Raw genomic sequence first — 53,965 nt, forward strand, 5'->3', positions numbered from 1 at the left:
CTCTCCTCGCTGGTCCCGCCTGCCTCGGCGTCGCTCTCCTCGCCCGTTTCGGCGTCGCTCTCGCAGCCCTCGACGGCCTTGCAGCAGGCGCCACAGCGGGTACACTCGAAGCCGATGGCCTCGATGGCGTCGGCCAGCTCGGCCACATCCAGGGCCTCGGCCCGCTCGCGCTCGGCTTCGAGACTCTCCATGCGCGAGCTACCGGGTCGACGGGGAAAAGCGCGTCGCGAGCGGCCGGCCGCGGGACGACCGAAGTCGGACGCCGGCTCACCCGACGGGCCGCGCCCGCTCGCCGTCCCAGCGGACCGAGCCCTCGACGGCGAGCTTTTCGAGGTGCGCGCGGACGGTCGCCTCCGCGAGGTCGCGCACACCGGAGAGGTCCTTCTCGTAGGCGGCGTCGGTGACCTCGGGGACGGTCTCGGCGCCCGCCGCGACCGCCTCGCGGACCCGTCGCTCGCGGTCGAGTCGGTGGGCGACCAGCCGCGTCGCCGTCGCGCGGACCGCCGGCCCCTCCACGCTCGGGCCGTGGGCCGGCAGGAGCCGGTCGGGCGCCATCGTGTGGATCCGGCGGAGCGAGGTGAGGTACGCGCGCAGGTCGCCCTCGGGGGCGCCGACGACGACGCTGCCCGCCGCGACGGCGAGGTCGCCGGCGACGACGACGCTGTCGTCGGCCCTCCCGACCCCGCTCGCGGCGAACGCGACGTGTTCCGGGGCGTGGCCGGGCGTGTCGACCACGCGGACCGCTCCCTCGCCGGTCCCGATGCGGGTGCCCTCGGCGAAGGTCCGGTCGGGCGCGACGCCGGCCGCCGCCTCGAAGGCGTCCGTCCGGCCCGTTCGCGCCCAGACGGTCGCGTCGTGCGCTTCGGCGTAGTCGGCCACGGCGCCGACGTGGTCGGGGTGGTGGTGCGTGACCGCGACGTGGCCGACGCCGCGCTCGGCCGCCAGCGCGTCGAGCCGATCGGTCCGGGCGGCGGGGTCGACCAGCAGCGCCGGGTCCGACCCCAGCAGGTACGCGGCCGTCTCGCCCGTCGGTGCGCGGGTCTCGACCGCCACGTCGACGCGACTCACCTCCATCGAGTAGTCGTATCCGGCTCGGACCACCTGTTCGTTTCGCGTTCGGTGCGAGCAACGTGTCCGCGACCGTCAGCGATGTGTCCGCCGCGAACAGCGTGGACCCCTCTCGAACAGCCGTCGTTACCGCGATTGCCCTCGTGATCGGGATCGCAAACAGCGTGAAAGCCCCGACCTGCTTCGGTCGCGCGCCTTGCTGCGCTCCTCGCTCGCTCCGCTCGCTGCGGTCCTTGCGGCGTCGGGCTTCCCGAAGCAGGTCGCCCTTTTCATTCCTACCCACTCAGACTGTCTCGCCAGTCGTGGCGGGTGGGAATGAAAGGGGCCGGTTCCTGCGCGAACCCGGACGAAGTAAGCACCGCAAGTGAGCGAAGCGAACGAGGAGCGCAGCGAGTCCCGGGAGCGCAGGAACCGGGGGCTTTCACCCCGTTTGCGGCCACGATCGGGTTTGCAGTCGCGAACGAAATTCCGTTTCCCCCGACCCGCCGAGCTAGACAGGCAGATACAGGTACCGCGACGACCACGACCCAACAGATGCGCGAGGCACACCCCGTCGAGCGGGCGGTCGGCATGGAGTACTACGTCAGCGACGCGTCCGGTATCGGGGGCCGCCTCCGCGAGTCGCCCGAGGACTTCCGCGTCACGGAGGTCGAGGCGTTCGAGCCCGACCCCCTGGACGCTGATCCCGGCGCCTACCCCAACGTGCTCGCGCGGGTCACCCTGCGGGGCTGGGACACCAACGACTTCGCCTCGGAGCTGTCCGACCGGCTCGGCATCTCCCGCGAGCGGGTCTCCTGGGCGGGGACGAAGGACAAACACGCCGTCACGACCCAGCTGTTCTCCGTCGAGAAGGTCGACCCCGATGATCTCCGGGCGGTCGACATTCGCGATACCGAGGTCGAACTGCTCGGGCGGACCGGCCGGCCGGTCCTGTTCGGCGACCTGGCTGGCAACGCCTTCGAGATCACCGTCCGCGGGCTCGACCCCGACGCGCCGGAACTCGCCGACGCGGTCACCGCCGACCTCCGGGCGTTCGCCAGCGGCGACGACCCCGGGGACATCGGCGGCGACGACCCGGTGGAATCCGGGGACGCCGACCCCATCGCGGCCGCCGACGACCCCGTCACCGTCGGCGTCCCCAACTACTTCGGCCAGCAGCGGTTCGGCAGCAAGCGGCCGGTCACCCACGAGGTCGGCCTGGCGGTCCTCCGCGGGGACTGGAAGGGCGCGGTGCTGGCCTACGTCGGCAACCCCGCCGAGCGCGAACCCGAGTCGACGCGAGAGGCCCGCGCCTACGTCGACGAGACCGAGGACTGGGCGGGCGCGCTGGAGCGGCTACCGAAGCGGCTGGGGTTCGAGCGGTCGATGTGCCACCGGCTCGTCGAACGGCAGGAGGAGGGCGACGACGAACTCGACGACGAGGATTACCGCGCTGCACTCGAAGCGGTCCCCTCGAACCTCCAGCGGCTGTTCGTCAACGCCGCCCAGTCGTACGCGTTCAACCGGATCCTCTCGGAGCGGCTGGAGCGGGGCCTCCCGTTCAACGAACCCGTGGCCGGCGACGTGGTCTGTTTCGCCGACTCGGACGCGCCGGCGGGCGTCGCGCTCCCCGATACCGACCGCACCCAGCGCGTGACCGAGGACCGGGTCCGGACGGTGCGGCGCCACTGCGAACGGGGCCGCGCGTTCGTCACCGCGCCGCTCGTGGGCACCGAGACGGAGCTCGGCGACGGCGAACCCGGCGAGATCGAACGCGAAGTGTTCGACGACCTGGACCTCGACCCCGGTGACTTCGACCTCCCGGGCGAGTTCGCGTCGACGGGGACGCGGCGGGCGATTTTGCTGCGGTCGGATCTGGCCATCTCTCGCCGGGAGGACGACGCGCTCGCGTTCTCGTTCACGCTGCCGAAAGGCAGTTATGCGACGGTCGTCCTCCGGGAGTACCTGAAGGGCGACCCCGACGACCTCTGAACGAGGGACGCCGGGCAGTCGGCGGCGATCCTGGCATCGACACCCACGGAGCCGCGTTTCCGCGCTCCTTTTGCCGCTCGACCGGAAACCTACTCGATATGGAGTGTCGGCGGTGTGGCTCGTCGCTGGAGCGGCCGGGCGATTACTGCCTGGTCTGTCGCTCCGACAACGCCGACGCCGTCGTCCTCGAACTGGACCGGGACCGCGCCCGCGTGACGACGCTCGTCGACGAGGAGGTCGTCGGCGCCCGCGAGGTGACCACGACGCCCGAGGACGGCGACGAGAGCGAGGTCGTCGAACTGCGGAACTTCGCCGGGCTGGTCGCCGACGAGGTGCGCCGCAAGCGCCCCGAGGAGGTGTACGCGACGGGCGACCGGGAGGTGCTGCGGGCGGTGCGGGGCCAGTTGCACCACGACTTCTACCGGGTCGGCGACACCGACGACCCCGTCGAGTCCGTCCTCTCGCGGCGCGGCGAGGCGCCCCTGGAGGTCGTCGAGACGCCGCCCCGCGAGAAGATCGGCGGGTCGCACTCGACGCTCGTCGGCGGGCGGGCGGGTCAGCGCGCCATCCAGACCGTCGCCGGCCACCCCCACGTCAAGAAGATCATCCCCGGGCCGATCGACGCCGGCGGCTCGGGCTCGCGGTCGGGCGTCCGGGCGAAGGCCACCCGCGCCGGCGAGAACGGCAACGTCCGCCTGCTCATCCGCGACGGCTCCTCGGTCCAGGAGAACCGCGTCGTCACCACCGCCCGCGAGCGCGACCTCGGCGAGGTGGTTCGCGAGGACCTCAACGAGGCGCTGCGCGAGGCCGACCTGCAGGACTGACGGTAGAGCGGATCGACTGGCCGGGCCTGTGGTCCCCGATAGTCACGCGACCGGGATCGTCTCGGCGACTCTTGTGAGCCCCCGGGCTATCGGGGGTGCAATGTGGGAACTCGGTCCCGACGCGGGCGAACCGGAGTGGCGCGCAGTCGAGAGCCCCTTCGAGAAGACGGTCTTCGCGGTGGTGAACACCGCCGAGGGCCCGTACGCCATCGGCGACGGCGGGACGCTGCTGGCCGACCGGGGCGGCGGCTGGGAGGTCGTCCTCGACGACGGCCCCCGGACGCGGGACAACCAGCTCCGGGGCATGGACGTGACCAGCGACGGCGAACGGGTCTGGTTCGCCGGCTCCAGCGGCGCGCTGGGCTGTTACGACGTGGAGACCCGCCGGAAGTACGACTACTCCAACCCCAACGAGATGACCAGTACCTGGGAGGGGCTGGCCGTCGCCGGCCCGACCGGCTCCGAGAAGGTGCTGGTGGCCAACGGCTCCGGCGAGGTGCTGCCCTTCTCCGTCGACGGCTTCGACGAGGACTGGGGGCCGGTCAGCAAGCCCGCCTCCAAGGGGTCGACGATCGCGGCGCTCGCGGCCTCGCCGGACGGCGTCGGCTACGCGGTCGACACGAGCGGCAACGCCTTCCGCACGACCGCGACCGACGGCTGGGAGGACATCGGCATCGTCAACGCCCAGGTGAAGTTCTACGACATCTACGCCGGCCGCGAGGGCCGCGTCTACGTCGCCGCAGGGGACGGTCGCATCTACCGCTACGACGACTCGTATCACTCCTGGACGCCCATCGGCGTCGCCGAGAAGTCGCTGCGGGCGTTCGACGTGCACGGCGACGAGATGGTCGTCATCGGCCACGGCGGCACCATCTACGAGCGGGACGGCGCCTCGCGCTGGCGGAAGCTCACCTCCCCCGTCGGCGTCCAGCTGTACGACGTGGCGCTGGGCCACCCCGACATCATCGTGGGCAACTCGGGGACGATCCTCGAACGACCGCGGGGCCAGCCCCGCGACGCCGGGACCAGCCCCGACGGCGACAACTACGACGACCGCGGCGAGTACTTCGACGCCGACGAGGCGGGCCCCGGGGAGTCGGGCGGGTCGAACACCGGCACCGGTGACACGGGCGGATCGACCGGCGGCACGGGGGACACCTCGGGCGGCACGTCCGGCGGATCCACCGGGAACTGAGCGGTCCCGTCGCCGGGACGCTACCGCGATTTTTCACTCGGATCCCGACGCGGGCGACCGTTCGAGGACCAGCCCGTTCGACCCGACGGCGACGCCCGGGTCGCCGCTCACGACCCCTCGGATCGTCTTCGACCCGTCCCACCGTTCACGGCGCCAGCCGGCGGGGCCGCGCGCGTACAGCGACCCCCCGGACCCGGTGGCCAGCGCCGGGGCACCCGCCGTCGAGTCGGCCGCCGGCGAGTCGCCCGCCGCCAGCGCCTGCACGGTGAAGTCGCCGAGCGTGTGGGGCGTCCACACCGACCCGTCGGGCGGGCCGCCGTAGAGGCGCCCGTTGCCGCCGCCGACGAGCAGGCGGTCGGGGGTCGCGGCGACCGCGTAGAAGCTGTTCCCCGCCCCGTCGACGCCGACCCGTTCCCAGCCCTCGGAGCCGGTCGTCCGGTAGACGGCGGCGTTGCTGTCGACCGCGTAACCGACGCCGTCGGCCGCGGCGAGGGCAGTGACGGCCGTGTTCCCCGACGGTCGGGTCGTGGGTCCCCAGTCGAGCCGGCGGCCGTCGACCGTCGCGGGGAAGACGTGGCCGCTGCCGTCGGCGACGAGCAGTTTCTCCGAGCCCCGGTCGCCGTCGACCGCGAGCGCGCCGAAGCCGTCCGCGATCCCCTGGGGCTCCGAACGGTCGACCCGGCGGCCGGCCGGCAGGTCGTAGCACCCGAGCGCGCCGTTGGCGCCGGCGAACCAGACCCGCTTCCCGTCGCCGGTCGCGTCGACCGCCCGGAGCGTCTCCCCGCGGGCGCTCGGCCCGTCCTCGACGACGAGGCCCCAGGTCCCGTCCGCCGCGCGTGCGACGACGGCGCCGTCCGTCGCGACGGCGCAGGGCCCCTTCGCGGTGGCGGTCACGTCGTGATACGTGTCCGGGACCGGCGAGTCGACGGCCGTCCAGCGGGCCGGTGCGCTCCCGGACGCGAACTCCCACATGCCCCAGGTCGCGCGGGCGCGGACGTAAGCGGGTGCGCTCCTTCCGGACGCGGGACGGTCACGTGGCCGGGAGCGTCCCGCCCGCTTTTCGGCGGGGGCGACCGAACGGAAGTGAGCCGACGCGGGGGACGCCGTCCCGGTGGGTGACGGGCCGAGTCGATGCCGGACCGGTCGTCCGCCGCGTCGCCGGAGGGTTCCATGACAGGTGACACGACGGTCGACCGCGAGGAGAGCGCGAACGGAGCCGACGGTGGCCGCGGTGGGACCACCGGGGGCGGAGCGGCCGACCCGGACGCGCTCGCAGTGGCGCGAGCGGAGGCGCGGCACACGCTCGGCGAACAGATCGACGCGCTGACCGCCACGGACGCCAAGGCGCTCAGGCTGGTGCAGTTCTCGACCGGGCTGCTCGGCGTCGTCCTCTCGGCGCTGTCGTTCGCCGGCGCCGACGCGCGGGCGGCGGTCAACCGGTACCTGGTCGTCGGCACGGGGCTGCTGGTCGTCGCGGCCGTCGTCGCGGTCGCGGCCTACACGGCGACGGCCCGCGTCGTGGGCATCGACGGCGACAGCCTCCGGCGGACGACCGACGGCGTCTCCGGGCGGGCGCTCGAACGGGCGCTCGTCGCGGAGTACGCCGACTGGATCCGGTTCAACGCCGTGGTCAACCGCCGCGGCGCGCTGCTGGTCACGGTCACGCTGCTCGCCGTCCTCGCCGGGATCCTGGCGTTCGGGCTGGGCGTCCTGCGGGCGACGCTCGGCCCGCTGCACCCGACGGTCCCCCTCGCGGCGCTGGGCGTCCTCGCAGCTGCCTGCTACGCGACCCGGGCCCACCGGCAGGTCCTGCGGGTGCGCGCGACGGACCGGCCCAGCTACGGCGGGCCCTCCGAGGAAGCGTCGTCCGACGGGGACCCGTCCGGCGAGGAGTCCGCGCTCCCGCGGATCGACGGACAGGAGGCGTTCGTCGGCGACAGCGTCGAGGACCCGGACTGACCGGGCCGTCGGACCGACTGCGGGCTCGGGCCGACCGCCCTCGCGACCGGCACCGCTCTACTCGTCGCTCACGGCATCGAACGCGGCGAGCAGCTGGTCGCGGCCGGAGGCCCGGAAGGGGGCGTCGACCTCGCGCAGTTCCGCCCGGGAGACGAACCGCGCGTCGGCGGCGTCCGACCCGGCGTCGACCGTCCCGGTCGCCGCGTCGGCGGGCGCGGCGTAGTTGAACGACACCATCGTCGTCGCGTCGAACTCGAGGAAGCCGTCACCGAGGAGTCGCAGGTCGTCGGGGGCCACCGACAGCCCGGTCTCCTCTTCGAGTTCGCGCGCGGCGCCGGCGCGGGGCGGTTCGCCGTGTTCGACCCGCCCGCCGGGCAGCGCCCACTCGCCGGTGTCCTCGCCGACGCCCAGCCGGACCAGCAGCAGCTCGTCGCCGTCGACGACCGTCGCCCGCGCCATCGGGACCGGGTTCCGGTAGACCGTCAGGTCGCAGACCGCGCAGTACGGGCGCGCGCCGTCCGAGGCCTCGCGCTCGCCGAGCGGGTCGCCGCAGGTCGGGCAGTGCGTGACGGTGTCCGTCTCGACCGTCCATCCCATGACCGGCCCGTCGCGCGGCGGGGGCAAACGAGTTTCCCCGAGTCGGATGCGGGTCGTCGACCGGCCAGTGACCCGTGGTCGAGCGGCCGGCGCGTCGACCGGGCGGGTGCGACTCGCAGGGTTTATACGGCCCACTGCCGGACGGTACGATACTATGGCCGAACAGCAGGGACGAACCGGGAGCGCGGGACGGTTCGGCGCGCGGTACGGCCGCGTCGCCCGCCGCCGCGTCGCCGAGATCGAGAGCGAGATGAACGAGGACCACACCTGTCCCGACTGTGGCGAGGACCGCGTCGACCGCCAGGGCACCGGTATCTGGGAGTGTGGCTACTGCGGCCACACCTTCACCGGCGGCGCGTACAGCCCGACGACCCCCGGCGGCCGGACGGTCACCCGGTCGATCCGCGCCGCGCTCGCAGACGACGACGAATGAGCTACAAGTGTTCCCGCTGCAAGCGCGACGTCGAACTGGACGAGTACGGCGGCGTCCGCTGTCCGTACTGCGGCCACCGCGTGCTCCTGAAGGAGCGCAGCCGCGACGTGAAGGAAGTCGACGTGCGGTAGCGCGGAGCCGTGGACCACGAGGCCGTTTTCGAGTGCGAGTATCCCGACGCCGAGCGCGCGCGCCGCGTCGAGCGCAGCGTCGCCGTCGAGGCCGGCGACATCGAGGGCGACCGCACGACCGCGACGCTGGAGCGCGACGGCGCGACGCTGACCGTGACCGTGGCCGCCGCCGACCTCGTCGCGCTGCGGGCCGGCTGTAACACCTGGCTGTCGCTGGTGGCCGTCGCCGAGGAGTGCGGCGCCGCCGTGACGGCCGACTGACGCAGTGGCGAACTGACCTGCCGGCCCCGCGAACCAGGCCCACAAGTTATGAGCCTCGGCGCTGTACCGTACCCCCATCATGGGTAGTGACCACGTGTGGGAGGGGGGCGTGTGAGCGAGCGGGTCGAGGATCGCGGGGCGACGGACGACCCTCTCGTCGACGAGTTGCTCGACGCGGTCGACGACCCGGCGGTCGTCTGCGACCCCGACGGGGCGGTCCGCGCTTGGAACGGGCCGTTCGCCGAACGGGTGACGGCGGACCCGCGGGGGTCGTCGGTCGCCGAGGTCGTCGACTGCCCGAGCGACCCGCTGGAGCGGGCCGTCGAGACCGGCGAGCGGACCATCGGGAGCGGTCCGGTGAGGGGGACCGGCCGGGAGGTCACCGTCGCCGTCCGGCCGGTCGAGCGCGAGGGCGCGGTCACGGCCGCGGTCGTGACGTTCGCCGAGCCGACCGACCCCTTCGAGACCGAGCGGGCGCTCTACGAGGCCAGCGTCGACGCCGCTGCGGACGCGGTGTACGTCGTCGACCGCTCGCACACGGTCCGGGCGGCCAGCGACGGGTTCACGCGCTTCACGGGTATCCCGACCGAGCGCGTCGAGGGGCGGGACGTGGACTGCCTGCGCGAGCTCGGGATCGTCGACGGGGAGATCTTCCACGAGGGGATGCGCGCGCTTCGGGAGCTGTTCGCGGGCGAGGCCGAGAGCCGGACCGTCACCTCGGAGGTCCGGCTCGACGGCGGGACGGGCGTCGTCGAGAACCGCATGACGCCGATCGAACGCGACGGCGAGGTGGTAGCGGTCGTCAACGTCGTCCGCGACGTGACCGAGCGCGAGCGCCGCCGGGAGGCGCTGGCGGCCAACCGCGAGCGGCTCGGCACCATCACGGCGGACCTGCCGGTGATGATGGTCGTCGTCGACGGGGACGGCCGGGTCGACCACTGTCAGGGGCTGGACTTCGACGCGCTGGTCTGCGACCGCTCGGAGTTCCTCGGCGAACCGGTCGAGGCGTTCGAGCCCGTCTGTCCGGACCTGGTCGAGGGGTTCCGGCGGGCGCTCGACGGGGAGACGACCGTCGAGACGGCGACGATCGACGGCCGGACCTACAAGGCGTGTCTCGAGCCGCTCTCCGGGTCGACCGCGCCGACGGGCGGGGGCGGCCGCGACGCGGCGGACACGGGCGCGATCGCCGTCGCCATCGACATCACCGACCGCAAGCGCCGCGAGGAGGAGATCCAGGCGCGCGAACAGGAGCTGCGGGCGGTCATCGACAGCAGCCCCGACCCCATCGCCATGCAGGACACCGAGGGGCGGTACCAGGTCGTCAACAGGGCGATGCTCGGGAACCTGGGGATGGACCGCGAGGCGGTCGTCGGGGCCAGAACCGGCGACCTGTTCGACGACCCGGTCGCCGAGCGGATGGAGGACCACCGGCAGGCGGTGCTGGCGTCCGGCCGGGCCCGCACCGTCGAGGAGGAGCTGTCCGGCGCGGACGGCGAGCTGGTCGTCCAGCTGACGATCGCGCCGTACAACGGCCCCGACGGCGAGATCCAGGGGACCGTCAGCATCGCCCGGGACATCACCGAGCTGGAGCGCCAGCGCGGCGAGCTGGAGACGCTGGCGGAGATCCAGGAGCTCGTCCAGGAGAGCGTGCGCGCGCTGACCGGGGCGACGACCAGCGAGGCGATCAAGGAGACCGTCTGCGAGCGGCTGGCCGAGTCGGAGTACTACGAGTTCGCCTGGATCGGCGGGCGCGAGGCCTCCGAGCGGGAGCTGCGGCCGGAGTGCTGTGCCGGGATCGCCGACGACTACCTCGAGGAGATCACGGTCACGGTCGGGGCGGGCGAGCGGGGCGGCGGCCCGGCGGCCGAGGCCTACCGCACCGGCGAGGTGCAGGTCGTCCACGACATCGCGAGCGACCCGGTTTTCGAGCCCTGGCGGACGGCCGCCGTCGAGAACGGGTTCGGGTCGATGGTCGCGGTGCCGCTGACCCACGGCGCGACGACCCACGGGCTGCTGGCGGTGTACGCCGCCCGCCCGAACGCCTTCAGCAAGCGGGAGCTGGCGGGCTTCGAGACGCTCGGCGAGGCGGTCGGGTTCGCGCTCGCGGCGGCCCAGTACCGCCGGCTCGTCGAGTCGGACTCCGTCCTCGAGCTGGAGTTCGAGGTCCGCGGCGACCTCCCGCTGTTCGCGGCCAGCCGCGAACACGGCTGTCGGTTCGAGATCGACCACGCCGTCCGGACCGGCGACGACCGCGTCGTCAACTACCTCACCGTCGAGGGCGCCGACCCCGAGGTCGGCGCGGCGGCCGCCCAGGAGCTGTCCAACCTCGAGGAGCTCCGCGAACTCGACCGCGAGGACGGCCCCCACTTCGAGCTGACGCTGACCGACTCCGCCTTCCGGTATCTGGCCGACGCCGGCGCGCGCGGCAAGCGCGGCGTCGTCGAGGACGGCGTCGGTCACATGCTCGTCGAGGCGCCGGCGGATCTGGACGTGCGGCGGGTCACCGAGGCGATGGACGCCCGGTTCCCCGAGGTGCAGCTGGCCGCCAAGCGCGAGCGCCACCGGACCGACGCCCCCTGGTGGCCGGGCCACGGCGACATCGGCGCCCGGCTGACCGACCGCCAGCGCGCGGTCCTCAAGACCGCCTACTACAACGGCTACTACGAGTGGCCCCGCGAGGCCGACTCCGAGACGCTCGCCGACTCGCTCGACATCGCCTCGACCACCTTCCTCCAGCACCTCCGCAAGGGCCACCGCCGCGTCCTCGAATCGATGTTCGACTCCCAGTGACTCGCCGGGCTATCGCGTCGGGGAACGTCCCGCTCTCGAAACAGGTGAGCGAGACAACAGGTACCCTAGGCTTCTAGGGCCGATATTCTTGATGGAGAGCGGGCAACGGTAGGGTAACGGGTATGAGTGAACGGAGCGGGTCAACGGACGACGGACGTGGTCGCGCGGAGCCTGCGGTCGAGGACCTGGAAGGGGATCGGCCGTTCATCGACACGGTGTTCGAGGCCCTGTCGGACTGGCGGCGCCGCGAGGTCTGCCAGTTCTTCCGGGAGGGCGACGTGAGCACCGCGACGGTGGACGAACTGGCGATGCTGCTGGCGGCCAGCGAGCCCTCGGGCCTGGGGGAGTCCCGCGGGCGCAGCCACGACGAGTTCGCGACCGAGCTCGTGGAGACGCATCTCCCGCGGCTCGACGCGGCGGGCGTCGTCGACTACGACCACCGCTCGGACACGGTCCGCTACTGGGGCCAGCCGACCGTCGAGAAGTGGCTCGAACACGTCACCGAGGTCGACGGCCGCAACAACTGACGGGTCCGGCGGCGGGACCCATCGCCGGCTCGACTCGAAAGCGGGGGTTTTTCACCACGGGTCCCGCACGGCAAGGTATGCAGGGTAATCTGCCGCCTGAAGCACAGGAGAAGCTCGAGGAACTGCAGGATCTGCAGGAGAAGGCCCAGCAGGTCGCGGCGCAGAAACAGCAGGCCGAGACGCAGCTCCAGGAGGCCGAGACGGCCCTCGAGGAGCTCGAGAACATCGACGAGGACGCCGGCATGTACCGCCGCGTGGGCGAGCTGCTCGTCCAGACCGAGTACGGCGAGGCCCAGGACGACCTCGAGGAGAAGGTCGACAGCCTCGAAGTGCGCGTCGAGACGCTGGAGAAGCAGGAGGAGCGCGTCCAGGAGCAGTTCGAGGAGCTCCAGACGGAACTCCAGAACATGCTCCAGGGCGGCGGCGGCGCGGGCGGTCCGGGCGGCATGGGCGGCCCGGGCGCCGGCGGCGCGTAGATGCCGACCGACGACGCGGCGGCCGACGCTGACGCCGATGGGGAGTCCGACAGCGGTCCCACGGACGAGGAAGTCGTCCAGACCGCGGCCGAGGCCGCCGAAACCGTCGTCTTCTCGCGGTTCGACCGGTCGGCGGTCGACGACCTCGACGTGACCGTCACCTTCGAGGACGGGGTCCTGGAGGTCGACGTGTACCTCAACGCGCCCGACGCCGCGGGCGACCCCGACCGCGTCGCCGACGACGCCGCGCTGGCCGCGCGCGGCGCCGTCGACGACCTCTTCGCGTAGCCCGGCCGGCCCTCGGCCGGCGACGCTCGCTCGAACAGTGACGACGCCGCCCGCGGAGTCGCCATTCTTGGCCCGTTCCGCCCGCGGCGCAGCCGCTCGACGTGAGGCGACCGTGCGGGGAACCCGGTCGGCGTCATACGGATTATTGCAAGCGTTTACCGGGTCGACCCCACGACTGCGTGCGGTCGATCCCGGAATGACTTGCAATAATCCGTATCAGTCGTGGTCCACGTCGGCGACCGCGGGGTCGTCGTCGACGACGCGGTCGCCGACGAAGCCCGAGCGGAAGGCGATCCAGGCGAGCGCGCTCATGAAGAGGATGGGCGGCAGGATCATGAAGCCCCACAGCGGGTTGATCCCCCACCCCAGCAGGAGGAGCACGTCCGCCACTCCGAGCAGGAGGAAGGGCAACACCGCCAGCGCCGCCCGCTTCCGGTTGTACCCGCCCTCGTCGGTCTCGGCCATACGCCGGCTTGGGGACCCACCGCAAAAAGCGACGTGTTCCGCGTGAGGGCGGAGCCGGTCCCCGACGGGACGAGCGAGCAGTTAACAGGCTCCGGTCGGAAGGGTGGCCAACGCATGACGGGGACCCGACCGGGTCGGCGCGGGCGACGGCTCGGGCAGTTCGTCGCGGCCGCGGTCGCGCTCGCGGCCGTCGCCGGGCGCGCCGCCGCCCACTCGGGGTCGCTGGGCGGGTCGGTCGCCTCGGCGACGGTACCGACGTGGCTGACCATCCTCACGGGCGGCATCGTCGTCGGCGGTTCGTTCCTGTTCACGACGTTGCTGACCGACCACGACGCGATGCGCGGTGTGAACTGGTGGCGTCTCGCCCTCCCGGCGCCCGCCCGGATCCGTCGGGCGGTCGTCCCGCTCGCCCGCGCGCTCTCGGTGGGCGTGTTCCTGCTGGTAGTGGTCACCGGGTTCGTCGGCCCGCGCGAGGGCGTCCGGAGCTTCGCGCTGCTGGTCGTGTGGGTCGGCTGGTGGGCCGGCTACACGGCGACGACGTACCTCGTCGGGAACACCTGGCCGGCGCTGAACCCCTGGCGCGCGCCGCTCGCGGCGGTCGGGTGGGTGCGCGCGCGCCGTGACGAGCGCGGCGGTGACGCCGACGAGGGAGCCGATACCGATGGCTCCGTCGTCGTCGGCGTCTCCCTCCCGGCCTCGTGGGGTCGCTGGCCGGCGGTCGCGGGCCTGCTCGCGCTGGTCTGGCTGGAGGTCGTCAGCCCGGTCGGGGAGAACCCGCGACTGCTCGCCGCCGTCGTGGTGGCGTACACGCTCGTGACCGTCGCCGGGTCGCTGTTCGTGGGCGAAGCGTGGTTCGAGCGCGTCGACCCGGTGAGCCAGGTCTTCGCCGCCTACGGGCGGGTCGCGCCGCTCCAGCGGGGTGCCGACGGGTCGCTCGCCGTTCGACTGCCCGGGACGGCGCTGACGGAGGACCCCGTGCCGGACCGGCCCGGGGAGGTCGCGTTCGTCGTCGCCCTGCTGTGGGTGACGACCTACGACGGCCTCGTCGCCACGCCGGCCTGGGCGGCCGCCGTCGAGCCCGTCGTCGGCCTCGGGGTCCCAGGCCTCGCCGTCTACGCCGCGGTCCTGCTGGCCGGGTTCGCCCTGTTCCTCGGGGTCTACCGGCTGGCCGCGCGGCGCGTGCGGGCGAGCGCCGACACCTACGTCACCGCGCGGGCCATCGAGCGGTGGTTCGCGCCCGCCCTGTTGCCCATCGCCGCCGGCTACCACCTCGCGCACTTCCTGGGCTATTTCCTCGGACTCGCGCCCGCGCTCGCCGCGGTCGCCGCGAGCCCGTTCGCCCCGCCGGCCACGCCGCTCGCGCTCGTCCTGCCGGGCTGGTTCGGCTCGGCGAAGCTCATCTTCGTCCTCGGCGGGCACGTCCTGGCCATCTGGGTCGCTCACTCGCTCGCCTTCGAGCTGTTCCCTGGCGTGCTGGCGGCCATCCGCAGCCAGTACCCCTCCGTGGTGGTGATGGTCTTTTACACGATGACCTCCCTATGGGTGATCACGCAACCGTACGCGCCGCCGCCGTACGTCTGACCATGCCCGACGACACCGCCGCTCCACCGCACGCCGACCGCGCGCCCGCGCTCCGCCCGAGCCGCGACACCGCGGTGCCGGCCGACGAGGAGCCTGCGGTGGCCTGTCCGCACTGCGGCCGTCCATTTAAAAGTGAACACGCCCGCGACCTCCACGTCGGCGAGCGCCACGACCCGACCGCGGCCGAACGCGAGCGCTACGAGGCCGCCCTGGAGACCGAACGCGACGACCTCTGGCTGTTCCACGCCAAGGCCGTCGTCGCGCTGGGGGTCACCTACGCGGCGACCGTCATCCTCTACATGGCCGTCCTCGGCAGTTTCTTCTGAGCGCCGTATCTCGAGTCCCAGTCAGAACCGTCCGGACGGAGAACCGGTCAGCGAGGGTACGAAACGGGACCGCATTGCGAAGCGATCAGTGTGGAAGGGTGGGGTGAGGAACGGAGCGTGTGGCTCCGATCGGGTCGACCGTTACGCGGCGGGCGTGGCGGTCGCCTCGTCCGGTGCGTCGGTGCCGTTCTCGGCGTCAGCGCCGTCGTTCGGCGTCAGGTCGCTGATCCGCTCGCCGAGCGACTGGGCGCCGTCGACGGCGCCGCCGCCGGCGCTCCCGACCGTCTCGTGGATGTCGCTCACGAAGTCGGGCACCTGCGCGGGCAGGTCGACGGGCGGTCCCTGGCTCCCGTTCGCGGCGTCGGCCGCACCCGCGGCGGGCACGTCCGAGGGCGGGCCGCGGCGGGCGTCGGAGTCGTTCCCGTCCGCCCCGGAGTCGCTCGCGTCGTCAGCCGCGGAGCCGTTCTCGGCCCCTTCGTCGGCGTCGTCCTGTGCGTGGTCGTCTGCCTGTGCTGTCCCGTCCTGCGCGTGGTCGGGCGCGTTGCCCGGCATCGCCACGGCGGCGCCGGTCGCGACCAGCAGGACGCTCGCGAACACTGCGGCGAGTTTGAGTTTCATTTCAATCTGTCTCCACTCGCTCGGTGGAGGGCGGTCACCTTGAAGGGGGCAAGCGCTCGCCCCGGATTTGGCCGGTTTTGAGCCGGTTTGTCTCGGTTTGTTCCCGGACACAGCCCGGTTTCAGAGGGATTAGCTCGGCGATCCGTGGGAGCGACCGGAACCGGCGGTAGACCCCTCTGTCCACGGGCCGCGCGCGCTCGTCCGGCCGCTCGCCGGGGGTGGCACGGCCCCGGGGGACCGCGCAAGCAGTCAGCAGACCTGCCACCCGCCGTCGACGTGGAGGAGTTCGCCGGTCGTGTAGCCGGCGGCGTCGCTGGCGAGGTAACAGATTGCCGGGGCCACGTCCGCCGGGATGCCTGCCCGCCCCATCGGGATGTCCTTGAGGAAGCCGTCCTCGTCGCCGCCGGCCGACTGCTTGGCCTCTTCGGTCCACCCTTCGAGGAACTCGGTGGCGATCTGGCCCGGCGCGACGGCGTTGACCCGGATCCCCGACTCGGCCAGGTCGAGGGCGGCGCCGCGGGTGAGCATCCGCACGGCGCCCTTGGTCGCGTCGTAGCCCACCTGGCCGTGCTGGGCGAGCGAGGAGCTGATCGAGGCGGTGTTGACGACCGCACCGGGCTCGTCGCGCTCGATCATGTCGCGGGCGGCGACCTGCGTGCCGAGGAAGACGCCGCGGACGTTGACCCCGAACATGGCGTCGAGGTCGGCGGCGTCGAGGTCGGTGACCGAGCCGCCGCGGAACAGCCCGGCGTTGTTGACCATCACGTCGACGCCGCCGAGTTCGCGGGCCGCCTCGACGACGCTCTCGACCTCGCTTCGGTCGCTCACGTCCGTCTCGACGAACTCGGCGTCGCCGCCCCTCTCCTCGATCCGTTCGTCGGTCGGCGTCTCGGCGTCGAGGTCCTTGGGCTCGCGGCGCACGTCGGCGACGACCACGGTCGCGCCCGCGTCGGCGAGCTCGAGGGCGGTGGCGCGGCCGATGCCGGAGCTACCGCCGGTGACGACGGCCACTTCGTCGCTGAAGTCGAAGGTCGCGGTTCCCATGGTCGAGCTGTCGGCCGAGCGGGACAAAATCCCACCGGCGGTCCGGTCGCGGAGTGGCCCGTCGCCTCGCGGTCCCAGGGGGTCCCGACCCGCCTGACCTGCGGGAATCGCCACAAGGCTCTTTCGGGACGCGCTCCCACGGACGAGTATGCAGGAGGCCTGGATCCAGCTCCAGTGTCCCGAATGCGGCGAACAGTGGGAAGCCAACCCCGCCGACCTCCCCGAACCGGACGCGGCGTTCGGGTGCAAGGACTGCGAGGCCCGGCGCCCCCTCTCGGAGTTCACCAAGACCGCCCGCGACTTCGAGATCCTCGAGGAGTTCCACGGGAGCTGAACACCGGGGTCGCGCTCGCCGCCCGGCTGCGATAGCCGCTCCCGTTCACCCGTGCTAACCGGGCCCGCGCGGCCGAAACGCTTAGGCGCGCTCGCCCGGACGCTCGACGGCATGGGCGAGTTCGACGCCGTCTGTTTCGACCTCGACAGCACGCTCTGCGTCGCCGAGCAGTCCGACGCCGAGATCCACGCCGCCGTCTTCGACCGCGTGGGCCTCGACCCCCTGTTCTCGCCCGCCGACGTGCGCGCCGTCGACTCGACGGACCTCCCCACCGCCCACTCCGACCGGGAGTTCTACGAGCACCTCTACCGGGCGGTCTGTGCCGACGTGGGCGCCGATCCGACCCATGTCCCCGAACTGGCCGAGGCGACCGTCGAGGTCGTCGACGAGACGGCCGTCGCCTTCCGCGAGGGAGCCCGCGAGGCGCTCGACCACGTCCGGGAGCGCCACGAGGTCGGCCTCGTGACGAACGGCGGCGAGGCGACGCAGTCGGCGAAACTGGAGCGGCTGGGGATCGCCGACGCCTTCGACGCGACCGTCTTCTGCGACCCCGCGAACGGGGTGGAACCGAAACCCGACACCGAACCCTTCGAGCGGGCGCTCGCGGAACTCGACGCACCGCCCGAGCGGACGCTGTACGTCGGCGACAGCCACGGCGCGGACGTGGTCGGCGCCCACCGGGCCGGCCTCGAATCGGCGTGGGTACCGCTGGTCCGCCACGACGCCGCGCCGCCCGCCGACCCCGACCCCGCGCCGACCCACCGGCTCGACGGGATGGGCGAGCTACGGGGTGTGCTCTGAATCGAACGCGGGCGAGAACAGCCAAACGACTGTGCGGGAGCCGCTCAGGCCTCGACGGGGAGACCAGCCTGCTCGGCGGCCTCCTCGGCGGAGGCGTCGTCGTGGAGGACGGCGGCGACGGCGCGGGTGATGGCCTCGGGGTCGTCGTGCTGGAAGATCGACCGGCCCATCGAGACGCCGTCCGCGCCGGCGTCGACGGCGCCGCGGACCATCGAGAGGGTCTCCCGGTCCGTGCCCTTCGAGCCGCCGGCGATGACGACCGGGAGGGCGGTCGACTCGACGACGCGGTCGAAGGTCTCCGCGGAGCCGCTGTAGGCGGTCTTGACCACGTCGGCGCCGAGTTCCTCGGCGAGACGGACCGCGTGGCCCAGGTCCTCGGCGAACAGCTCGGGGTCGTCGTCGCGCACGTCGTGGCCGCGGGCGTAGGCCATCGCGAGCGTCGGCAGGCCGTAGCGCTCGGCCTCGCTGGTGACTTCGGCGAGCTGTGAGATCTGGTCCGGTTCGTGCTCGCTGCCGACGTTGATGTGGAAGGAGACGGCGTCGGCGCCCGCGCGGATGGCGTCCTCGACGGTGCCGGTCGGTCGCTTGTCGCTCTCGTCGGGGCCGATGCTCGTCGAGCCGTTGAGGTGGACGATGTAGCCCGCGTCGTTGGTGTTGGGGTGGACGCGGTCGGCGACGCCGCGCTGGGTGAGCACGGCGTCGGCGCCGCCGCGCGTGACGGCGTCGACGGTCGATTCGATGTCGACGAGGCCCTTGACGGCCCCCAGTGTGATCCCGTGGTCCATCGGGACGATCAGGTGCCGCCCCCCTGTCCCGATGCGGGCGAGGCGCGCGTCTTTCCCTGCGGTCATGTTGTGTGACGGTGTGGCAAGTACGGTTATGTGCGTTCCGGTTGCGGACGGTACTGCGAGTCAGTCCGAGCGTTCGGCGGCCGCCCGCTCGGCGCCGGCCAGCGCGCCCTCCTTGAGTTCGCGGGCCTTCGATTCGAGCCGCTGGACGGTCTCCGGGAACGGCTGGTCCACGTCGGGGTCGGCGCCGTCGGCGACGATGTCGACTAAAGCGGAGCCGACGATGACCCCGTCGGCGCCGGCGGCGACGATGCGCTCGGCGTGCTCGCCGGTCTTGATGCCGAAGCCGACGGCCTTGGGAACCGCCCAGTCGTCGACGCGGGCCAGCGACTGTTCGGTCTGGTCGGACACGTCGTCGCGGGCGCCGGTCACGCCCAGTCGCGCCTGCACGTAGACGTACCCCGAGACGTGCTCGCGCATCCGCTTCAGGCGCTCGCCCTTCGTCGTCGGCGCGATGATGAAGACCAGATCCTGTCCGAACTCGTCGCAGGCCTCCCGGAGCGGTCCGGCCTCCTCGGCGGGCAGGTCGACGACGACGAACCCCTCGATGCCGACCTCGCTGGCCCGCCGTGCGAACGCCCGGGGTCCCGTCTCCCCGGTCTCGGGGTGGGTGTACTGGGCGATCAGGTTGTAGTAGGTCATGCAGACCAGCGGCACGTCCACGTCCAGGTCCCCGACGAACTCGAAGTACCGGTCGGGGGTCATCCCGCCCTCCAGCGAGCGGACGACCGCCTCCTGGATGGTCGACCCCTCCGCGATGGGCTCGGAGAACGGCAGGCCGAGTTCGATCACGTCCGCGCCGCCGCGTTCCAGCGCCTCGACGTACTCCAGCGACTCCTCGTAGGTCGGGTCGCCCGCGGCGACGTAGGGGACGAACGCCGGCTCGTCGGCGAAGACGCGTTCCAGTCCCATCAGAGGTCACCCCCGCTCCCCGCGGCGTCGCGCAACACCGACATGTCCGGCGCCACGTCCAGGTCGCGTTTCTCCGTCTCCTCCAGGACGGTCTCCAGGTCCTTGTCGCCGCGGCCGGAGACGTTGACGACCACCAGATCGCCGAGTTCGTCGTGGTGTTCCTCCAGGTAGCCGAAGGCGTGGGCGGTCTCCAGCGCCGGGATGACGCCCTCGTCCTGCGAGAGCCGGTGGAACGCCTCCAGCGCCGCGTCGTCGTCGACGTTGACCGCCTCGACCCGGCCCTCGTCGACGAGGTGGGCCAGCTCGGGCCCGACGCCGGCGTAGTCCAGCCCAGCCGACACGGAGTGCGATTCCATGATCTGCCCGTGGGAGTCCTGCAGGAGTTTCGTGCGCGCGCCGTGGAGGACGCCCTCGTCGCCGGTCGACAGCGACGCCGAGTTGGGCGCGACCCCCTCCTCCTCGTCTACGTCGAGCGACGAGCCGCCGGCCTCGACGGCGTAGAGGCTCACGTCCTCGTCGCCGACGAAGTGGTGGAACGTGCCCATCGTGTTCGACCCGCCGCCCGCGCAGGCCAGCACCGAATCGGGCAGGCGGCCGGCCTTCTCCTGGACCTGCTCGCGGGCCTCCTCGGAGATGACCGCCTGGAAGTCCCGGACCATCGCCGGGAACGGGGCCGGGCCGACCACGCTCCCGATGACGTAGTGGGTCCGCTCGACGGTGGTCGCCCAGTCGCGCATCGTCTCCGAGATGGCCTCCTTGAGCGTCCCGCGGCCCGTGGTGACGGGGTTGACCTCGGCGCCGTTGATCTTCATCCGGAAGACGTTGGGGCGCTGGCGCCGGATGTCCGTCTCGCCCATGTAGATCTCGCAGGGCATGTCCAGGTGCGCGGCCGCCATCGCCGTCGCCGTCCCGTGCTGGCCGGCGCCCGTCTCGGCGATGATCCGCTCTTTGCCCATGTACTTCGCCAGCAGCACCTGCCCGAGGGCGTTGTTGAGCTTGTGCGCGCCGCCGTGGAGCAGGTCCTCGCGCTTGAGGTAGACCTCGGTGTCGTACCGTTCCGACAGCGACTCGGCGTGCTGGAGCGGCAGCGGCCGCCCGCCGAAGTCTTCGAGTCGCCGCCGGAACTCGTCCATGAAGCCGTCCTCGTTGTCGAGGACGTACCGCTCGTAGGCCTCGGTGAGCTCTTCGATGGCCGGCATCAGCGACTCCGGCACGAACTGTCCACCGTACTCGCCGAACGTCTCGTCTGTGCTCATGATTGGGTGTCCGCCTCCGTCGCTGTCTCCGCAGTCGCGTCCGATTCCGCCGTCGCGAGGCGCCGGGTGTTGGCCTCCACGTCGCTGCCGCCCGCGGCGTCCATGATCGCCGACCCCACCAGCAGGGCGTCGGCGCCCGCCTCGCGCATCCGAACCGCGTCGTTCGTCGTCGCTATGCCGCTCTCCGCAATGAGGGTGACGTTTTCCGGCACCTCCGGGGCCACCGTCTCGAACGTCCCCAGGTCGACCTCCAGCCTCGCGAGGTCGCGGTTGTTCACGCCGATGATCTCCGCGCCCGCCGCGACGGCCCGCTCGACCTCCTCGGCGGTGTGGGTCTCGACGAGCACCTGGAAGCCCCGCTCGCGCGCCGCGGCCAGCAGGTCCGCCAGGTCGTCGGTCCTCTCCTCGTCGAGAAAGCGGACGATCAGCAGGACCACGTCCGCCTCGACGGCGTCGAGCTGTGCCTCGCGGACGACGAAGTCCTTCCGCAGGACCGGCACGTCCACCGCCGCGCGGATCTGTTCGAGCGCGTCGGTCGACCCGCCGAAGTGCTCGGGTTCGGTCAGCACGGACAGCGCCGCCGCACCGCCCGCGACCATCGACTCGGCCAGCTCGACCGGGTCGTCGGTCCGCTCGCCCTCGGTCGTCGGGCTCGTCGGCTTGACCTCCGCGACCAGCGGGACGCGCCCGTCGGCCTCGGCCCGCTCGAACGCCGCCGGCAGCGACCGGGCGTCCACCTCGACCCGCTCGCCGCCGGCTCCGCCGCGCGCCGCCGCGCGCTCGCGGGCCGCGTCGAGTATCGACCGCACCTTCGGTGCGATCCCATCATCAGTACTCATTGATGTCCACTAACGGACAGAGTTGTACATAAGGTTTGCGTCACGGGGACGGCGGTGTTCGAGGCGGTGTAGCGGTTGTGGTGCGGTCGGCGCGCGCTGTCGCGCGTTTCATCCCGCGACCGTAGCCGCGCGAGGTCTTCGGGAGCCTGCGACCGAAGGCTCGTCGGAGCGTGCTCCGACGGCGGATTCGCGACTCGCGGGTCGCGAATCGGCTGGGGAGGCTCGTGGCCGTCCGCGGTGCTGTGCGGTTGCTGTGTCGTGCGGTTGCGGTCCTGGCGTCCGCGCGAACGTGTGAGCGCGGGCTCGGGAGAGCTTGCTCTCCCGGTGGACTGAAAGGGCGAGGCGCGCTCGCGCTCGTGTAGTCGCCTGAGCGGGCACTATCCGCGCGGTGCGAGGCGCTCGCGCCTCGAAGCGAACGGCTGTGCCGTGAGCGGGCGGTGCGGAGAGCGCGGATATCCCGACTCAGCGACCGCGAGCGCGTCGAGGGCTTTCATCGCTTGCTGTCCCAGGCAGTCGATCCGATTCAGAGCGAGCGCGTCGAGTGCTTTCATCGCTTGCTGTCTCCTGCGGTAGACCTGACAGCTAGCGAGCGGGCCAGGAGTTCTCAGCGCCCACCGCCGAGCACGGTCACAGTTACTCGTCCTCCCGAACCAGATCGGCAAGAACCGGCCGAGACATCCACACGAGACCCAATCGAAGTCGCTCAGTCACGACCGAAGGGGCGCCAGACCAGCAGCGCCACGGTGGCGACGAAGACGACGGTGGAGATGCCGTACGAGCCCGCCGAGACCGCGGCGGCGATGCCGGAGCCGCTGCCGACGACGCCCGTCGCGATCGACGCGAGCACCGGCCAGCTACAGGAGACGCAGGAGAGCAGGCCCAGCACGCCCGTCACCGCCGAGCCGGCGGCGTCGAGGATAGTGGCGTACACGAGGTAGGCGAGCGTGAGGTAGCCGACCACCTTGTAGGGGATCAGCACCAGCGAGACGCCCATGCCGTTGTAGGTGACGGCGGGTGCCCACCCCGGCGGGAGACTCGCCAGCGCGACACCGAACCCGAGCGACTCGTGGCCGGGGCCGACCAGCCCGCCGGTGTAGGCGAGGACGCCGAAGTAGCCGACGGCGAGTGCAGCGGCGAGAGCGCGGTTCCGGCCCGAAGCGGACGCGATGTCGGTCCGCGCGACCGCCCAGACCGAGGCGTTGATCCAGACGAACGGGTAGATCCACAGGCGCAGGCCCCGCGCCGAGAGCAGGTCGGCCGACCCGAGGGCGGCGTAGGCCAGCAGGAGGAGCAGTTCGGTGTTGACGAGCAGGGCGCCCCACAGCAGCGTCTCGCGGCGGGGGCGGAAGCGGTCGGTCAGGGAAGTGGTATCGACGGTGGCCATGGGATCAGACCGCCAGGGCGTCGACGACGATGGCGACCAGCAGCGCCCCGAGGTAGGCGTTGGAGGCGTGGAACGCGCGGAACGCCGCCGACTCGGTGCGCTCGCGGTGCAGCCGGAGGACCGCCCAGAGGAAGACGCCGCCGAAGACGCAGGTCGTCGCCGCGTACACCCACCCGAGCGAGGCCAGCTCCGCGAGCGCGACCGCGGCGACCAGCGTCGCCGCCAGGTAGTAGAGGATGTGCTTGCGGGTCGCGGCCTCGCCGCGGACGACCGGCATCATCGGGAACCCGCCCTTCGCGTAGTCGTCCTTGTACGCCAGCGCGAGGTTGTAGAAGTGCGCGGGCGTCCACAGGAAGATGACCCCCGCCAGCGCCGCGCCGGGGAGGCCGACCTCGCCGGTGACGGCCGCCCAGCCGATCAGCGCCGGCAGCGCTCCGGCGAACCCGCCGATGACCGTGTTCTGGACGGTGTTGGGCTTGAGCACGAGCGTGTAGACGACGCTGTAGAAGAGGATCGCCGAGAGGCCGAGCGCGGCCGCAAGGGGGTTCAGCTGGGCGAACACGGCCAGCGAGGCCGCGGCGAGCGTCAGGCCGAACGCGACCGCCCGGCGGACCGGGATCTGGTGGGTCGCGATGGGGCGGTCGGACGTGCGGTCCATCTTCTTGTCCTTCTCGCGTTCGAGGACGTGGTTGAACGTGCCCGAGGCGCCGATGGCGAGGACGCCCCCGCCGAGCGTCAGGACGATCGTCCGCACGGTCAGGTTGGGCGGGCCCGTGGCGGCCAGCGCCATCCCGGCGGCGGCGACGAGACAGAGCAGCCACATCAGCCGCGGTTTCGTGAGCCGGAAGTACGCCGCCGCGGTGGCGGTCACGCGCGTCCGGAGCGGCAGGTCCGCGGGCGCGGTGGTCGGCTCCGCGGGCGTGTCCTCGGCTGGTTCGGAGCCGTCGGCGGCGTCGTCGACGCCTGGTTCGACGGCCCACCCCTCGTCGGGCGCGTCGGTGGTCTCGGGTTCGAGTTCCCACGCGAGCGCGACCACGAGCGCGGTGAACAGGACCATCCCGACGGCGAGGTGGGCGCCGGTCAGCGCGGCGGTCGGGCCGCTCGTGACGACGAGGGCCCCGATGGCGACCTGGACCGGGAACAGGACCAGGGCGAGCGCGAGCGCGGCGAGCACGCGCCCGCGGATCGCCGCACGGTCGCGGACGGCGGCGACGGCGGCCGCGACCGCGAGGACGCCGACGAGCAGGGCCACGACGCGGTGGCCCCAGGCGACGAGCAGTGCGGGGTCGGCGAGCGTGACCGGGCCGCGACAGACCGGCCACGACGTACACGCGCGGGCGGCGTCGGCGACCGCCGCCGTGGCGCCGGCGGCGACGAGCAGGTAGACGCCCATCGCCGTCGCTGCGAGCAGGCTCGGGAACGACGGTCGGGAGGCGCGTCCGAACATGAGAGTCCGCTGTTGCCCCGACTTTGGGGCGTTCGCACTTAGTGTTCGCGCTTCGCGACCGGGACCGCCCGAGGCGGCCGCATACGTTCGGGGAAAGACCCAGGTCCGTCGTCCCGCCAACGTCGGACACCGCGCCGGATTCAGCACGTTAATATGCGGACAATCCCAAGCCGAGATCAATGAAGGGTAAGCGCGTCGCACTCCTGACGCTGTTCGCGGCCGCCCTGGCGGCGGTAGCGGTCGAGCCCGCCGCCGCCCAGTCGGCCGACACGACCACCGAGCGGCTCATCTGGAACCTGAACAACCAGCTCATGTACATCGCCGTCCCGATCACCATCCTCGTGGAGGCGATCCTCTTCTACACGGTCTGGAAGTTCCGGAACAACGAGTCGCCGCTCCCGACCAAGGAGAACCGCCGCCTCGAGATCACCTGGACGGTCGCGACGGCCATCATCCTGCTGTTCGTCGGCGTCGCCTCCTACCAGGTGCTCGCCGACCCGTTCGTCACCGCCACGCCCGACACCGACGTGGACTCGCTCACCGAGGGCGGTGAGGAGGCGCTCGAAGTCCAGGTGACCGCCCAGAAGTACAACTGGCAGTTCGAGTACCCCGAGTCCGGCGTCACGAACGCCAACACGCTGGTCCTGCCGACCGACCGGCCGGTGCGGCTGAACATCACCTCGACGGACTGGCTGCACGCGTTCCACGTCCCCTCGATGGGGCTGAAACAGGACGCGTTCCCCGGCCAGTCGAACTACCTGATCACCGAGGCGACCGACACGGGCGAACACCAGCTCTACTGCGCCGAGTACTGCGGCGTCGGCCACTCCCAGATGCTCGGCACCGTCGAGGTGCGCACCCAGGAGGAGTTCCAGACGTGGCTCGACGAGAACGGCGCGGGCGACTCCGGGAACGCCACCGCCGGCAACGGGACGGCCGCCGTCTCGCCCTGACGGTCGGCCCACTGCCGATTCGCTCGGTCGACCCCGACCGCTCGCGACGCCCTCCGTTCTTCGACCGACGCCGTTCTCCCGATAGCTCCGCGTCCGACCGGAGGGGGGCGGCTGGAGGGCTTTTCAGCCGGCCGCGCGTACCCCCGGCCGATGGAATACTTCGAGGACGTGCGCGTCGGTGACACGGGCGAGCACGGCAGCTACGAGGTGACCGCGGCGGAGATCACGGAGTTCGCCGAGCGCTACGACCCTCAGCCGTTCCACACCGACCCCGAGGCGGCCGCCGACTCGCCGTTCGGCGGGCTGGTCGCCAGTGGCTGGCACACCGCCGCGATGACGATGCGGCTGCTCGTCGACGGCCACCTCTCCGACGGTGCGACCCGGGGCGCGCTCGGTGTCGACGAACTCCGGTGGCGCCGCCCGGTCAGACCCGGCGACGAACTCACGGTGACGACCGAGATCGTCGACAAAGACGACTGGGACGACGAGTCGGGACTCGTCTCGGTCCGTATCACGACCGAGGCCGACGGCGAGGAGGCGCTCTCGATGGTCGGGCTCGTCCTCTACGAGCGGCGGGAAAAGCGGTGACTCGCGGCGGGCGACACGGAGAATCGCCGGCGGCCCGCGCCGGCGGGAGCGCCGCTCAGTTGCCGACGACGAGGCCGGGCTCGGGCGCGCCCTCGCGCTCGGTGTAGGCGGCCAGCCGCCGCTCGCCGCGCTCGGTGATCCGGTAGACGGTCTCCGCGGTCACCGGCTCGACCAGGTCGCGCTCGACGAGCCGGTCGACGCGCTGGCGGGCGTAGTCCGTCGGCATCCCCAGACGGTTCGCAAGCAGCGGCACGTACGTCGGCCGCTCCTCGGAGAGGTGGTCGAGTATCGCTGCGTCCGCACTGCGGAACCAGTCTGGGTGCTGTGACATCGGTATCCCCGACGTACCATGGTACTTGTTCACACATAACGTTGTCGGCGAGAGCGACGGACCGCCCGGCCGGAACCCGTGCGGGGAGGCAGGGACCGGGAGGAGCTGGGAGTCGGGACCGGGCGGGTCGCGACCCGCCGGATCGAGACGTGGGACTCGGGCCAACAGAGTGAAACCCGCAGGGACCCCAGCGTGGGTAGAACAGTGTCACCGAGCGCCGACGGTCGACCGACCGTCCTCGTCGTGGACGACGAGCGGGAGGTAGCGGACGTGCTCGCGCTGAAGGTCCGCGACCGTTACGAGACGCGGGTCGCCTACGGGGGGCGCGAGGCCCTAGCGTCGATGGACGAGGACGTGGACGCGGTCCTGCTCGACCGGCGGATGCCGGAGGTCCACGGCGACGAGGTGCTCGCGGAGATCCGCGAGCGGGGCTACGACTGCGTCGTCGTGATGACGACCGCCGTCGACCCCGACCTGAACATCCTGGAGATGGACTTCGACGACTACCTCGCCAAGCCCATCGAGACGGAGACGCTGCTGACGACGCTCGACCAGCAGCTCGACAGCCGGCAGTCGGGCGACCCGAAACTCGAGGAGTTCTTCTCGGTCGTCTCGAAACTCGAAGTGCTCGAATCGGAGCTGACTCCGGCGGAGCTGGCCGACAGCGACGAGTACGAACGCCGCAAGCGCGAGGCCGAGCGGCTGGGCCGACAGCTCCGGGAGTCCCACCCCGACTTCGAGGAGATCGTCGACACCTTCCGCGACATCGGCCGGAACTGAGCGGCAGCGCAACCGGCGGTGTCGCCGCGACATCCAGGCGGCGGCCGGGCTACAGGTCGTCGAGCGCCGTCCGGACCTCCTGCCAGGGGGGCTGGCCCTCGGGGTCGTCGGCGGCCCAGGCGTAGCGGACCGTCGTGTCGGTGTCGACCACGAACACCGCGCGGTTGCACACGTCGCGGTGGCCGGCGAGCTCGTCGAGCCGGACGCCGTAGCGCTCGGCGACCGCGCCGTCGCTGTCGGACAACAGGGGGAACGGGATGTCGTGCTCGCGGGCGAACGCCCGGTGGCTGAAGGCGCTGTCGCGGGAGACGCCGAGGACCGTCACGTCCTCGCGCACGTCGAACCAGCCGAAGTTCCCGATCGAACACAGCTGGTCGGTACACTCCGGGTTGAAGTCGAACAGGTAGAACGCCAGGACGACCGGCCCGTCCCGGGTGTGTTCGGCGAGCATGTACTCGCGGACGACCTCGCCGTCGGTGCCGGGCAGGATAAAGTCCGGCGCCGCCTCTCCCGCTGTGAGCATCTGTCGCTCTTCTCTTTGCGGCGACACACCATAACGGTCGGGGGCGGCGTCGCCAAGCGATAGAGCTTTTCCCCGCCAGTCGATAGCGGACGAGTAGGATGCTCCAGGGCGCGACGCTGGCGCAGGCAGGGATCGACGCGGCCGCGATCAAACCCGCCGAGGTCGAGGTCGAGCGGGCCCGCGACCTCGCCGTGGACACGCTCGCGGTCGACTACGAGGGCCGCGAGCACCTGCCGTCGCCGGAGACGCTCGCCGCGCTGGCCGACGAGCAGGAGCTGCGCGTCACGACACCCGTCCGCGCCGACGGCTTCGACCCCCTCGGCGACCGGGATCTGGCCGAGTCGCTGCCCGGGTCGGTCCGGCGGGTGCTCGTCGCCGGCCACCCCGCCTACCTCACCGAGGCCGAGCAGGAGCGAGCAGTCGCGCCCCGCCTCCGGGAGGCCGCGGCCCGCTCGCGGGACCCCTGGGTCGGCACCGAGGGGATCGAGCGGGTCGCCCTCGCCGTCGGCGGCACGCAGTTCGAACTCCTCGGGCCCGGTACCGACCGCCGCCTGCGCGCGCTCCGGCAGGCGGGCTACGAGGGCGAGATCGCCCTCTACGCGCCGACTGTCCTGACCGACGAGGAGGACGCCGTCCTCGACGCGCTGGGCGCCTACGCCGCCCGGCGCGGCCCCGTCCGCTCGGCGCTGCCCGACGGCGCGCCGACCGACGCCACGGCCGAGGGACGCGCCCGCGAGGTGCTCTCGCAGGCGGTCCGCGACTTCGGCCTCGTCGGCGGCGTCGAGACGGTGGCCGACCGGGTCGACGAACTCCGCGACGCCGGCGCCGACCGGATCGTCGGCTACCCAGCCCGCGGGCTCGACCCGTTCCTGTGACCCGCGTCGCCGTCGTCGGCGGCGGCGCCCTGGGCGTCACCGCCGCCCGCGACCTGGCCGCCCGCGACGCCGAGGCCGTCCTCTTCGAGCGCGAGGAACTGGCGAGCGGCGCCTCCGGCCGCGCCGCCGGCATCGCCTACGACGCCTTCGCCGGGGACACCGACGCCGCCGTCGCCGCCCGCGCAGTCGAGCGCTTTCGGGAACTCGACGCCGAGGGCGCCGTCGAGTTCGTCGACCACCCGTACGTCTGGTTCGCCCGCGCCGGCGACGACCGCCGTGCGGAGGCGGTCCGCGAGAGCGCCGAGCGGATGCGCGCCAACGGCCGCGACGTGGAGACGCTGGATCCCGACGAGTTCGCCGACCGGTACCCCGCCGTCGCCGGCGACGACGTAGCCGCCGCCGCGCTCGCCCGGGACGCCGGCTACCTCGACCCCGCCGCGTACGTCGCGGCGATGGGCGAGCGCGCCGCGGCGGCCGGCGCCGACCTCCGGACGGGGACCCCCGCACGACTCGCCGACGACGGGACGGCCGTCGAGACAGCCGCCGGGACCGAGCGGTTCGACGCCATCCTCGTCGCCGCGGGCCCCCACACGAAGCGCCTGCTCGCCGGGGTCGACGTGCCGATCCCGATGAAACCCTACCGCGTGCAGGCGCTCGTGACCGCCCCCCTCGACGGGAGCGAGCGGGTGCCCACCTGCTACGACGCGACCGAGAGTCGCTACGCACGCCCCCGCGAGGGAGGCCTGCTCGTCGGCGACGGTACCCAGGAACGGGAGTTCGACCCCGACGACTACGACGAGAGCGCCGACCCCGAGTTCGAGCGTGCGTCGCTCGACTGGCTGGGCGCGGTCTGTCGCGACGGGATCGGCTCCGTCCGGGGCGACGACCTCGCCGTTCGTCGGTCGTGGGCCGGGCTCTGCACGGCCACGCCCGACCGGGACCCGCTGCTGGGGGAGATCCGCGACGGGCTGTACGTCGCGACCGGCTGGCACGGCCACGGGTTCATGCGCGCGCCGGCGCTGGCCGAGCGGGTCGCGGAGCAAGTGCTCGGCGGCGACGGGGTCGCTCCCTTCGACCCGACCCGCTTCGACGGCGACGAGGCGTTCGAGGTGGTCGAGGGGATGACCGTCGACGACTGAGAAGGGGACCGCGACTGGACCGCGCTGCGGCGAAAGCGCGTCGCTACTGTTCGTCGTCGCTGTCGTCGGAGTCGCCGGTGTCGTCCGAGGACTCGGCCTCGGCGTCCAACTCGTCGGCGTCGGTCCCGTCGCCGACCTCGGTGACTTCGTCGGCCTCCAGCGCCTCGTCGGTGTCGGGGTCGACAGGTTCGGCCTTCGGGACGCGCACTTCGAGCGTGCCGTTGTCCCGCAGCGTCGCGGTGGCCGCGTCGGCGTCGACCCGGGCCTCCGCGGGGAGTTCGACGTGGCCGTCCAGCGCAAGCCCGCGGCCGGGGTAGCGCATCTCGAAGCCCTCGTGGAAGCCGCGGAACCGGTCGATGCGGACCTCAACGAGCCCCGAGTCGAACTGCACCTGCACGTCCGACGCCTGGGCGCCCGGGGCGTCGAACACCGCGAGGTAGGCGTCGTCGCTCTCCAGGAGGTCGACTGGCAGCGGCGTCCGCTCCTGGGCGCGGCCCATCGCCCGCCCGACGTTCTCCAGCACAGTGTTGCCCAGCGACTCGCCGATGTCGCGCAGCTTGTTCATACCCGCCGGTTAGGGCGGTACGGCCTTCAGGATTGTGCCCGCGGCGTCGGGACAGAAGAAGGTCGGCGTCGACCCGCGGACGGCCGCGGGGCCGCTACAGCTCTATCGCTTCGAGGCAGTCTGTGCCGCCACAGACCGGACAGGACAGGTCGGAGACGCCGTGGTCGTCGGGCACGTCGTAGGTGTAGTGGTTCTCGAACATGTCGAGGAAGCAGTCCTCCGCCGTACACTTGACCTCCTTCGTCGGTGGCATACCCGCGGGTTCGGACGGCCGACGGATACTGTTTTCGACCACCGGGTCGTGGAACGGCGGTTCCGGGAAGCCGAACATTCATATCGGGCGAGTGAGAGACGGGTGGTATGGGTTCGCGTGTCCTGGGCGTGGATTTCAGCGGCGCGAGCGACGCGGGGCGCTCGCTGTGGCTGACGGAGGCGCGGTCGACGGGGGAGGGGCTGGTCGTCGAGGACTGCTACAGCGCGGCCGACGAGTGGGGCGTCGACCGCGAGCGCGCTCACGCCGGCCTCCGCGAGCGGGCGACCGACTTCTCGGTCGTCGGGCTCGACTTCCCCTTCAGTCTCCCCAAAGCACTGCTCGACGAACACTGCTGCGGTACCTGGCGCGGCCTGGTCGCGTGGCTGACCGGCGACGGGCCGGACGACCCGGATACGTTCGCCTCGACCTGCCGGTCGACCGCCCGGGCCTACACGGGCGACGGCACCGCGCAACTGCGCCGCGAGACCGACCTCCGGCGCGCGGCGCTGTGTCCCTACGACTCGATCGTCCAGTACCAGACCTTCCACGGGGTCCGGAACGTCCTCGCGGGGCTGGCCGACGACCCCGACGCCGCCGTCCTGCCGATGCAGTCGGGGCCGGCGGCCACCCGCGTCGTCGAGGTGTACCCCGCGGCCACCTTCGGCTGGCTCGGCCTCTACCGCGAGGGGTACAAGGGCGACCACCGCGAGCGCCGCGCGACCAACATCGAGGGCATCGAGGCCTGTAGCGTCGACATCGGGAATTTCCGCGACGCCTACGAGTCGAGCCACGACGCGCTCGACAGCCTCGCCGCGGCCGTCTCGGCCGGCCGGGTCGGTGCCGACCCGCCCCGCCACGGCCCCCGCGAGGAAGGCCACATCTACGTGTAGCGGTGTCGGCGGCGACGGCCGGCGGTCGTCAGGCGTGTTTCGGCAGCGTGACGGTGAACACCGACCCCGTCGGGTCGTTGTCGCCCACCTCGATCTCGCCGCCGTACTGGTCGACGAGCGTGTGCGCCAGGTAGAGCCCGATCCCGGTGCCGGGGCTCTCCGGCCCCATCTCCCCTTTGCCGAAGACGGCGTCTTTCTGCGAGTCGGGGATGCCCGGGCCGTTGTCGGCGAAGCGGACTGTAACCTCGGTCGTCGACTCCTCGACGCCGACGCTGACCCGGGGGTCGGCGGCGTCGTTGTGGCGGGCGGCGTTGCTCAGCAGGTTGCCGAACACCGACGAGAGCAACTCGTTGGCGCGAACCGAGACACGGGGGACCTCGCCGTCCACCGAGACGGTCAACTCGTCGTGGCGGCGGTCGGCCTTCTCGATCTCGTCTTCGAGGATGTGCCGGAGGTCGACGGCGGTCAGCGTGAACTCGCCGTCGCCGCCGATACTGTCGACGAAGTCGCGGGCGATCGTCGTCAGCTCGTCGATGTGGTCGCAGGTCCCCTGGATGCGCTCGACGTACTCACGGCCGTCCTCGTCGTCGACGTACTGGTCGATCCCGTCCGCCCAGGCCAGCAGCAGCTGGATGTCGTTGTTGATGTCGTGGCGGACCAGCCGGTTGATGACCGCCAGTTCCTCCGTGCGGGTCTCCAGCTCGCGCTCGCGGCGCTTCTGCTCGGTGATGTCGCGGGTGATGAGCTGGAAGGAGTCGGCCTCGCTGCCGACGCTGACCGGCGCGGCGACGTTGTGGAAGTGCCGGACCCCGAAGCTGTCCTGGAAGGTGACGGCCGACCCCGCGGTGAGCGCCCGCCGGCCGTGTTCGATGCGGCCGGCGGCGGTCTCCGTCGGCAGCACGTCCGAGAGGTGCGTCCCGGTCAGCTCCGAGCGGGTGGTGTCGAACGACCGGGCCGCCGCCTCGTTGGCGGCCGTGATCGTCCCGTCGACGGCGACCTGCGTGATCTCGTCGGGCGTGTTGTTGACCAGCAGCTCGTACTTCTCGTTGGCCCGGCGCTGCGCGACGACGTTCTCGATGCGGTTGGCCAGCAGCTGCAGTTGCCCCTCCTCGGCGATGTCGTCCTTCCGGAGGTAGTCGTCGACGCCCGCGCCGATCGCCCGGCTGGCCGTCCGCTCGTCGCCCTTCCCGGTCAGGAGGATGAAGGGGAGGCCGTACTCCTCGTCGACGCGCTCGTACAGTTCCAGCCCGTTCAGCCCGGGCATCTCGAAGTCGCTGACGACGCAGTCGACCGACCGCTCGTCGAGGGTCGCCAGCGCCTGTTCGCCGTCTTCGGCCTTCCACACGGAGATGTCCGCCGCCTCCCCAAGCCGGTCGGAGACGATCGTGCGAAAGAAGCCGCTGTCGTCGACGAGCAGCACGTCGATCGACGACGTATCCATCATACCGAAGCGTCGCCGACCGCGGTGTTATAGCTGACTCCCGGATTTTCGCCGGCGATAATCGAACTGGACGCCTGTCCCCGTTGGACGGACGGGCCGCGCCGACGCGCCCGAACCGGCGCCGCTGGCTGCAAGCCCGGGATATTTCAGTCCGGAGCCGTACTCGCTCGCATGAGCGACGAACACGGGGGGTTCGAGGGGGTCAGGGAGAACCTCGACGGGAACCCGATGTGGCAGCTGCTGGGGTACGCGACCGCCTACTGGCCGCGGCTGAGTGCCGGCGTCGCGGCCTCGATCCTGACGCGGCTCGCGCGGCTGGTCCCGCCGATCATCGTCGGCGCGGCCATCGACCGCGTGATCCGCGGGTCGGCAGACCCCGGACTGCTGACGACGCTCGGGCTCCTGCCCGCCGGGACGATCACCGGGCAGGCCGCCCGGCTCGCGCTGCTCGAACGGCTGGTCGCCATCGCGGCGCTGGCCTATCTGGTCCGGTCGGTCTCGCGGTTCGTCTCCCGCTATCTCCTGCAGTCGACCGCCCAGAAGGTCCAGCGGGACCTGCGCAACGACAGCTACGACCACATCCAGCGGCTGTCGATGGACTTCTTCGCCGACCACCAGACCGGCGGCATGATGTCGATCCTCAACAGCGACATCAACCGGCTGGAGGCGTTTCTCAACACGGAGTTCCGCCAGTTCATCCGCGTCGTCGCGACGGTCGGGGGGATCGCGGCCGTGCTGGCCTACTACTCGCCGAAACTCGCGCTGATCGCGCTGGCGCCGGTGCCCGTCATCGGCGTCGCCTCCTGGTACTTCCTCAGCTGGATCGAACCGCGCTACAAGTCGATCCGCGAGACGGTCTCGCGGCTGAACACCCGGCTGGAGAACAACCTCAGCGGCGCGGCGGTGATCAAGGCGTTCGACCGCTACGACTACGAACACGACCGCGTCGCCGCCCAGAGCCAGACCTACCACGACGAGAAGGTCGGCGCCCTGCGCATCCGCCGGGGCTTTTTCTCCGCGCTGCGGCTCGTGACCGGCGTCGTCTTCGTCGTCGCGCTGTACGTCGCCGGCCGCGGCATCATCGCGGGGACCAGCGCGCTGACCGCCGGGACCGTCGCCGTCTTCTTCCTCTACCTGCGGCGGCTGTACTCCCCGATGCGCCGCGTCGGCAAGTCCGCCAACAAGTACCAGCTCGCCAAGTCCAGCGCCGAGCGCGTGTTCGGCCTGCTCGCCCAGGAGCCGACGGTGACCGACCCCGAGGACCCGTACGTCCCCGAGTCCGTCGACGGCGCGGTCGAGTTCGACGGCGTGACCTTCGCCTACGACGAGGAACCCGTGGTCCGCGACGTGGACCTCGACATCGACGCGGGGGACACGGTCGGGCTCGCCGGCCCCACGGGCGCCGGGAAGTCGACGCTCCTCAAACTCGTCCCGCGGTTCCACGACCCCGACGAGGGGGTCGTCCGCGTGGACGGCCGGGACGTGCGGGAGTACGGCCTGCAGGCGCTGCGCGACCACGTCGGCGTCGTCGAGCAGCAGCCGTACCTCTTCTCGGGCACTGTCGCCGAGAACATCGCCTACGGGGACCGCGAGGTGCTGAACGGCGAGGAAGCCGGCGACGAGGCGGCCCGCGAGCGCGTCCGCGAGGCTGCCCGCGCGGCCGAGGCGCACGAGTTCATCGGGGGCCTCCCGGAGGGGTACGACACCCAGATCGGCGAGCGGGGCATCAAGCTCTCGGGCGGCCAGCGCCAGCGGGTCGCCATCGCCCGCGCGCTGCTGAACGACCCGGAGATCATCGTCTTCGACGAGGCGACCAGCGACGTGGACACCGAGACCGAGGAGCGCATCCAGGAGAGCCTCGACCGGCTGGTCGAGGACCGCACCGCCTTCGTCATCGCCCACCGCCTCTCGACCATCCGCGACGCCGACCGCATCGTCGTCATGGACGACGGCGAGGTCGTCGAGCGTGGCACCCACGACGAACTGCTCGCCGAACGCGGCGACTACGCCGACCTCTGGCACGCTCAGGCCGACGAGGGCGCCCTCAGCGCAGACGACTGAGCGGCCGCCGAGACCCGGTCGCCGACGGCGGAGCGTGCGGGTGGCCCCGCCCCCCGTGTCGTCGGTGTACTCATGACTCGCCGTCCCGAAGAGTGCCGCCATGCGCGTCACGGCAATCGAGACGGTCACCTACGACGACGATTCGGACCTCACCGACACCGAGCGCGACATCGACATCACGACGCTCCGGGTCCACACCGACGAGGGGGTCGTCGGCCTCGGCGAGACGTTCCCGCAGGCGGGCATGGAGACGGCGGCGCTCCACGGGCCCGTCGCCGACCACGTCCTCGGCGAGGACCCCCGGGACCTCCAGGGCCTGCGCGACGACCTGCAGACGTACTTCAACTACTACGGCCACGCAGGCGCGGAAACCCGGGCGCTGAGTGCGCTCGACATCGCCTGCTGGGACATCAAGGGCAGGGCGGCCGGCGAACCGATCTACCAGCTGCTGGGCGGGAAGGCCCGGGAGTCGATCCCGACCTACAACACCAGCTACGAGCAGGCGTACGACTTCGTGGACGAGCCGGTCGCGCTCGCCGAGTCGCTGCTCGACGAGGGGATCACCTCGATGAAGATCTGGCCGTTCGACGAGTTCGCCGAGAAGACCCGCGGCCAGCGCATCTCCGACCGGGACCTCGAGGCGGGGCTCGAACCGCTCCGGCGGATCCGCGAGGCCGTCGGCGACGAGATGGACGTGGCCGTCGAGTTCCACGGCCTGTGGTCGCTGACGCCGGCCAAGAAGCTCGTCCGCGCGGTCGAGGAGTACGACCCGCTGTGGGTCGAGGACGTGATCCGCAAGGGCGACCTCGACGCCTACGCCCGGCTGGACGAAGCGACCGAGGCGCCGCTCTGTGTCTCCGAGCGGCTGCTGGGTCGCTACGAGTTCGCCCAGGCCATGCGGACCGGCGCCGTCGACGTGGTGATGCCGGACCTGTGCTGGACCGGCGGGATCAGCGAGGGGCGGGCGATCGCGGACATGGCCGAGAGCGCCCACCTCCCCGTCGCGCCGCACAACTCCGGCGGCCCCGTGCTCCACTTCGCCGACGCCCACCTCTCGGCGGCGATCCCGAACCTCTACGTCATGGAGACGATCCGCGACCGCTACGACGGCTGGCACCGCAACCTCGTGGCCGACGCGCTGTCCGTCGAGGACGGCCGCCTCCCGCTCCCGGAGGGGCCGGGACTCGGGACGGCGTTCGACGAGTCGCTGCTCGACCACCCGGACACCGAGGTGCGCCGGACGGAACTGGGCGGCGACTAGCCGCCCTCGGTCGCCGAGAGTCCCCGACCGCCCTGCCGCGGGCCGCCACCGTGCCGCGGGCGACCGCGTGCGACCGAACCGCGTCTATCCACCACCGAAGTAATATATCGGGCGGTTGAAGCCCGGGGCATGCCAGAGGGTCCCGAGCCCCCGGGCTGGGTCGTCGAACAGCCGGGACTGACCGCCGTCGCGCTGGTGAGCGTCCTCCTCGCGCTGGCCGTGCTCGCCCCGTACCTCCAGTTCGTCCTGTTCGGCGTCGTCCTCGCGTACATCCTCTACCCGGTCCAGCGGCGCCTGGAGCGGTACGTCCGGCCGATGGTCGCGGCGATGGGCGTCGTGGTCGTCACGCTGCTGGTCGTCCTGCTCCCGCTAATCTGGGTGCTGTCGCTCGCCGTCCAGCAGGCGTTCGGCGTCGTCCGGACCATCCGACGGGGCGACATCGACGTCGAGCGGATCGAGCAACTGATCGAGGCCAACGGGTACTCCGTCGACCTCGTGGCCGTCTACGAGGCCAACCAGGGCCGGATCGCGATGGCCATCCAGGAGGTCACGACGGGCGCGCTCGGCCTCGTCGGCAGCCTCCCCGGGCTGTTCATCGGGCTGACGATCACGGTCTTCGTCCTGTTCGCGCTACTGCGGGACGGCGAGGGGCTGCTCGCGTGGGTCGAGTGGGTGCTGCCCGTCCCCGACGACGACCTGGCCGAACTCCGGGCGGGAATTGACGACCTCATGTGGGCGTCGGTCGTCGGCAACGTCGCCGTCGCGGCCATCCAGGCGGTGATGCTCGGCGTCGGCCTGTTCGTCGCGGGCGTCCCGGCGATCGTCTTCCTCACCGTGGCGACTTTCGTGCTGACGCTGCTGCCGCTGGTGGGCGCGTTCGGGGTCTGGATCCCCGCGGCGGCGTATCTCGTCTCGGTCGGCCGTCCGCAGGCCGGCGCGGCCGTCGTCGTCTACGGCCTGTTCGTCACCTTCTCGGACTCGTACCTGCGGCCTGCGCTGATCGGCCAGACCGCCGCGTTCAACTCCGCCATCGTCATCGTCGGCATCTTCGGCGGGCTCGTCGTCTTCGGCGCGGTCGGCCTGTTCGTCGGTCCGGTCGTCCTCGGCGGCGCGAAGCTCGCGCTCGACAGCTTCGCCCGCGAGCACGCCGGCGACCCCCCCGACGAAGCGAGCGTCGAGCCGGCCGACGACGGTACCGGCGCCGCCGAGGGGAACGCGGAGGCGGGGTGAGCGCCCGCCGGGGGCGGCCGACCCCCGGGACCGACCGCGCCGGGAAGTGGCCGAAAAAGATAGTTTATACGCGTCGAGCGGGTACCGGGAAGCGATGACCCGAGACCCCGCGACGCTGGACGTGACCATCGTCGACGGGTACGTCGACGAGCCGGCGCACTTCGGCGTGCCGCCCTACATCTCGACGTACCCGCGCTACACCGCGGGGGCGCTCGTCGACGCCGGCGTGCCGCGCGAGCAAATTACGTATCACACCATCGACGGCCTGCGCGACGACAACGCCCGCTGGGCGGACGTGGCCGACGCCGACCTCATGATCTACGTCGGCGGCATGACCGTCCCCGGCAAGTACGTCGGCGGCACCCCCGCCGAACCCGACGAGGTCCGCCGACTCACCTGGGAGGCCGACGGGACGACCCTGCTGGGCGGCCCCATCCGCTTCGGCGTCGGCGAGGAGAACAAGGGGGCCGAGGAGACCGAACGCGACGACCTCGACTACGACTTCGTCGCGAAGGGCGACGTGGAGGCCGCCGCCCACGACCTCGTCCGGGAGGGGCTGGAGGGCTTTTCCGACCGGATGCGCGACAACGAGGAGATCCGGCGGTGGGCCCGCGAGGGCGCGTTCGTCGTCGAGCAACACCCCAACCACCCCGACTACCTCATCGCCGAGATGGAGACCTCCCGGGGCTGTGCCTACCGCTGTTCCTTCTGCACGGAGCCGCTGTACGGCGACCCCGCCTTCCGCACGGCCGAGTCGGTCGTCGACGAGGTCGACGCCCTCTCGGACCACGGCGTCCGGGACTTCCGGCTGGGCCGCCAGGCCGACATCCTCGCGTTCGGCGGCGACGGCGAGGCGCCCAACCCCGAGGCCCTGCGGGATCTGTACGGCGGCATCCGCGAGGTCGCGCCCGACCTGCGGACGCTGCACCTCGACAACATGAACCCGGTGACGATCACGGACTACCCCGAGAAGTCGCGGGAGGGCATCCGGATCATCGCCGAGCACAACACGCCCGGCGACACGGCCGCGTTCGGCCTGGAGTCGGCCGACCCGGTGGTCCAGGAGGAGAACAACCTGCTGGTGTCGGCCGAGGAGTGTCTCGAAGCCGTCCGGGTCGTCAACGAGGAGGCCGGCTGGCGGCCGGGCGGCGACCGCGAGTCGGCGCCCAACTTCGGGTCCGACGCCTCGCGGCGCCTGCCGAAACTCCTGCCGGGGATCAACCTCGTCCACGGCCTGGAGGGCGAGCGCAGTGAGACGTTCGAACACAACAAGCAGTTCCTGCGGGACCTGCTCGACGAGGGGCTGATGGTCCGGCGGATCAACATCCGGCAGGTGATGGCCTTCGAGGGGACGGAGATGAGCGACACCGGCGCGGAGATCGCCCGCGACCACAAGCAGCAGTTCAAGACCTACAAGCGGGAAGTGCGCGAGGAGATCGACAACGCGATGCTCCAGCGGGTGGCGCCGCCCGGGACGGTGCTGCCCGACGTGCACCTGGAGTACCACCAGGACGGCAAGACGTTCGGCCGGCAACTTGGGACCTACGCGCTGCTGGTGGCGATCCCCGGCGAACGGGAGCTCGGGCGGACGGTCGACGTGGCGGTCACCGACCACGGCTACCGCTCGGTGACCGGAGTCCCCTACCCGCTGGACCTCAACGCGGCCTCGATGGACGAACTGACTGCGGTCCCGGGGATCGGGCGGTCGACTGCGGGCGACGTGGTCGTGAATCGACCCTACGACTCGCTGGACGCCGTCGCGGCCGACATCGACCTCGGCCGGTTCGCGACCGTCGACGACGAACCGCCGGCGCCGGTGCCCGGACTCGGCGACGGGGACGACCGGGTCGGCACCCCCGAGCGTTCGGAGACGCCCGAAGCGGGCGACTGACGGCGGGATCCTGCGCGTCCGCCGGTGACTGAGCCCCGGGCGTCGGTCGCCGGGTCGGTCGATGGTCGCGGTCCGGGCCGGGCGCCCGGTCGGCGGCCCGCCGGGCGTCAGCCGCTGCCTGCACCCGCGAACAGAAGGTTCTTGGCCGTCCCCCCCGGTAGCTGCACCAATGAGTGACGCCGAGGTGAGCGTCGTCCTCCCGGCCTACAACGAGGAGGCCACCATCGAGCGGACGGTGGAGGTCACGCTGGAGACGCTCGCCTCGTTTCTCCCCGCCGGTGCTTTCGAGGTGATCGTCGCCGAGGACGGCTGCGACGACCGCACGCCGGAGATCGCCTCGCGGATGGCGGAGGAAGACGAACGGGTCCGCCACATCCACAGCGACGAACGGCTCGGCCGCGGCGGCGCCCTGGAGTACGCCTTCGAGCGGGCCGCGGGCTCGACGCTGGTCTACTTCGACACGGACCTCGCGACGGACATGAAACACCTGGAGGAGCTGGTCGAGAGCGTCCGCTCCGGCGAGTACGACGTGGCGACCGGCTCGCGGTGGATGCCCGAGAACCAGGCCGACCGGCCGACCAAGCGGGCCGTCTCCAGCCTGGGGTACAACACCCTCGTCCGCCTGTTCCTCCGGTCGGACCTGCAGGACCACCAGTGCGGGTTCAAGGCCATCTCGCGGGAGGCCTTCGACGCGCTCCGGAGCGACGTGGAAGACGAACACTGGTTCTGGGACACCGAGGTACTCGTGCTCTCACAGCGGCGCGGGTACAGGGTCAGGGAGTTCCCCGTCGACTGGGAGCCCAAGGGCGACACGAAGGTCGACCTCGTCCGCGACGTGTTCGGCATGGGGAGCCAGATCCTCCGGACGTGGTGGCAGCTGTCGGTGAGCCCGCGGATCTCCCGGCGGGTGAGCATGGCCGCGGGGTCGGTCCTCGTCATGCTCGCGCTGGTGGTCGCGGTGAGCGTCGTCTTCGACCTGGGGGCGGTCGTCGACGCGATGAGCGGCGCGGACCCGCGGTGGATCCTGGCCTCGGGGGTCGTCTACCTGCTGTCGTGGCCGCTGCGGGGGCTGCGCTACCGGGACATCCTCGACCGGCTGGGCTACCCCAGCGACACGTGGTTCATGACGGGCGCGGTGTTCATCAGCCAGACGGGCAATCTCGTCTTCCCGGCACGGCTGGGCGACGGCGTCCGCGCATACGTCGTGAAGGCGAGACGGGACGTGCCCTATCCGAGCGGGTTCGCGTCGCTGGCCATCGAGCGCGTGTTCGACCTGCTGGCGATCACCGTCCTCGGCGGGAGCGTCCTCGTCGGCCTGGTCCTGACCGGGGGGACCGACCAGATCGTCGCGGCCGTCGCGGCGGAGGTCCCGCCGGTCACGGTCGGCGGCGAGACCATCGAGCCCGGCGCGGCCGCCCGGACCGCCCTCCGGGTCGCCGCGGCCGTCGGCGCCGCCGCGGTCCTCGCGGTGACGGCCATCCTGCTCAGCGCCCGCATGGAGAGCGACTACGTCCACCGCGCGGTCACCGCGGTGAGCAACGACTCCTACGCCGACTACGTCGCCGGCGTCATCGAGCAGTTCGTCGGCGACGTGCAGGCCGTCGTCAGCGACCGCGGCGCCTTCCTCCGGGTCGGCGTCGGCAGCCTCGTCATCTGGGTCGTCGACGTGCTGACGGCGCTCGTCGTCTTCGCGGCGTTCCCCGGTATCACGCTGACGCCTGCCCTCGTCGCGACCGCCTTCTTCGCCGTCAGCGTCGGCAACCTCGCGAAGGTCCTCCCCCTCTCGCCGGGCGGGATCGGCCTCTACGAGGGCGCCTTCACGCTCATCGTCTTCGGGCTGACGAACGTGGCGGCGCCGGTCGCGTTCGCCATCTCCATCGTCGACCACGTCGTCAAGAACGCCGTCACCATCCTCGGCGGGATCGTCTCGATGGCCTGGCTGAACGTCTCGCTGACCACCGCCGTCGAGGAGAGCCGCGAGGCGGGCGAGGTAGAGGCCGCCGCGGCGACCGAGGACTGAACCGCCGGGGACCCGGCGCCCTCAGTACAGGTCGGTCGCGAACGGCCCGAACGCGCCCGCGACCGCGTGGGCCAGCGCCGACTCGCGGTCGATGGCCTCGCCCGTGAGTACGCCCGCCGCGCCGGCCCGCTCGCTCAGGCCCTCGGTGTCGAGCAGGTCGTCGAGCACCGGGCCGAGTTCCTCGCCCGAGCGGACGCGCCCGGCGATGTCGGCGGGGAGCCGCAGCGCCGGGCCGCCGCCGCGTTCGAGCGCGTCGCCGTCGGTCACGGCGGCCCACATGACCAGGTAGAGCCCGGGCCGCTCGGCCAGCTCCGCGACGCCGCCCTCGATCCCGACGCCGTAGTCGGCGCCGGGGTCGGCCTCCAGCGCCCGCGCCGCCCGGTTCTCCGCGCCGGTCACCGTCTCCGTACGACCCCGCGGCTGTTCCGATACGCCGGAGTCGACGGCGACGGCCGCCACGTCGACTCCCTCGAACAGGTCGCCCGCCACTCGCTCGGTCGCTCCGACCTTCACCGGGTTCTCGCTCCCGACCGCGACGCGTGTCATACCTCGATCCTGCCCGACGGCCCGCTTGCGCGTTTCGGTTCACGCCGAATACTGGTTTATAAATGCGCGATAGTAACGTGTGGAAGTCGTTCACACACCGGTCGAAATCCCGTCTTCCGGCCGTTTTTGCGACCGGACCGTCCCGGTAGCGAAAGATTTATAAAACTTTCTCCGCATGATCGTTCCACCACCGAACGTCCGGGATTCTCGCGGCCTTGCTGCCCGGATCGACACGCCCCCAGCAATGAGCGACTCCAGACTCAGAACCCAGCGAACAGACGCACAGGAGACCGAGACGAACGACGAGCGGACCGGCGAGTCCTGCCCGGAGTGTTCCGGCCAGCTCGTGGTGGACGACGAGCGCGGCGAGACGGTCTGCGAGGGCTGCGGCCTCGTCGTCGAGACCGACGAGATCGACCGCGGCCCGGAGTGGCGCGCGTTCGACTCCAAGGAGAAAGACGAGAAGTCCCGCGTCGGCGCGCCGACGACGAACATGATGCACGACAAGGGTCTCTCGACGAATATCGACTGGCGCGACCAGGACGCCTACGGCAACTCGCTGTCGTCGAACCAGCGCCAGAAGATGCAGCGCCTGCGCAAGTGGAACGAGCGATTCCGCACGCGTGACTCCAAGGAGCGCAACCTCAAGCAGGCGCTCGGCGAGATCGACCGGATGGCCTCCGCACTGGGCCTGCCCGAGAACGTCCGCGAGACCGCTTCGGTCATCTACCGCCGCGCGCTCGACGAGAACCTCCTGCCCGGCCGGTCCATCGAGGGCGTCTCGACGGCCGCCGTCTACGCCGCCGCCCGGCAGGCCGGCGTCCCGCGCAGCCTCGACGAGATCAACGAGGTCTCCCGCGTCGAGAAGTCGGAGATCGCCCGCACCTACCGCTACGTCATCCGCGAACTCGGCCTCGAGGTGCAGCCGGCCGACCCCGAGAGCTACGTGCCCCGGTTCGCCTCCTCGCTCGAACTCTCCGACGAGGCCGAACACCGCGCGCGCAAGCTCCTCCAGAACGCCAAGGACCAGGGCGTCCACTCCGGGAAGTCCCCCGTGGGCCTGGCCGCCGCCGCGGTGTACGCCGCCGCACTGCTCACCAACGAGAAGACGACCCAGGCCGCCGTCAGCGAGGTCGCCGACATCTCCGAGGTCACCATCCGAAATCGCTACCACGAACTGCTCGAAGCCGAGCAGGGCCTCCCCGCGGTCTGACTGACCGGCGCTCGCCGCTCTCGGCCGGCCAACGGCCGCCGCGAGCCGCCCGGCGACCCCCTCCGCGCGGTATCCGTTTTCACGGATTCCCCCGAGAGCCCCGGCTGGGGCCGTCCACGCCGCGATCGAGAATCAGGCCTGATAACCGCGGGGGCACGTTTAATTCGGACGCTCACACGGATCTGCGTATGGCTTCCGATTCCGGTGACCTCGGCACCGAGGCACTCGACGTGCGCGCCGAGGCAGGGGACATGACAGTCGACGAACTGGGGACCGCCATCGACGAGCTGCTGCGGGCCTCCGAGAGCGTCTCCCAGAGCTCCCAGCAGATCAGCGACCTCGCCAACGAACAGTCCGAGAACATGCGCGAGGTCGCCGGCGAGGTGTCCAACCTCAGCGCGACCGTCGAGGAGGTCGCCTCCAGCGCGAGCCAGGTCCGGCAGGTCAGCACGGACGCCCGCGAGCTGGCCGACGACGGCCGCGAGCTGGCCGACGACGCCATCGACGCCATGGAGGCCGTCGACGAGGCCAACACCGAAGTCTCCGAGGACGTGCGCCAGCTCCGGGACCGCATCGACGAGATCGACGAGATCGTCGAGGTGATCAACGACATCGCCGACCAGACGAACATGCTCGCGCTGAACGCCTCCATCGAGGCTGCCCGCGCGGGGGAGGCCGGCGAGGGGTTCGCCGTCGTCGCCGACGAGGTCAAGAGCCTCGCCGAGGAGTCCCAGCAGAACGCCACCGAGATCGAGCAGCTCGTCTCGAACATCAAGAGCGACACCGAGAGCACCGTCGAGAGCATCGAGCACGCCAACGAGCAGGTCGAGGAGGGCATCGAGCAGGTCGACGACACCGTCGACGTGCTCCGGGAGATCGACGCCGCCGTCGAGGAGGCCGCCCAGGGCGCCCAGGAGGTCGCCAGCGCCACCGACGAGCAGGCCGCCTCCACCGAGGAGGTCGCCTCGATGGTCGACTCCACCGCCGAGAGCGCCGAGGAGGTCGCCGGCGAGATCGAACGCATCGCCGCCGCCAACGAGGAGCAGACGGCCCAGATCAACGAGATACAGAACCTCATCGACGACCTCCAGCGGTAGCGGGCACGCGGCGAGCCGGTGTCCGGGACCCGCCGGCCCGCGCGACGGCCGATCCGGTCGATTTTTTCCGGTCCTCGCGGTAGAACCGGTATGCACATCGACTTCTCGTCGTTCGTCATCGCGGCCGCGACCGCGGATCTCGCGGACGAACCCGACGCGCGCGGGGCCGCCGACGCCGTCGAGTTCCGCCTCGACCTGGCGAGCGACCCGCTCGATTCGCTGGCGGCCTACGACGGCGAACTGCCGCTGATCGCGACCAACCGCCCCGAGTGGGAGGGCGGCGAAGCGCCCGACGACGAGGCCCGACTCGACGCGCTCGAAGCCGCCGCCGAACACGAGGCGGTCGGCGCCATCGACGTGGAACTCGCCGCGCTGGAGGAGGGCGACGCCGCCGGCGTCGTCGACCACGCCCGCGACCACGGGGCGGCGGTGATCGTCTCGACGCACGACTTCGAGGGAACCCCCCACCGCGACGCACTCCGGGAGACGCTCGCCGAGGCGAGCCGCTGGGGCGACGTGGCGAAGCTGGCGGTGACCGCCGAGGGCGCCGGCGACGTGCTGGACCTGCTGGGCGCGACGTGGGCGGCGACGACCGCCGGCGAGACGGTCGCGACGATGGCGATGGGCGAGGCCGGCCGCCACTCGCGGGCGGTCGCGCCGCTGTACGGCTCGCGGATCGGCTACGCGCCGGTCGACCCCGCCGACGCGACCGCCCCCGGCCAGTACGACCTGGCGACCCTCTCGGCGCTCGTCGAGCGGCTGCGCGGCGAGTGACCCGTACCGGGTGACGAATTCCGGGGAGTCGGAAACTTAACAACGCGGGACGACCGAAATCGCACAACAAACAGTGAGTACACGGAACCGAAAGCGGCCGCTGCTGGCTGTCGTGCTCGCCTTCCTCTATCCCGGTCTCGGGCACGTCTACCTGCGCGAGTGGCTCCGCGCGCTCGTCTGGTTCTTCCTCAACGTGACGAGCTTCACCCTGCTGATGCCGCCCGACGCCGTCCCCGAGACGTTCGGCTGGTCGGAGCTGGTCGCCGCGGCGGAGAACGTCACGCCAGGGGCGGCGCTGGCGCTCGCCGCCATCACCGTTTTCAGCATGCTCGACGCATACTGGATGGCCAAACAGCAGAACACCGAGACCGAGGTCCAGGAGGGCACGACCTGTCCCAACTGCGGCCGCGACGTCGACCCCGACCTGGAGTTCTGCCACTGGTGTACCGAGCGGCTGGAGCCCGATTCGGAGGAGACTGCCGACGATCCCGGCGCGGGCGCCTGAACGCGGTCCCTGCATCTGACGGAGCGTCTACTGACCCCAAGACCGCGCCCGCTGACCGCCGGGACCGCGCAGCGGCTCACCTCGTCGGCGTCCGTTCGTTCGTGGTCCCGCTGACGAGTTCGTCGTAGAGCCGGACGAGTTCGTCGCCGACGGCGTCCAGGGTGAACCGCTCGGTCGTCTCGGCCGCGTTGTCGCCGATCCGCTCGCGCTCGGCCTCGTCCTCGCAGAGGTCGGTGATCGCGTCGACGAACTCGTCGACCGTCTCGGCCTTGCGGCAGTCCTCGCCGTCTTCGAGCCACTCGTAGGTCGGGATCGACCGGACGACCGGCGGCTTGCCGCAGTGCATCGCCTCCAAAAGCGCCATCCCCTCGTTCTCGTTGCGCGAGGGCCAGAAGAACACGTCGCCCGCCGCGGGCGCCCCGCGCGGGTCCTCGATGTACCCCGTAAAGGTGCAGTTGTCGGGCGAGTTCTCGACGAGCCTGCGGGTCTCGCGTGGCTGGAGGAACCTGTCGAGCCGTCCGCCGGTCGGGTTGAGATAGCCGAACCAGGCGAAGTCGTACCCCGGGAGCCGGCGGGCGACCTCGACGAACGTGTCCAGCCCTTTGCGCTTGATGACGTGGCCGAACATGAACACGACCGGCGGCTCCAGGTCGTAGCGGTCGAGATACTCCGCGCGCAGGTCGGGGTCGTCCCAGCCGGCGAACCGCTCGGCGTCGAACCCGTTGGAGATGACCGTCGACGGGGTGTCGGTGTACCCGGCGATCACCGCCTGGTTGTGCTCGGAGGGACAGACCAGGTGGTCGGCCTGGTCGTAGGCGTAGGCGAGAAACGGTTTGAGGGGGCGGGCGAGCGCGTTCGAGAAGACGAAACTGTTCCGGAAGTCCGCGGCCGTGTTGTGGGTGTGGAAGAGGACCGGAATCTTCCGTCGGCGGGCGCGCTTGGCGTAGTAGATCGAGCGCGGGCCGGCGTTGTTGAGGTGCAGGAGGTCGCAGTCCAGCGTCGGCTCGGTGGTGTAGTCGATCCCGTACTCGTCCAGAACCGCCCGCTGGTTGTTGACCGACTGGGCGAACCCGCCGGTGACGACGCCCTCGCCCTCGAAGTAGTGGCTGACTCTCATACTGTGGTACTCTGCCGTGCGGTCGACGGGGCCGCCGGCGATCGGGTCACTTCTCGATGATGCTCTCCTCGATGGCCTCGCCGAAGTGGCGCGCCTTGTCGCCGTAGTAGACGCGCACCTCGTCGCCCTCCGCCAGGTCGGTGACCGCCTTGCGGCCGTCGGCGGTGGCAACCTTGATCGTCTCGGCGTTCTGCAGCAGCGTCTCGATGCGGTCGACGCCCTCGTCGGTCTCGACCTCGGCGCTGACCCGGAACATCGGCCGCTTCTCGATCTTGACGCGGCCGACGATGGCCTCGCGGGTGTGGCCCTCGGTGTCGACGACCTGCACCTCGTCGCCGCTGCGTAGCTCCGAGAGGTACTTCGTGCCGCCGTCGGGGGTGCGGACGTAGGCGTGGACCGCGCCGGCGTTGACGCGGAACGGCCGGGAGGCGACGTACGGCGACTCGGCCGTCTCGGCGTGGACGAAAAAGAGCCCGCGGCTCATCGAGCCGACGAGCATCCCCTCGTCGTGGTCCATGAGGTTGCCGGTGTCGATGCAGACGCGGTCGGCGGAGCCGGTCTGTTCGATCTCGGTGATCGTCGCCGTCGTGAGCTCCAGCTGCTCGCGGCGCATCTCGTCGCGGACCTCCACGGTCTCGCGGATCTCGTCGGGGTCGTCGGTGTCGAGCAGGACCGAGTCGGCGCCGATCTCCAGGGTCTCGTAGGCGGTGCGGGCCTCCTCGGCCGTGGTGACGCCCGCGACGAGGTTCGTCTCGTCGCCGATGCGCGCGATGAGGTTCTCGAGGGGGATGATCTGCCAGTCCTCGCCGACGACGATGGTGTAGTCGGCGGCCGTCGCCACCTCCTCGGCGAACTCCTCGTAGCGCTCGTCGAAGATGCGGACGTAGCCGGCGGTCGCTTTGCCGTCCTGGCGCAGCACCGACAGGTCCGCCGAGCCCGACAGGTCGCCGGGGATCTCCATCGAGCCGTCGCCCTCGCCGTCCTTGCCGACGACGGCGGCGTCCGGTTCGTCGGCCTCGTCGGCCTCGGCGTCCATGACGTGCACGTCGCCGTTGGTGAACGCCGCGACGTTGACGGCGCCCAGGTCGCGGACCCGGGCCACGTCGGACTCGTCGACGAGGACCCAGTCGACCCCCGCCTCCAGGCCCGCCGTGATCCGGCGCTTGCGCGCCTCCCAGTCGCCGACCTCGTCGTCGGCCTTCAGCCACACTTGCCGTGTCATGTATCCACGCTCGCCCCCGTCCGATTTGAACGTGGCGGAAGCGGCGCTATCGGTCGCCGCGGTCGGACCGGTCTCGAAGCGACGGCCGCGAGCCGCTGTTCCCCGAAGCGACGGCCGTCGCTGGTCCGTTCGGGTTCCGGTGGACAGAATACGCGAGTACCCCTACCCGCTGTCCACCGACGTACCCCGGATTCCTCGGACCGGGGGAATATGTCTTGTGGTTGTTCCCGGTCGGGGTCCGGGGAATGAACGCCCGTCCGGAGCGTCGCCGCCGCAAGTCGGGATCGGTCAGTTCGAAGTCGTCAGTCTGGGTCGCTCGGACCGCGGGCGGTCGGTCCCGACTCGGTCGGTCCCGTCAGGGCTCCAGCGCGTACAGCAACAGCGCGCTGCCGACCAGCAGGAAGACCAGCGTGCCGGCGGTGAGGGTGCCGGTCGACAGCAGGAAGACGCCGAGGGCGACCCCGCCGGCCACCAGCGTGGTAAGCGTCGCGCCGCCGAGGTGGACGAGCACCGACCGCTGGACGGGTGCGTCGCGCCCCAGGTGTTCGGCGAGGCCGACGACGTGCTCGGCGGTGGTCCAGGTGACGACCGTCGCGGCGGTGACGAGCAGCAGGACGGCCGGCGGCGCGCCGCGGGCGCCGGCCGCGAGGACGCCGGCGAAGATCAGGCCGCTGCCGATGGTCACGAGTCTGCGTGACGCCCGGTCGGTCCCGAAGCCGACGACGGCGAGGCCGGCCGCGGCGACGACGAACGAGGCGAGGTTGACCGCGAGGCCGAGGACGGCGACGACCCCCGGCGCGAGGGCGATCCAGACGGACTCGCGGGCGGGGCGGCGGACGACGGTCACGCCGACCACCGCCGTTGGGCGGCGTCGATGGCCGTCTCCAGCGGGTTCTCGGGGTCCCAGTCGACGACGCGGACGCCGACGCGGCGCAGCCGGGAGATCCGCATCGCCCGCTCGACGGCGGCCAGCCGCTGGCCGGTCGAGGCGCTGGCGGTCACGTCCGGGCTGAGGACCGTGACCGGGAACCCGCGGGCGTGCAGCTGGCGGACGATGTCGACGGCGTCGTCGTCACAGAGCGGCGAGCAGAGCACGAGCTGGGCGTCGCTGGGCAGCTCCCGGCGGAGCCGGCGCTCGGCGAACTCGCCGTAGAAGGCGCCCTCCGGCCGGTTGCCGTCGAAGGCGGGGTGGCGTTCGAGCAGGCTGCGGGCGCGGGCGGCCTGCGTGGCGCCGCCGCGGGGTTCGAGCCAGCACCGCTCCGGCGAGAGGGCGGCCAGCCCCACGGAGTCGCCGGCGCCGACGAGCGAGGCGACGACCACGTCGGCGGCCGCGATCCCGTGGTCGACGGCGGAGGGGGCGTCGACCCGCGGGGCGACGTACGCCTCCGCGCGGGCGTCGACGAGGACGACCACCGTCGCGGCGTGCTCCTCGCGGAAGAGGAGGGTGGCGAACTCGCCGGTGCGGGCGACGCGGTTCCAGTCGATCCGCGAGAGGGGGTCGCCCCGCTGGTACTCCCGGACGGAGTGGAGTTCGACGCCGCTGCCCCCGGTGTCGGTGACGACGCGGCCGACACGCCGGGCGGTCTGCGGGTGGACCGGGACCTCCTCGTCGGCGCTCAGCTCCAGCGCAGTCGAGAGGACCGTTCCCTCGTCGCTCTGGACGTGCCGCTCGCGCTCCAGCGCGCCGCTGAAGTCGCGGAGGATCACCTGGACGGGGTCGAACGGATGGTCGCCCCGCACCGCCTCGACGGTGTAGGAGAACGCGACCGTCTCGCCGGCCCGCAGGGCGGTGGCGAACCGCGGGGAGCCGTCGACGACGCGGACGGCCGGCGGGACGCCGTCCACGAGCCGCAGGTCGGGCAGCAGGTCGTCGCTCTCGTTGGTGACGCGGACGGTCACGGTGACTTCCTCGCCGGGCGCGGGGTCGGTCGTCGAGAGGTCGCGCTCGACGGCCAGCTCGACGGGCGGCGGCGAGGAGAGGTAGACGTAGCCGGCGGCGCCGACGACGGTCGCGGCGGCGACCATCAGCGACGGCGGCACGGCCGAGTGGCCGGCCCAGATGCCGACGCCGACCGCGAGCAGGCCCAGCCCCGTCAGCCCCGTCCAGCGGTTCGTCCGCCGGTCGACCTGCCGGCGCTGGCGGTCGGTCGTCCGGACCGTCGCGGGGCGGTCGGGGTCGGTCGACGGCTCGTCCGCCCAGTCGGCGGCGTCGATGCCCGGCGCGAGCGCGGCGAGTTCGACCAGCACGCGGTCGGCGTCGGACGCGAGTTTCGGGCGGCGGCCGACCAGCGACCGGACCTGGTCGCCGGTCGTGGCGACCGACGACTCGGCCGAGAGGAACTCCGCGGCGGCGGGATCGTCGGTCCAGGTCCCCGCGGCGACGGCCTCGCGGGCCTCGGCCTCGGGGATCCGCTCGGCCTGGGCGTAGATGGAGACGGCCGCGCGGCGGAGCCGCTCGGTCACGTCGCGGCGGGCGTCGACCCGTCGGCGACTCGTCCCGTGGATCGCCCCGGCGAGCGCGTCGTCGAAGTCCGCCCCGGGGACGGTGACCGATTCGCGGTACTCCACGTCGGCCGTCGTCGCGGTGTCGTAGTCGGTGAACGTCCGCCGGACCAGGACGAGCGCCCCGGTGAGGATCGCCGAGATGGAGATCCCCGCCACGACGCCGTTCCCGAACGGCAGGTCGGGGACCGCGTCGACGCCGACGACCGCGGCCAGCCCCGCGAGAACGACGACCAGTCCCAGGCCGATCCTGGCGGGGTTGTCGCGCACCGACGGCGCGACGAAGTCGATGTCGCCGGTGACGCCCGTGTCGACGGTCTCCATCGTCTCCCGCATCGCCTGGCCCTGCTGGAGCTGCTGGTCGGTGACGGTCCCTGGGTCGCGGTCCACGTCGTCCTGGCTCACGACCGACCACCCGGACCGTCGCCCGCGTCCCCGTCGGTGTCGCTCGCGTCTGTCCCGGTGTCGTTCGCGTCCGGGTCGGATTCGACCCGCTCGTCACCGGTCGCGTCCGCGGCGGTGTCGGTTGCGGCGTCGCCGGGACTGTCGCCCGCCGACCCGCCGTCGGCGGCCGCGGCGACCGAGTCGGCGTCGACGCCCTCGTGGGCGGCCTGGATCGCTCGCAGGGTCTCGACGGCCTGGCGTTCGTGGTCGGCGGTGACGGGCTCGGAGCCGTAGCGGACCCGCTCGAAGAGGTCGGTCAGCTCGGCGACGCGAGCCTCGTCCATCCCGGCCGCGGTCGCGGCGGCGGCGAACTCCCCGGGCGTGCTCGTCGCGGGGTCGGGCACGTCGAGCGCCGTCGTCATCTCGGCCCAGGCGTCGTAGACGGCGTTCTCGGCGTCGCCGGCGTGGTCGTCGATGCGGTCGGCCGCGCGGGCGGCCGCGGCGCCGACCGCCTCCCGGTCGGGGGCGTCGGGTTCGGCCGGCGGCGACGGGTCGACCGACGCGTCGACGCTGGCGCTGGCGTAGTAGATCACGCCCAGCGCGGCGAGTAGCGCGAACCCGACGACACCGAACGTCACCAGCGCCGGCAGGTCGCGCTCGGTGTCCGCCGCGCTCTCGTCGACGCTCCCCCTGTCGCCGCCCCCGCCGAGCGGATCACCCGTCACGTTCGGGAGGTCCTGTCCGACCGAGGGAGGGTCGAGCGTCCCCGAGAACAGCATGTACACTCCGATTAGACCGACGAACAGCACCACGGCGGCGACGACCGCGAGCGCCCGGTCGTACCCCATCAACAGCGCCCCCGGGATCGCCAGGACGACCGCCGCCGCGATCAGGATCGCCACCCAGTCGCCGGGGAGGCCGGGAGCCTCGGGCGCGCTCCCGTTGGTCGGCGTCTGCTGGCCCAGCGGGTCGTCGGTGACCCCCACCGATTCCCCCTCTCCCGCGCCGCGCTGGTTGCTCGACGTGGCCGAGAGCGTCGACGCCGTCAGCGCCAGCGCGACCACACACAACACCACCACCGCGGCCGCGGCGAGCCGGTCTGCCATTGCCTGACTAATCAGTCAGCGGGGACTTAAGGTTCCCGTCCCGTCCGTCGGTCGCGCGAGCGCGGGGAACGGGGCACCGTCGGCGACCCGGTCACCGTCCCGACCGGACCACTGCGGGGACCGGACCGCCGCGGGGGTCGGCCGGGCGTCCGCACGGTCCTTTTTGATGGTCGCGCTCCAACGCTGTGACATGGCAACACACGAGGCCACGGTCGAGGGCGTCGGCGTCGGCGTCGGTGACGACGGCCCCGGCCACCCGGTCGTCCTCCTGCGTGTCCGCGAACAGCTGGTCCCCATCTTCGTCAGCGCCGACCAGGCCCAGTCAATGCAACACGCGCTGGACGGCACGCCCTTCGAACGGCCGCTCACCCACGACCTGTTCGTCGACATGGTCGCGGAGTTCGGCGCCGCCATCGACCGCGTCCGCATCGACGATCTGGCCGACGGCACCTTCTACGCGAAGGTCGACACCGAGCAGTACACCGGCGACGAGCGCTCCGAGATGGTCTTCGACGCCCGCCCCAGCGACGGCATCGCGCTCGCGCTGCGGGTCGACTGCCCGATCATCGTCTCCGACGAGGTGATCGACGAGGCCGGCCGCGACCCCGACGAACTCGGCTTCGTCGACGAGGAGGAGGCCCGCCGCGAACACGACTTCGGCGAGGAGGGCTTCGACTTCGGCGACGAGGAGGACGACCCCGGCTTCGGCGACGAGGAGGACGACCCCGGCTTCGGCGGCGACGACCCGTTCTGACCGGCGGCGGACCCGACGACCGGAAAAAGCGGAGGTGGAGACGGCTGCGGTCAGGCGGTCTCGACGCCCGTGAACTCGAACCGGGCGCCCCCCGTGTCGCTCTCCGTGACCCCGACCGACCAGCCGTGTGCCTCGGCGACCTGCTGGACGATCGCGAGCCCGAACCCGGTACCGTCCTCGGCCGTCGAGTAGCCGGGTTCCAGCACCGACTCGCGGTCGTCCGGGGGAATGCCCGACCCGTCGTCGGCGACGTAGAACCCCTCCGGGAGGTCGCCGACGGTCACGGTCACGTCCTCGCCCCCGTGCTCGACGGCGTTGCGCGCGAGGTTCTCGACGAGCTGCTGGAGGCGACTCTCGTCGGCGAGGACCCGCGTGTCGGTCTCGACGTCGAGTCCGGCCTCGTCGGTCGAGACGGCCCCCCAGCACCGCCGGACGAGCCCGTCGAGCGCGACCGGTCGCGTGTCGCCGACGGTCTCGCCTTCGCGGGCCAGTGTCAGGAGGTCGTCGATGAGCGCGGCCATCCGGTGGTGCGAGCGCTCGACCGCCTCGAGGTGGGGAGCGACGGACTCGCAGTCGCACGCCTCGTCGACCAGTTCGAGCCGGCCCTGTGCGACGTTCAGCGGGTTCCGCAGGTCGTGGCTGACGACGCTCGCGAACTCCTCGAGGCGGTCGTTCTGCCGCTGGAGGTCCCGTTCGCGCTCGACCCGCTCGGAGATGTCACGGCTGATCGCCAGGAACCGCACTTCGTCGTCGATGTTGAGGCGGGTGAGGTGAACCTCGACCGGGAACGTCGACCCGTCGCGGCGCTCGTAGGCCCCCTCGAACTTGCGCTTGTCGCCGACCGACAGCCCCTCCCACATCTCGCGCGCCGCCGTCGGGCTGATGTCGGCGTCGATGTTCCAGATCTTCCGCCCGAGCAGCTCGGACTCCGTGTAGCCGAGCCGCTCGCAGAACTGCCGGTTCACGTCGAGTATCTCGCCCTCGTCGTTGTGGACGTCGATCATGTCCGGCGAGTTCTCCAGCAGCGCTTCGAGGCGGGCGCTCGTCGTCCGGAGGTCCTGTTCGCGCTCGTACTGGTCGGTGATATCCGCCAGCGAGAAGACGACGGCCTCGACGACCCCGTCGTCGTCGAACAGGGGCGCCCCGTTGACCGACAGCACCGTCCGATCGCCGTCGGGCCACTCGATGCTGTGTCGGTAGTCGGTGACCGGTTCGCCGGAGTCCCGGACGAGCCGGAAGGGCAGTTCCGCGTCGGGGATCGGGTCGCCGTCGAGGTCGCGGATCTCCCACTCCGGGTCGTTGTACGCACGGTCCCGCACGTCGGCCGAGGAGAGGCCGAGCACCGATTCGGCGCGGTCGTTGGCGTAGACGAACGACCCCTCCCGGTCGAGCTTGACGACGCAGGCGGGCACCGTCGAGAGGATGCGGTCGAGGCGGTCGCGTCGCCGCAATCCGTCCGCGTCCCGGCCGGCACGGGCGGTCCGGGCGGCCGTTCGGACCCGGTTGGCGAGGATAGCGTAGTGGTCGGCGTCGCCGTCCCGGCGGACGTACCCGGCGGCGCCGGCCGCG

The 53,965-nt window shown here is 71.9% G+C and carries 56 protein-coding genes (2 of these 56 only partly in view); 31 read left to right on the top strand and 25 right to left on the bottom strand.

What is annotated here, in order from left to right; genetic code table 11:
* Nucleotides 1-191 carry the 5' portion of a YkgJ family cysteine cluster protein gene (locus tag ACMGFG_RS14555; protein ID WP_436931049.1) on the bottom strand. Its footprint begins 538 nt before the window's first position, so 191 of the gene's 729 nt are visible here — the first part of the coding sequence; its start codon is at nucleotides 189-191; its stop codon lies beyond the left edge, outside the window.
* 76 nt (nucleotides 192-267) lie between these two features.
* The gene (locus ACMGFG_RS14560; RefSeq protein ID WP_436931114.1) at nucleotides 268-1,074 is read right to left on the bottom strand and encodes an MBL fold metallo-hydrolase; all 807 of its coding nucleotides are present in this window, start codon (nucleotides 1,072-1,074) and stop codon (nucleotides 268-270) included.
* A 528-nt stretch (nucleotides 1,075-1,602) separates the two neighbouring features.
* On the opposite strand from ACMGFG_RS14560, the gene truD reads away from it, so the two are divergent.
* From truD to ACMGFG_RS14575, 3 genes are all read left to right on the top strand, one after another.
* On the top strand, nucleotides 1,603-3,039 hold the full coding sequence (truD, locus tag ACMGFG_RS14565; RefSeq protein WP_436931050.1) for a tRNA pseudouridine(13) synthase TruD: 1,437 nt from the start codon (nucleotides 1,603-1,605) through the stop codon (nucleotides 3,037-3,039).
* A gap of 98 nt (nucleotides 3,040-3,137) precedes the next feature.
* The gene (locus tag ACMGFG_RS14570; protein ID WP_436931051.1) at nucleotides 3,138-3,863 is read left to right on the top strand and encodes a DUF2103 domain-containing protein; all 726 of its coding nucleotides are present in this window, start codon (nucleotides 3,138-3,140) and stop codon (nucleotides 3,861-3,863) included.
* A 100-nt stretch (nucleotides 3,864-3,963) separates the two neighbouring features.
* Nucleotides 3,964-5,058 (top strand): sialidase family protein, encoded by a 1,095-nt coding sequence (locus ACMGFG_RS14575; RefSeq protein ID WP_436931052.1) that lies wholly within the window; start codon nucleotides 3,964-3,966, stop codon nucleotides 5,056-5,058.
* A gap of 33 nt (nucleotides 5,059-5,091) precedes the next feature.
* Here the strand turns inward: ACMGFG_RS14575 and ACMGFG_RS14580 are convergent, their stop codons facing one another.
* Nucleotides 5,092-6,030 carry a hypothetical protein gene (locus ACMGFG_RS14580; RefSeq protein ID WP_436931053.1) on the bottom strand — a complete coding sequence of 313 codons (939 nt, stop codon included), beginning with the start codon at nucleotides 6,028-6,030 and terminating at the stop codon, nucleotides 5,092-5,094.
* A gap of 198 nt (nucleotides 6,031-6,228) precedes the next feature.
* Here ACMGFG_RS14580 and ACMGFG_RS14585 point away from each other — a divergent pair, with 198 nt between their 5' ends.
* Entirely contained in the window at nucleotides 6,229-7,017 is a 789-nt protein-coding gene (locus ACMGFG_RS14585; protein ID WP_436931054.1) for a hypothetical protein, read from the top strand.
* Nucleotides 7,018-7,074: 57 nt separating this feature from the next.
* On the opposite strand, the gene ACMGFG_RS14590 is transcribed toward ACMGFG_RS14585, so the two are convergent.
* Complete coding sequence (locus ACMGFG_RS14590; RefSeq protein WP_436931055.1) at nucleotides 7,075-7,614, bottom strand: NUDIX domain-containing protein; 540 nt, start codon at nucleotides 7,612-7,614, stop codon at nucleotides 7,075-7,077.
* Between the two features lie 154 nt (nucleotides 7,615-7,768).
* On the opposite strand from ACMGFG_RS14590, the gene ACMGFG_RS14595 reads away from it, so the two are divergent.
* The 7 genes from ACMGFG_RS14595 to ACMGFG_RS14625 all read left to right on the top strand — a co-directional run bounded on the left by ACMGFG_RS14595 (nucleotide 7,769) and on the right by ACMGFG_RS14625 (nucleotide 12,520).
* Nucleotides 7,769-8,047, top strand: coding sequence for a 50S ribosomal protein L37ae (locus tag ACMGFG_RS14595; RefSeq protein ID WP_179922426.1), 279 nt, complete (start codon nucleotides 7,769-7,771; stop codon nucleotides 8,045-8,047).
* Nucleotides 8,044-8,178 carry a DNA-directed RNA polymerase subunit P gene (locus ACMGFG_RS14600; RefSeq protein ID WP_121817820.1) on the top strand — a complete coding sequence of 45 codons (135 nt, stop codon included), beginning with the start codon at nucleotides 8,044-8,046 and terminating at the stop codon, nucleotides 8,176-8,178. Before ACMGFG_RS14595 ends, ACMGFG_RS14600 begins: the two co-directional genes overlap by 4 nt.
* A 9-nt stretch (nucleotides 8,179-8,187) precedes the next feature.
* Nucleotides 8,188-8,439 (top strand): KEOPS complex subunit Pcc1, encoded by a 252-nt coding sequence (locus ACMGFG_RS14605; protein ID WP_436931056.1) that lies wholly within the window; start codon nucleotides 8,188-8,190, stop codon nucleotides 8,437-8,439.
* Nucleotides 8,440-8,550: 111 nt separating this feature from the next.
* Nucleotides 8,551-11,229 carry a PAS domain-containing protein gene (locus ACMGFG_RS14610; protein WP_436931057.1) on the top strand — a complete coding sequence of 893 codons (2,679 nt, stop codon included), beginning with the start codon at nucleotides 8,551-8,553 and terminating at the stop codon, nucleotides 11,227-11,229.
* Nucleotides 11,230-11,351: 122 nt separating this feature from the next.
* Nucleotides 11,352-11,756: a DUF7344 domain-containing protein gene (locus tag ACMGFG_RS14615; RefSeq protein WP_436931058.1), complete on the top strand. Its 405-nt coding sequence runs from the start codon at nucleotides 11,352-11,354 to the stop codon at nucleotides 11,754-11,756.
* 77 nt (nucleotides 11,757-11,833) lie between these two features.
* Nucleotides 11,834-12,232, top strand: a complete 399-nt coding sequence (locus ACMGFG_RS14620; RefSeq protein WP_436931059.1) for a prefoldin subunit beta — start codon at nucleotides 11,834-11,836, stop codon at nucleotides 12,230-12,232.
* Nucleotides 12,233-12,520 (top strand): DUF3194 domain-containing protein, encoded by a 288-nt coding sequence (locus tag ACMGFG_RS14625; protein ID WP_436931060.1) that lies wholly within the window; start codon nucleotides 12,233-12,235, stop codon nucleotides 12,518-12,520. It begins immediately after the preceding gene.
* 216 nt (nucleotides 12,521-12,736) lie between these two features.
* Here the strand turns inward: ACMGFG_RS14625 and ACMGFG_RS14630 are convergent, their stop codons facing one another.
* Nucleotides 12,737-12,985, bottom strand: a complete 249-nt coding sequence (locus ACMGFG_RS14630; RefSeq protein ID WP_436931061.1) for a DUF8142 family protein — start codon at nucleotides 12,983-12,985, stop codon at nucleotides 12,737-12,739.
* Between the two features lie 114 nt (nucleotides 12,986-13,099).
* Here ACMGFG_RS14630 and ACMGFG_RS14635 point away from each other — a divergent pair, with 114 nt between their 5' ends.
* Complete coding sequence (locus ACMGFG_RS14635; RefSeq protein WP_436931062.1) at nucleotides 13,100-14,566, top strand: hypothetical protein; 1,467 nt, start codon at nucleotides 13,100-13,102, stop codon at nucleotides 14,564-14,566.
* A 2-nt stretch (nucleotides 14,567-14,568) separates the two neighbouring features.
* Nucleotides 14,569-14,892, top strand: coding sequence for a DUF7410 domain-containing protein (locus tag ACMGFG_RS14640; protein WP_436931063.1), 324 nt, complete (start codon nucleotides 14,569-14,571; stop codon nucleotides 14,890-14,892).
* Nucleotides 14,893-15,033: 141 nt separating this feature from the next.
* Here the strand turns inward: ACMGFG_RS14640 and ACMGFG_RS14645 are convergent, their stop codons facing one another.
* Nucleotides 15,034-15,510: a hypothetical protein gene (locus ACMGFG_RS14645; protein ID WP_436931064.1), complete on the bottom strand. Its 477-nt coding sequence runs from the start codon at nucleotides 15,508-15,510 to the stop codon at nucleotides 15,034-15,036.
* Between the two features lie 249 nt (nucleotides 15,511-15,759).
* Nucleotides 15,760-16,554 carry an SDR family NAD(P)-dependent oxidoreductase gene (locus ACMGFG_RS14650; protein ID WP_436931065.1) on the bottom strand — a complete coding sequence of 265 codons (795 nt, stop codon included), beginning with the start codon at nucleotides 16,552-16,554 and terminating at the stop codon, nucleotides 15,760-15,762.
* A gap of 148 nt (nucleotides 16,555-16,702) precedes the next feature.
* Here ACMGFG_RS14650 and ACMGFG_RS14655 point away from each other — a divergent pair, with 148 nt between their 5' ends.
* Together ACMGFG_RS14655 and ACMGFG_RS14660 are read left to right on the top strand one after the other, a co-directional pair.
* Complete coding sequence (locus ACMGFG_RS14655; RefSeq protein ID WP_436931066.1) at nucleotides 16,703-16,888, top strand: DUF7836 family putative zinc-binding protein; 186 nt, start codon at nucleotides 16,703-16,705, stop codon at nucleotides 16,886-16,888.
* Between the two features lie 111 nt (nucleotides 16,889-16,999).
* Nucleotides 17,000-17,689, top strand: coding sequence for an HAD family hydrolase (locus tag ACMGFG_RS14660; RefSeq protein ID WP_436931067.1), 690 nt, complete (start codon nucleotides 17,000-17,002; stop codon nucleotides 17,687-17,689).
* A gap of 44 nt (nucleotides 17,690-17,733) precedes the next feature.
* On the opposite strand, the gene ACMGFG_RS14665 is transcribed toward ACMGFG_RS14660, so the two are convergent.
* From ACMGFG_RS14665 to ACMGFG_RS14690, 6 genes are all read right to left on the bottom strand, one after another.
* The gene (locus ACMGFG_RS14665; RefSeq protein WP_436931068.1) at nucleotides 17,734-18,540 is read right to left on the bottom strand and encodes a 2-amino-3,7-dideoxy-D-threo-hept-6-ulosonate synthase; all 807 of its coding nucleotides are present in this window, start codon (nucleotides 18,538-18,540) and stop codon (nucleotides 17,734-17,736) included.
* A 60-nt stretch (nucleotides 18,541-18,600) separates the two neighbouring features.
* On the bottom strand, nucleotides 18,601-19,449 hold the full coding sequence (trpA, locus tag ACMGFG_RS14670; RefSeq protein ID WP_436931069.1) for a tryptophan synthase subunit alpha: 849 nt from the start codon (nucleotides 19,447-19,449) through the stop codon (nucleotides 18,601-18,603).
* Nucleotides 19,449-20,705 (bottom strand): tryptophan synthase subunit beta, encoded by a 1,257-nt coding sequence (gene trpB, locus ACMGFG_RS14675; RefSeq protein ID WP_436931070.1) that lies wholly within the window; start codon nucleotides 20,703-20,705, stop codon nucleotides 19,449-19,451. Before trpB ends, trpA begins: the two co-directional genes overlap by 1 nt.
* Nucleotides 20,702-21,544 carry an indole-3-glycerol phosphate synthase gene (gene trpC, locus ACMGFG_RS14680; protein WP_436931071.1) on the bottom strand — a complete coding sequence of 281 codons (843 nt, stop codon included), beginning with the start codon at nucleotides 21,542-21,544 and terminating at the stop codon, nucleotides 20,702-20,704. The genes trpB and trpC overlap by 4 nt, the downstream gene beginning before the upstream one ends.
* A 703-nt stretch (nucleotides 21,545-22,247) precedes the next feature.
* A complete protein-coding gene (locus ACMGFG_RS14685; RefSeq protein ID WP_436931072.1) occupies nucleotides 22,248-22,928 on the bottom strand; it encodes a DUF7546 family protein in 681 nt (226 codons plus the stop codon).
* Between the two features lie 4 nt (nucleotides 22,929-22,932).
* Nucleotides 22,933-24,375 carry a heme o synthase gene (locus tag ACMGFG_RS14690; RefSeq protein WP_436931073.1) on the bottom strand — a complete coding sequence of 481 codons (1,443 nt, stop codon included), beginning with the start codon at nucleotides 24,373-24,375 and terminating at the stop codon, nucleotides 22,933-22,935.
* 179 nt (nucleotides 24,376-24,554) lie between these two features.
* Between ACMGFG_RS14690 and coxB the strand changes: the two genes are divergently transcribed.
* On the top strand, nucleotides 24,555-25,328 hold the full coding sequence (coxB, locus tag ACMGFG_RS14695) for a cytochrome c oxidase subunit II (RefSeq protein WP_436931074.1): 774 nt from the start codon (nucleotides 24,555-24,557) through the stop codon (nucleotides 25,326-25,328).
* A 150-nt stretch (nucleotides 25,329-25,478) separates the two neighbouring features.
* A complete protein-coding gene (locus ACMGFG_RS14700; RefSeq protein ID WP_436931075.1) occupies nucleotides 25,479-25,916 on the top strand; it encodes a MaoC family dehydratase in 438 nt (145 codons plus the stop codon).
* A gap of 55 nt (nucleotides 25,917-25,971) precedes the next feature.
* Here the strand turns inward: ACMGFG_RS14700 and ACMGFG_RS14705 are convergent, their stop codons facing one another.
* Nucleotides 25,972-26,247, bottom strand: coding sequence for a hypothetical protein (locus ACMGFG_RS14705; protein ID WP_436931076.1), 276 nt, complete (start codon nucleotides 26,245-26,247; stop codon nucleotides 25,972-25,974).
* A 204-nt stretch (nucleotides 26,248-26,451) separates the two neighbouring features.
* Between ACMGFG_RS14705 and ACMGFG_RS14710 the strand changes: the two genes are divergently transcribed.
* Nucleotides 26,452-27,027: a response regulator transcription factor gene (locus tag ACMGFG_RS14710; RefSeq protein WP_436931077.1), complete on the top strand. Its 576-nt coding sequence runs from the start codon at nucleotides 26,452-26,454 to the stop codon at nucleotides 27,025-27,027.
* Nucleotides 27,028-27,076: 49 nt separating this feature from the next.
* On the opposite strand, the gene ACMGFG_RS14715 is transcribed toward ACMGFG_RS14710, so the two are convergent.
* A complete protein-coding gene (locus tag ACMGFG_RS14715; RefSeq protein ID WP_436931078.1) occupies nucleotides 27,077-27,550 on the bottom strand; it encodes a redoxin domain-containing protein in 474 nt (157 codons plus the stop codon).
* A gap of 98 nt (nucleotides 27,551-27,648) precedes the next feature.
* On the opposite strand from ACMGFG_RS14715, the gene ACMGFG_RS14720 reads away from it, so the two are divergent.
* Both ACMGFG_RS14720 and ACMGFG_RS14725 read left to right on the top strand, forming a co-directional pair.
* Entirely contained in the window at nucleotides 27,649-28,425 is a 777-nt protein-coding gene (locus ACMGFG_RS14720) for a DUF7388 family protein (protein ID WP_436931079.1), read from the top strand.
* A complete protein-coding gene (locus ACMGFG_RS14725) occupies nucleotides 28,422-29,564 on the top strand; it encodes an NAD(P)/FAD-dependent oxidoreductase (RefSeq protein WP_436931080.1) in 1,143 nt (380 codons plus the stop codon). The genes ACMGFG_RS14720 and ACMGFG_RS14725 overlap by 4 nt, the downstream gene beginning before the upstream one ends.
* Before the next feature lie 43 nt (nucleotides 29,565-29,607).
* Here the strand turns inward: ACMGFG_RS14725 and ACMGFG_RS14730 are convergent, their stop codons facing one another.
* Nucleotides 29,608-30,129, bottom strand: a complete 522-nt coding sequence (locus tag ACMGFG_RS14730; RefSeq protein ID WP_436931081.1) for an Hsp20/alpha crystallin family protein — start codon at nucleotides 30,127-30,129, stop codon at nucleotides 29,608-29,610.
* Nucleotides 30,130-30,223: 94 nt separating this feature from the next.
* Nucleotides 30,224-30,382 carry a DUF7559 family protein gene (locus ACMGFG_RS14735; RefSeq protein ID WP_436931082.1) on the bottom strand — a complete coding sequence of 53 codons (159 nt, stop codon included), beginning with the start codon at nucleotides 30,380-30,382 and terminating at the stop codon, nucleotides 30,224-30,226.
* 107 nt (nucleotides 30,383-30,489) lie between these two features.
* Here ACMGFG_RS14735 and ACMGFG_RS14740 point away from each other — a divergent pair, with 107 nt between their 5' ends.
* Nucleotides 30,490-31,272, top strand: a complete 783-nt coding sequence (locus tag ACMGFG_RS14740; RefSeq protein ID WP_436931083.1) for a DUF429 domain-containing protein — start codon at nucleotides 30,490-30,492, stop codon at nucleotides 31,270-31,272.
* 28 nt (nucleotides 31,273-31,300) lie between these two features.
* Here the strand turns inward: ACMGFG_RS14740 and ACMGFG_RS14745 are convergent, their stop codons facing one another.
* Nucleotides 31,301-32,716 carry a sensor histidine kinase gene (locus ACMGFG_RS14745; RefSeq protein WP_436931084.1) on the bottom strand — a complete coding sequence of 472 codons (1,416 nt, stop codon included), beginning with the start codon at nucleotides 32,714-32,716 and terminating at the stop codon, nucleotides 31,301-31,303.
* Between the two features lie 168 nt (nucleotides 32,717-32,884).
* Between ACMGFG_RS14745 and ACMGFG_RS14750 the strand changes: the two genes are divergently transcribed.
* From ACMGFG_RS14750 to ACMGFG_RS14770, 5 genes are all read left to right on the top strand, one after another.
* On the top strand, nucleotides 32,885-34,774 hold the full coding sequence (locus ACMGFG_RS14750) for an ABC transporter ATP-binding protein (protein ID WP_436931085.1): 1,890 nt from the start codon (nucleotides 32,885-32,887) through the stop codon (nucleotides 34,772-34,774).
* Nucleotides 34,775-34,874: 100 nt separating this feature from the next.
* Nucleotides 34,875-36,035 (top strand): mandelate racemase/muconate lactonizing enzyme family protein, encoded by a 1,161-nt coding sequence (locus tag ACMGFG_RS14755; RefSeq protein ID WP_436931086.1) that lies wholly within the window; start codon nucleotides 34,875-34,877, stop codon nucleotides 36,033-36,035.
* Nucleotides 36,036-36,164: 129 nt separating this feature from the next.
* Nucleotides 36,165-37,265: an AI-2E family transporter gene (locus ACMGFG_RS14760; RefSeq protein ID WP_436931087.1), complete on the top strand. Its 1,101-nt coding sequence runs from the start codon at nucleotides 36,165-36,167 to the stop codon at nucleotides 37,263-37,265.
* Nucleotides 37,266-37,359: 94 nt separating this feature from the next.
* Entirely contained in the window at nucleotides 37,360-39,156 is a 1,797-nt protein-coding gene (locus ACMGFG_RS14765) for a radical SAM protein (RefSeq protein WP_436931088.1), read from the top strand.
* A 169-nt stretch (nucleotides 39,157-39,325) separates the two neighbouring features.
* Nucleotides 39,326-41,176, top strand: a complete 1,851-nt coding sequence (locus ACMGFG_RS14770; RefSeq protein ID WP_436931089.1) for a flippase-like domain-containing protein — start codon at nucleotides 39,326-39,328, stop codon at nucleotides 41,174-41,176.
* A gap of 21 nt (nucleotides 41,177-41,197) precedes the next feature.
* Here ACMGFG_RS14770 and yjjX read toward each other — a convergent pair whose 3' ends face one another.
* Nucleotides 41,198-41,722, bottom strand: coding sequence for an inosine/xanthosine triphosphatase (gene yjjX, locus ACMGFG_RS14775; RefSeq protein WP_436931090.1), 525 nt, complete (start codon nucleotides 41,720-41,722; stop codon nucleotides 41,198-41,200).
* 244 nt (nucleotides 41,723-41,966) lie between these two features.
* Here yjjX and ACMGFG_RS14780 point away from each other — a divergent pair, with 244 nt between their 5' ends.
* The 4 genes from ACMGFG_RS14780 (at nucleotide 41,967) to ACMGFG_RS14795 (ending at nucleotide 45,311) form a co-directional block, all read left to right on the top strand.
* A complete protein-coding gene (locus ACMGFG_RS14780; RefSeq protein ID WP_436931091.1) occupies nucleotides 41,967-42,935 on the top strand; it encodes a transcription initiation factor IIB in 969 nt (322 codons plus the stop codon).
* Between the two features lie 188 nt (nucleotides 42,936-43,123).
* A complete protein-coding gene (locus ACMGFG_RS14785; protein ID WP_436931092.1) occupies nucleotides 43,124-44,032 on the top strand; it encodes a methyl-accepting chemotaxis protein in 909 nt (302 codons plus the stop codon).
* Between the two features lie 90 nt (nucleotides 44,033-44,122).
* Nucleotides 44,123-44,806, top strand: a complete 684-nt coding sequence (locus ACMGFG_RS14790) for a type I 3-dehydroquinate dehydratase (RefSeq protein WP_436931093.1) — start codon at nucleotides 44,123-44,125, stop codon at nucleotides 44,804-44,806.
* A gap of 73 nt (nucleotides 44,807-44,879) precedes the next feature.
* On the top strand, nucleotides 44,880-45,311 hold the full coding sequence (locus tag ACMGFG_RS14795; protein ID WP_436931094.1) for a DUF7575 domain-containing protein: 432 nt from the start codon (nucleotides 44,880-44,882) through the stop codon (nucleotides 45,309-45,311).
* 76 nt (nucleotides 45,312-45,387) lie between these two features.
* Here ACMGFG_RS14795 and ACMGFG_RS14800 read toward each other — a convergent pair whose 3' ends face one another.
* From ACMGFG_RS14800 to ACMGFG_RS14820, 5 genes are all read right to left on the bottom strand, one after another.
* A complete protein-coding gene (locus ACMGFG_RS14800; RefSeq protein WP_436931095.1) occupies nucleotides 45,388-46,428 on the bottom strand; it encodes a glycosyltransferase family 4 protein in 1,041 nt (346 codons plus the stop codon).
* Between the two features lie 46 nt (nucleotides 46,429-46,474).
* Nucleotides 46,475-47,650 (bottom strand): 3-dehydroquinate synthase II, encoded by a 1,176-nt coding sequence (locus ACMGFG_RS14805; RefSeq protein ID WP_436931096.1) that lies wholly within the window; start codon nucleotides 47,648-47,650, stop codon nucleotides 46,475-46,477.
* Nucleotides 47,651-48,005: 355 nt separating this feature from the next.
* Nucleotides 48,006-48,497 (bottom strand): DUF7519 family protein, encoded by a 492-nt coding sequence (locus ACMGFG_RS14810; RefSeq protein ID WP_436931097.1) that lies wholly within the window; start codon nucleotides 48,495-48,497, stop codon nucleotides 48,006-48,008.
* Nucleotides 48,494-50,557 (bottom strand): DUF58 domain-containing protein, encoded by a 2,064-nt coding sequence (locus ACMGFG_RS14815; protein WP_436931098.1) that lies wholly within the window; start codon nucleotides 50,555-50,557, stop codon nucleotides 48,494-48,496. Before ACMGFG_RS14815 ends, ACMGFG_RS14810 begins: the two co-directional genes overlap by 4 nt.
* Nucleotides 50,554-51,642 (bottom strand): DUF4129 domain-containing protein, encoded by a 1,089-nt coding sequence (locus tag ACMGFG_RS14820; protein WP_436931099.1) that lies wholly within the window; start codon nucleotides 51,640-51,642, stop codon nucleotides 50,554-50,556. The genes ACMGFG_RS14815 and ACMGFG_RS14820 overlap by 4 nt, the downstream gene beginning before the upstream one ends.
* A gap of 190 nt (nucleotides 51,643-51,832) precedes the next feature.
* Between ACMGFG_RS14820 and ACMGFG_RS14825 the strand changes: the two genes are divergently transcribed.
* Nucleotides 51,833-52,396, top strand: a complete 564-nt coding sequence (locus ACMGFG_RS14825) for a bifunctional nuclease family protein (RefSeq protein ID WP_436931100.1) — start codon at nucleotides 51,833-51,835, stop codon at nucleotides 52,394-52,396.
* Nucleotides 52,397-52,446: 50 nt separating this feature from the next.
* Here ACMGFG_RS14825 and ACMGFG_RS14830 read toward each other — a convergent pair whose 3' ends face one another.
* Nucleotides 52,447-53,965, bottom strand: the 3' portion of a protein-coding gene (locus ACMGFG_RS14830; RefSeq protein ID WP_436931101.1) for a PAS domain S-box protein. 299 nt of this gene lie beyond the right edge of the window; the window shows 1,519 of its 1,818 coding nt (coding positions 300-1,818); its start codon lies beyond the right edge, outside the window; its stop codon occupies nucleotides 52,447-52,449.

It is taken from the genome of Halosimplex halobium (genome assembly GCF_051414055.1).
GTDB classification, from domain to species: Archaea; Halobacteriota; Halobacteria; order Halobacteriales; family Haloarculaceae; genus Halosimplex; species Halosimplex halobium.

Coding starts and splice junctions, on each gene's coding strand:
- truD (WP_436931050.1), top strand. CDS start 1,603: ATGCGCGAGGCACACCCCGTCGAGCGGGCGGTCGGCATGGAGTACTAC.
- ACMGFG_RS14590 (WP_436931055.1), bottom strand. CDS start 7,614: ATGGGATGGACGGTCGAGACGGACACCGTCACGCACTGCCCGACCTGC.
- ACMGFG_RS14690 (WP_436931073.1), bottom strand. CDS start 24,375: ATGTTCGGACGCGCCTCCCGACCGTCGTTCCCGAGCCTGCTCGCAGCG.
- ACMGFG_RS14685 (WP_436931072.1), bottom strand. CDS start 22,928: ATGGCCACCGTCGATACCACTTCCCTGACCGACCGCTTCCGCCCCCGC.
- ACMGFG_RS14785 (WP_436931092.1), top strand. CDS start 43,124: ATGGCTTCCGATTCCGGTGACCTCGGCACCGAGGCACTCGACGTGCGC.
- ACMGFG_RS14575 (WP_436931052.1), top strand. CDS start 3,964: ATGTGGGAACTCGGTCCCGACGCGGGCGAACCGGAGTGGCGCGCAGTC.
- trpA (WP_436931069.1), bottom strand. CDS start 19,449: ATGGGACTGGAACGCGTCTTCGCCGACGAGCCGGCGTTCGTCCCCTAC.
- ACMGFG_RS14660 (WP_436931067.1), top strand. CDS start 17,000: ATGGGCGAGTTCGACGCCGTCTGTTTCGACCTCGACAGCACGCTCTGC.
- ACMGFG_RS14805 (WP_436931096.1), bottom strand. CDS start 47,650: ATGACACGGCAAGTGTGGCTGAAGGCCGACGACGAGGTCGGCGACTGG.
- trpC (WP_436931071.1), bottom strand. CDS start 21,544: ATGAGTACTGATGATGGGATCGCACCGAAGGTGCGGTCGATACTCGAC.
- ACMGFG_RS14620 (WP_436931059.1), top strand. CDS start 11,834: ATGCAGGGTAATCTGCCGCCTGAAGCACAGGAGAAGCTCGAGGAACTG.
- ACMGFG_RS14755 (WP_436931086.1), top strand. CDS start 34,875: ATGCGCGTCACGGCAATCGAGACGGTCACCTACGACGACGATTCGGAC.
- ACMGFG_RS14665 (WP_436931068.1), bottom strand. CDS start 18,540: ATGACCGCAGGGAAAGACGCGCGCCTCGCCCGCATCGGGACAGGGGGG.
- ACMGFG_RS14825 (WP_436931100.1), top strand. CDS start 51,833: ATGGCAACACACGAGGCCACGGTCGAGGGCGTCGGCGTCGGCGTCGGT.
- ACMGFG_RS14780 (WP_436931091.1), top strand. CDS start 41,967: ATGAGCGACTCCAGACTCAGAACCCAGCGAACAGACGCACAGGAGACC.
- ACMGFG_RS14640 (WP_436931063.1), top strand. CDS start 14,569: ATGCCCGACGACACCGCCGCTCCACCGCACGCCGACCGCGCGCCCGCG.
- ACMGFG_RS14595 (WP_179922426.1), top strand. CDS start 7,769: ATGGCCGAACAGCAGGGACGAACCGGGAGCGCGGGACGGTTCGGCGCG.
- ACMGFG_RS14730 (WP_436931081.1), bottom strand. CDS start 30,129: ATGAACAAGCTGCGCGACATCGGCGAGTCGCTGGGCAACACTGTGCTG.
- ACMGFG_RS14740 (WP_436931083.1), top strand. CDS start 30,490: ATGGGTTCGCGTGTCCTGGGCGTGGATTTCAGCGGCGCGAGCGACGCG.
- ACMGFG_RS14735 (WP_436931082.1), bottom strand. CDS start 30,382: ATGCCACCGACGAAGGAGGTCAAGTGTACGGCGGAGGACTGCTTCCTC.
- trpB (WP_436931070.1), bottom strand. CDS start 20,705: ATGAGCACAGACGAGACGTTCGGCGAGTACGGTGGACAGTTCGTGCCG.
- ACMGFG_RS14760 (WP_436931087.1), top strand. CDS start 36,165: ATGCCAGAGGGTCCCGAGCCCCCGGGCTGGGTCGTCGAACAGCCGGGA.
- ACMGFG_RS14705 (WP_436931076.1), bottom strand. CDS start 26,247: ATGTCACAGCACCCAGACTGGTTCCGCAGTGCGGACGCAGCGATACTC.
- ACMGFG_RS14580 (WP_436931053.1), bottom strand. CDS start 6,030: ATGTGGGAGTTCGCGTCCGGGAGCGCACCGGCCCGCTGGACGGCCGTC.
- ACMGFG_RS14720 (WP_436931079.1), top strand. CDS start 27,649: ATGCTCCAGGGCGCGACGCTGGCGCAGGCAGGGATCGACGCGGCCGCG.
- ACMGFG_RS14650 (WP_436931065.1), bottom strand. CDS start 16,554: ATGGGAACCGCGACCTTCGACTTCAGCGACGAAGTGGCCGTCGTCACC.
- ACMGFG_RS14615 (WP_436931058.1), top strand. CDS start 11,352: ATGAGTGAACGGAGCGGGTCAACGGACGACGGACGTGGTCGCGCGGAG.
- ACMGFG_RS14750 (WP_436931085.1), top strand. CDS start 32,885: ATGAGCGACGAACACGGGGGGTTCGAGGGGGTCAGGGAGAACCTCGAC.
- ACMGFG_RS14600 (WP_121817820.1), top strand. CDS start 8,044: ATGAGCTACAAGTGTTCCCGCTGCAAGCGCGACGTCGAACTGGACGAG.
- ACMGFG_RS14820 (WP_436931099.1), bottom strand. CDS start 51,642: ATGGCAGACCGGCTCGCCGCGGCCGCGGTGGTGGTGTTGTGTGTGGTC.
- ACMGFG_RS14655 (WP_436931066.1), top strand. CDS start 16,703: ATGCAGGAGGCCTGGATCCAGCTCCAGTGTCCCGAATGCGGCGAACAG.
- ACMGFG_RS14645 (WP_436931064.1), bottom strand. CDS start 15,510: ATGAAACTCAAACTCGCCGCAGTGTTCGCGAGCGTCCTGCTGGTCGCG.
- ACMGFG_RS14745 (WP_436931084.1), bottom strand. CDS start 32,716: ATGATGGATACGTCGTCGATCGACGTGCTGCTCGTCGACGACAGCGGC.
- coxB (WP_436931074.1), top strand. CDS start 24,555: ATGAAGGGTAAGCGCGTCGCACTCCTGACGCTGTTCGCGGCCGCCCTG.
- ACMGFG_RS14700 (WP_436931075.1), top strand. CDS start 25,479: ATGGAATACTTCGAGGACGTGCGCGTCGGTGACACGGGCGAGCACGGC.
- ACMGFG_RS14800 (WP_436931095.1), bottom strand. CDS start 46,428: ATGAGAGTCAGCCACTACTTCGAGGGCGAGGGCGTCGTCACCGGCGGG.
- ACMGFG_RS14570 (WP_436931051.1), top strand. CDS start 3,138: ATGGAGTGTCGGCGGTGTGGCTCGTCGCTGGAGCGGCCGGGCGATTAC.
- ACMGFG_RS14790 (WP_436931093.1), top strand. CDS start 44,123: ATGCACATCGACTTCTCGTCGTTCGTCATCGCGGCCGCGACCGCGGAT.
- ACMGFG_RS14625 (WP_436931060.1), top strand. CDS start 12,233: ATGCCGACCGACGACGCGGCGGCCGACGCTGACGCCGATGGGGAGTCC.
- ACMGFG_RS14765 (WP_436931088.1), top strand. CDS start 37,360: ATGACCCGAGACCCCGCGACGCTGGACGTGACCATCGTCGACGGGTAC.
- ACMGFG_RS14715 (WP_436931078.1), bottom strand. CDS start 27,550: ATGCTCACAGCGGGAGAGGCGGCGCCGGACTTTATCCTGCCCGGCACC.
- ACMGFG_RS14630 (WP_436931061.1), bottom strand. CDS start 12,985: ATGGCCGAGACCGACGAGGGCGGGTACAACCGGAAGCGGGCGGCGCTG.
- ACMGFG_RS14635 (WP_436931062.1), top strand. CDS start 13,100: ATGACGGGGACCCGACCGGGTCGGCGCGGGCGACGGCTCGGGCAGTTC.
- ACMGFG_RS14585 (WP_436931054.1), top strand. CDS start 6,229: ATGACAGGTGACACGACGGTCGACCGCGAGGAGAGCGCGAACGGAGCC.
- ACMGFG_RS14770 (WP_436931089.1), top strand. CDS start 39,326: ATGAGTGACGCCGAGGTGAGCGTCGTCCTCCCGGCCTACAACGAGGAG.
- ACMGFG_RS14560 (WP_436931114.1), bottom strand. CDS start 1,074: ATGGAGGTGAGTCGCGTCGACGTGGCGGTCGAGACCCGCGCACCGACG.
- yjjX (WP_436931090.1), bottom strand. CDS start 41,722: ATGACACGCGTCGCGGTCGGGAGCGAGAACCCGGTGAAGGTCGGAGCG.